This is a genomic window from Luteimonas suaedae, assembly GCF_008312895.1.
Lineage (GTDB): Bacteria > Pseudomonadota > Gammaproteobacteria > Xanthomonadales > Xanthomonadaceae > Luteimonas > Luteimonas suaedae.
The window spans coordinates 286,769-342,752 of the sequence record NZ_VSSP01000003.1; the positions used below are offsets into that span (position 1 = coordinate 286,769).

Annotated in this window: 53 protein-coding genes, 1 tRNA gene and 1 pseudogene (2 of these 55 cut by a window edge); 27 read left to right on the plus strand and 28 right to left on the minus strand. The window is 67.9% G+C overall.

Features of this window, described 5'->3' with window-relative positions; all coding sequences use genetic code 11:
* The 3 genes from FXO19_RS07455 to FXO19_RS07465 all read right to left on the minus strand — a co-directional run.
* Nucleotides 1–120, minus strand: the start of a protein-coding gene (locus tag FXO19_RS07455; RefSeq protein ID WP_149194434.1) for an alpha/beta hydrolase. 906 nt of this gene lie to the left of the window's left edge; the window shows 120 of its 1,026 coding nt (coding positions 1–120); its start codon is at nt 118–120; its stop codon lies beyond the left edge, outside the window.
* 149 nt (nt 121–269) lie between these two features.
* Nucleotides 270–1,331, minus strand: coding sequence for an SDR family oxidoreductase (locus tag FXO19_RS07460; RefSeq protein ID WP_149194435.1), 1,062 nt, complete (start codon nt 1,329–1,331; stop codon nt 270–272).
* Nucleotides 1,328–2,398 carry an aldo/keto reductase gene (locus tag FXO19_RS07465; RefSeq protein WP_187775682.1) on the minus strand — a complete coding sequence of 357 codons (1,071 nt, stop codon included), beginning with the start codon at nt 2,396–2,398 and terminating at the stop codon, nt 1,328–1,330. The genes FXO19_RS07460 and FXO19_RS07465 overlap by 4 nt, the downstream gene beginning before the upstream one ends.
* Before the next feature lie 164 nt (nt 2,399–2,562).
* On the opposite strand from FXO19_RS07465, the gene FXO19_RS07470 reads away from it, so the two are divergent.
* Together FXO19_RS07470 and FXO19_RS07475 are read left to right on the plus strand one after the other, a co-directional pair.
* Entirely contained in the window at nt 2,563–3,435 is an 873-nt protein-coding gene (locus FXO19_RS07470; RefSeq protein WP_149194437.1) for a helix-turn-helix domain-containing protein, read from the plus strand.
* 186 nt (nt 3,436–3,621) lie between these two features.
* Complete coding sequence (locus FXO19_RS07475; RefSeq protein WP_149194518.1) at nt 3,622–4,104, plus strand: LuxR family transcriptional regulator; 483 nt, start codon at nt 3,622–3,624, stop codon at nt 4,102–4,104.
* 17 nt (nt 4,105–4,121) lie between these two features.
* Here FXO19_RS07475 and FXO19_RS07480 read toward each other — a convergent pair whose 3' ends face one another.
* Nucleotides 4,122–4,778, minus strand: coding sequence for a Pr6Pr family membrane protein (locus FXO19_RS07480; RefSeq protein ID WP_149194438.1), 657 nt, complete (start codon nt 4,776–4,778; stop codon nt 4,122–4,124).
* Nucleotides 4,779–5,167: 389 nt separating this feature from the next.
* On the opposite strand from FXO19_RS07480, the gene FXO19_RS19180 reads away from it, so the two are divergent.
* The 4 genes and pseudogenes from FXO19_RS19180 to FXO19_RS19805 all read left to right on the plus strand — a co-directional run.
* Entirely contained in the window at nt 5,168–5,707 is a 540-nt protein-coding gene (locus FXO19_RS19180) for a GNAT family N-acetyltransferase (protein ID WP_187775677.1), read from the plus strand.
* 317 nt (nt 5,708–6,024) lie between these two features.
* Complete coding sequence (locus tag FXO19_RS07490) at nt 6,025–7,542, plus strand: FAD-dependent monooxygenase (RefSeq protein ID WP_149194440.1); 1,518 nt, start codon at nt 6,025–6,027, stop codon at nt 7,540–7,542.
* Between the two features lie 4 nt (nt 7,543–7,546).
* On the plus strand, nt 7,547–8,230 hold the full coding sequence (locus tag FXO19_RS07495) for an HAD family hydrolase (protein ID WP_149194441.1): 684 nt from the start codon (nt 7,547–7,549) through the stop codon (nt 8,228–8,230).
* A 353-nt stretch (nt 8,231–8,583) separates the two neighbouring features.
* A pseudogene (locus FXO19_RS19805) lies at nt 8,584–8,724 on the plus strand (DUF4142 domain-containing protein); the annotation flags it as partial.
* 221 nt (nt 8,725–8,945) lie between these two features.
* Here the strand turns inward: FXO19_RS19805 and FXO19_RS07505 are convergent.
* Both FXO19_RS07505 and FXO19_RS07510 read right to left on the minus strand, forming a co-directional pair.
* Nucleotides 8,946–9,446: a hypothetical protein gene (locus FXO19_RS07505; protein ID WP_149194443.1), complete on the minus strand. Its 501-nt coding sequence runs from the start codon at nt 9,444–9,446 to the stop codon at nt 8,946–8,948.
* Nucleotides 9,447–9,565: 119 nt separating this feature from the next.
* Nucleotides 9,566–9,955 carry a DUF1801 domain-containing protein gene (locus FXO19_RS07510; RefSeq protein ID WP_149194444.1) on the minus strand — a complete coding sequence of 130 codons (390 nt, stop codon included), beginning with the start codon at nt 9,953–9,955 and terminating at the stop codon, nt 9,566–9,568.
* A gap of 178 nt (nt 9,956–10,133) precedes the next feature.
* Between FXO19_RS07510 and FXO19_RS07515 the strand changes: the two genes are divergently transcribed.
* Nucleotides 10,134–10,904 (plus strand): SDR family oxidoreductase, encoded by a 771-nt coding sequence (locus FXO19_RS07515; RefSeq protein WP_149194445.1) that lies wholly within the window; start codon nt 10,134–10,136, stop codon nt 10,902–10,904.
* 207 nt (nt 10,905–11,111) lie between these two features.
* Here the strand turns inward: FXO19_RS07515 and fabB are convergent, their stop codons facing one another.
* Nucleotides 11,112–12,350 carry a beta-ketoacyl-ACP synthase I gene (gene fabB / locus FXO19_RS07520; RefSeq protein ID WP_149194446.1) on the minus strand — a complete coding sequence of 413 codons (1,239 nt, stop codon included), beginning with the start codon at nt 12,348–12,350 and terminating at the stop codon, nt 11,112–11,114.
* Between the two features lies 1 nt (nt 12,351).
* Complete coding sequence (gene fabA, locus FXO19_RS07525) at nt 12,352–12,867, minus strand: 3-hydroxyacyl-[acyl-carrier-protein] dehydratase FabA (protein ID WP_149194447.1); 516 nt, start codon at nt 12,865–12,867, stop codon at nt 12,352–12,354.
* A gap of 77 nt (nt 12,868–12,944) precedes the next feature.
* Here fabA and FXO19_RS07530 point away from each other — a divergent pair, with 77 nt between their 5' ends.
* Nucleotides 12,945–13,544, plus strand: coding sequence for an ABC transporter permease (locus FXO19_RS07530; RefSeq protein ID WP_149194448.1), 600 nt, complete (start codon nt 12,945–12,947; stop codon nt 13,542–13,544).
* Nucleotides 13,457–13,942, plus strand: coding sequence for a DUF3526 domain-containing protein (locus FXO19_RS07535; RefSeq protein ID WP_149194449.1), 486 nt, complete (start codon nt 13,457–13,459; stop codon nt 13,940–13,942). Before FXO19_RS07530 ends, FXO19_RS07535 begins: the two co-directional genes overlap by 88 nt.
* Before the next feature lie 8 nt (nt 13,943–13,950).
* Here FXO19_RS07535 and FXO19_RS07540 read toward each other — a convergent pair whose 3' ends face one another.
* From FXO19_RS07540 to FXO19_RS07565, 6 genes are all read right to left on the minus strand, one after another.
* Nucleotides 13,951–15,285, minus strand: coding sequence for a choice-of-anchor Q domain-containing protein (locus tag FXO19_RS07540; protein WP_149194450.1), 1,335 nt, complete (start codon nt 15,283–15,285; stop codon nt 13,951–13,953).
* Between the two features lie 71 nt (nt 15,286–15,356).
* Nucleotides 15,357–17,360 (minus strand): YjhG/YagF family D-xylonate dehydratase, encoded by a 2,004-nt coding sequence (locus tag FXO19_RS07545; protein WP_149194451.1) that lies wholly within the window; start codon nt 17,358–17,360, stop codon nt 15,357–15,359.
* Nucleotides 17,361–17,372: 12 nt separating this feature from the next.
* Nucleotides 17,373–18,971 (minus strand): aldehyde dehydrogenase family protein, encoded by a 1,599-nt coding sequence (locus FXO19_RS07550; RefSeq protein ID WP_149194452.1) that lies wholly within the window; start codon nt 18,969–18,971, stop codon nt 17,373–17,375.
* Nucleotides 18,968–19,783 carry a fumarylacetoacetate hydrolase family protein gene (locus FXO19_RS07555; protein WP_149194453.1) on the minus strand — a complete coding sequence of 272 codons (816 nt, stop codon included), beginning with the start codon at nt 19,781–19,783 and terminating at the stop codon, nt 18,968–18,970. Before FXO19_RS07555 ends, FXO19_RS07550 begins: the two co-directional genes overlap by 4 nt.
* A gap of 30 nt (nt 19,784–19,813) precedes the next feature.
* A complete protein-coding gene (locus FXO19_RS07560; protein ID WP_149194454.1) occupies nt 19,814–21,151 on the minus strand; it encodes a GntP family permease in 1,338 nt (445 codons plus the stop codon).
* A 34-nt stretch (nt 21,152–21,185) separates the two neighbouring features.
* Nucleotides 21,186–21,509, minus strand: coding sequence for a hypothetical protein (locus tag FXO19_RS07565; RefSeq protein ID WP_149194455.1), 324 nt, complete (start codon nt 21,507–21,509; stop codon nt 21,186–21,188).
* Between FXO19_RS07565 and FXO19_RS07570 the strand changes: the two genes are divergently transcribed.
* On the plus strand, nt 21,508–24,048 hold the full coding sequence (locus FXO19_RS07570) for a TonB-dependent receptor (RefSeq protein ID WP_149194456.1): 2,541 nt from the start codon (nt 21,508–21,510) through the stop codon (nt 24,046–24,048). The two genes, FXO19_RS07565 and FXO19_RS07570, sit on opposite strands and share 2 nt — an antisense overlap.
* Nucleotides 24,048–25,181 carry a YdcF family protein gene (locus tag FXO19_RS07575; protein WP_149194457.1) on the plus strand — a complete coding sequence of 378 codons (1,134 nt, stop codon included), beginning with the start codon at nt 24,048–24,050 and terminating at the stop codon, nt 25,179–25,181. Before FXO19_RS07570 ends, FXO19_RS07575 begins: the two co-directional genes overlap by 1 nt.
* 268 nt (nt 25,182–25,449) lie before the next feature.
* Here the strand turns inward: FXO19_RS07575 and FXO19_RS07580 are convergent, their stop codons facing one another.
* Together FXO19_RS07580 and FXO19_RS07585 are read right to left on the minus strand one after the other, a co-directional pair.
* Nucleotides 25,450–26,412, minus strand: coding sequence for a nucleotidyl transferase AbiEii/AbiGii toxin family protein (locus FXO19_RS07580; RefSeq protein WP_149194458.1), 963 nt, complete (start codon nt 26,410–26,412; stop codon nt 25,450–25,452).
* Nucleotides 26,409–27,212, minus strand: a complete 804-nt coding sequence (locus tag FXO19_RS07585) for a type IV toxin-antitoxin system AbiEi family antitoxin domain-containing protein (protein ID WP_149194459.1) — start codon at nt 27,210–27,212, stop codon at nt 26,409–26,411. The genes FXO19_RS07580 and FXO19_RS07585 overlap by 4 nt, the downstream gene beginning before the upstream one ends.
* A gap of 255 nt (nt 27,213–27,467) precedes the next feature.
* Here FXO19_RS07585 and FXO19_RS07590 point away from each other — a divergent pair, with 255 nt between their 5' ends.
* On the plus strand, nt 27,468–28,457 hold the full coding sequence (locus tag FXO19_RS07590) for a helix-turn-helix domain-containing protein (RefSeq protein ID WP_149194460.1): 990 nt from the start codon (nt 27,468–27,470) through the stop codon (nt 28,455–28,457).
* Nucleotides 28,458–28,710: 253 nt separating this feature from the next.
* Nucleotides 28,711–28,872 carry a hypothetical protein gene (locus FXO19_RS19185; RefSeq protein WP_187775678.1) on the plus strand — a complete coding sequence of 54 codons (162 nt, stop codon included), beginning with the start codon at nt 28,711–28,713 and terminating at the stop codon, nt 28,870–28,872.
* Between the two features lie 289 nt (nt 28,873–29,161).
* Here FXO19_RS19185 and FXO19_RS07600 read toward each other — a convergent pair whose 3' ends face one another.
* The 3 genes from FXO19_RS07600 to FXO19_RS07605 all read right to left on the minus strand — a co-directional run bounded on the left by FXO19_RS07600 (nt 29,162) and on the right by FXO19_RS07605 (nt 32,090).
* Complete coding sequence (locus FXO19_RS07600; protein WP_149194461.1) at nt 29,162–29,674, minus strand: hypothetical protein; 513 nt, start codon at nt 29,672–29,674, stop codon at nt 29,162–29,164.
* Nucleotides 29,671–29,796, minus strand: coding sequence for a hypothetical protein (locus FXO19_RS19540; RefSeq protein ID WP_255516338.1), 126 nt, complete (start codon nt 29,794–29,796; stop codon nt 29,671–29,673). The genes FXO19_RS07600 and FXO19_RS19540 overlap by 4 nt, the downstream gene beginning before the upstream one ends.
* Nucleotides 29,797–30,122: 326 nt before the next feature.
* Nucleotides 30,123–32,090, minus strand: coding sequence for a TonB-dependent receptor (locus FXO19_RS07605; protein WP_149194462.1), 1,968 nt, complete (start codon nt 32,088–32,090; stop codon nt 30,123–30,125).
* On the opposite strand from FXO19_RS07605, the gene FXO19_RS07610 reads away from it, so the two are divergent.
* The gene (locus FXO19_RS07610; RefSeq protein WP_149194463.1) at nt 32,085–33,329 is read left to right on the plus strand and encodes a sensor histidine kinase; all 1,245 of its coding nucleotides are present in this window, start codon (nt 32,085–32,087) and stop codon (nt 33,327–33,329) included. The two genes, FXO19_RS07605 and FXO19_RS07610, sit on opposite strands and share 6 nt — an antisense overlap.
* Nucleotides 33,326–34,075: a LytR/AlgR family response regulator transcription factor gene (locus FXO19_RS07615; RefSeq protein ID WP_149194464.1), complete on the plus strand. Its 750-nt coding sequence runs from the start codon at nt 33,326–33,328 to the stop codon at nt 34,073–34,075. The genes FXO19_RS07610 and FXO19_RS07615 overlap by 4 nt, the downstream gene beginning before the upstream one ends.
* Nucleotides 34,076–34,221: 146 nt before the next feature.
* Here the strand turns inward: FXO19_RS07615 and FXO19_RS07620 are convergent.
* A tRNA-Ile gene (locus tag FXO19_RS07620) sits at nt 34,222–34,297 on the minus strand.
* 191 nt (nt 34,298–34,488) lie between these two features.
* On the opposite strand from FXO19_RS07620, the gene FXO19_RS07625 reads away from it, so the two are divergent.
* Nucleotides 34,489–34,857, plus strand: a complete 369-nt coding sequence (locus tag FXO19_RS07625; protein WP_149194465.1) for a SnoaL-like domain-containing protein — start codon at nt 34,489–34,491, stop codon at nt 34,855–34,857.
* 156 nt (nt 34,858–35,013) lie between these two features.
* On the opposite strand, the gene rpoD is transcribed toward FXO19_RS07625, so the two are convergent.
* The 3 genes from rpoD to dtd all read right to left on the minus strand — a co-directional run bounded on the left by rpoD (nt 35,014) and on the right by dtd (nt 37,604).
* A complete protein-coding gene (gene rpoD, locus FXO19_RS07630) occupies nt 35,014–36,906 on the minus strand; it encodes an RNA polymerase sigma factor RpoD (RefSeq protein WP_149194466.1) in 1,893 nt (630 codons plus the stop codon).
* Nucleotides 36,907–37,010: 104 nt separating this feature from the next.
* Nucleotides 37,011–37,154 carry a D-aminoacyl-tRNA deacylase gene (locus FXO19_RS19810; RefSeq protein WP_255516339.1) on the minus strand — a complete coding sequence of 48 codons (144 nt, stop codon included), beginning with the start codon at nt 37,152–37,154 and terminating at the stop codon, nt 37,011–37,013.
* 9 nt (nt 37,155–37,163) lie between these two features.
* Nucleotides 37,164–37,604, minus strand: coding sequence for a D-aminoacyl-tRNA deacylase (gene dtd / locus FXO19_RS07640; RefSeq protein ID WP_149194467.1), 441 nt, complete (start codon nt 37,602–37,604; stop codon nt 37,164–37,166).
* A 352-nt stretch (nt 37,605–37,956) separates the two neighbouring features.
* Between dtd and FXO19_RS07645 the strand changes: the two genes are divergently transcribed.
* Genes FXO19_RS07645 through FXO19_RS07660 form a run of 4 tightly spaced genes read left to right on the plus strand, consistent with a single transcriptional unit; the run spans nt 37,957 to nt 41,978 of the window.
* Nucleotides 37,957–38,874 (plus strand): lauroyl acyltransferase, encoded by a 918-nt coding sequence (locus FXO19_RS07645; RefSeq protein ID WP_149194468.1) that lies wholly within the window; start codon nt 37,957–37,959, stop codon nt 38,872–38,874.
* On the plus strand, nt 38,871–39,404 hold the full coding sequence (locus FXO19_RS07650; RefSeq protein ID WP_149194469.1) for a PH domain-containing protein: 534 nt from the start codon (nt 38,871–38,873) through the stop codon (nt 39,402–39,404). Before FXO19_RS07645 ends, FXO19_RS07650 begins: the two co-directional genes overlap by 4 nt.
* Nucleotides 39,391–40,920 carry a PH domain-containing protein gene (locus tag FXO19_RS07655; protein WP_149194470.1) on the plus strand — a complete coding sequence of 510 codons (1,530 nt, stop codon included), beginning with the start codon at nt 39,391–39,393 and terminating at the stop codon, nt 40,918–40,920. Before FXO19_RS07650 ends, FXO19_RS07655 begins: the two co-directional genes overlap by 14 nt.
* On the plus strand, nt 40,917–41,978 hold the full coding sequence (locus FXO19_RS07660) for a glycosyltransferase family 9 protein (protein WP_149194471.1): 1,062 nt from the start codon (nt 40,917–40,919) through the stop codon (nt 41,976–41,978). Before FXO19_RS07655 ends, FXO19_RS07660 begins: the two co-directional genes overlap by 4 nt.
* Nucleotides 41,979–42,269: 291 nt before the next feature.
* Here FXO19_RS07660 and FXO19_RS07665 read toward each other — a convergent pair whose 3' ends face one another.
* The 5 genes from FXO19_RS07665 to def form a co-directional block, all read right to left on the minus strand.
* Complete coding sequence (locus FXO19_RS07665; RefSeq protein ID WP_187775683.1) at nt 42,270–43,175, minus strand: glycosyltransferase family 2 protein; 906 nt, start codon at nt 43,173–43,175, stop codon at nt 42,270–42,272.
* 85 nt (nt 43,176–43,260) lie between these two features.
* On the minus strand, nt 43,261–44,295 hold the full coding sequence (locus FXO19_RS07670; protein ID WP_149194473.1) for a glycosyltransferase: 1,035 nt from the start codon (nt 44,293–44,295) through the stop codon (nt 43,261–43,263).
* 77 nt (nt 44,296–44,372) lie between these two features.
* On the minus strand, nt 44,373–45,692 hold the full coding sequence (gene rsmB, locus FXO19_RS07675; RefSeq protein ID WP_149194474.1) for a 16S rRNA (cytosine(967)-C(5))-methyltransferase RsmB: 1,320 nt from the start codon (nt 45,690–45,692) through the stop codon (nt 44,373–44,375).
* A 331-nt stretch (nt 45,693–46,023) separates the two neighbouring features.
* Nucleotides 46,024–46,947 (minus strand): methionyl-tRNA formyltransferase, encoded by a 924-nt coding sequence (fmt, locus tag FXO19_RS07680; protein ID WP_149194475.1) that lies wholly within the window; start codon nt 46,945–46,947, stop codon nt 46,024–46,026.
* Between the two features lie 104 nt (nt 46,948–47,051).
* Nucleotides 47,052–47,570, minus strand: a complete 519-nt coding sequence (gene def / locus FXO19_RS07685) for a peptide deformylase (RefSeq protein WP_149194476.1) — start codon at nt 47,568–47,570, stop codon at nt 47,052–47,054.
* Between the two features lie 143 nt (nt 47,571–47,713).
* On the opposite strand from def, the gene FXO19_RS07690 reads away from it, so the two are divergent.
* The 7 genes from FXO19_RS07690 to gltB form a co-directional block, all read left to right on the plus strand.
* Nucleotides 47,714–48,877, plus strand: a complete 1,164-nt coding sequence (locus tag FXO19_RS07690; RefSeq protein ID WP_149194519.1) for a LysM peptidoglycan-binding domain-containing protein — start codon at nt 47,714–47,716, stop codon at nt 48,875–48,877.
* 219 nt (nt 48,878–49,096) lie between these two features.
* Entirely contained in the window at nt 49,097–50,251 is a 1,155-nt protein-coding gene (gene dprA / locus FXO19_RS07695; RefSeq protein WP_149194520.1) for a DNA-processing protein DprA, read from the plus strand.
* 35 nt (nt 50,252–50,286) lie between these two features.
* Nucleotides 50,287–50,760, plus strand: a complete 474-nt coding sequence (locus tag FXO19_RS07700; RefSeq protein ID WP_149194477.1) for a DUF494 family protein — start codon at nt 50,287–50,289, stop codon at nt 50,758–50,760.
* A 140-nt stretch (nt 50,761–50,900) separates the two neighbouring features.
* Nucleotides 50,901–51,341, plus strand: coding sequence for a hypothetical protein (locus FXO19_RS07705; RefSeq protein WP_149194478.1), 441 nt, complete (start codon nt 50,901–50,903; stop codon nt 51,339–51,341).
* A 174-nt stretch (nt 51,342–51,515) separates the two neighbouring features.
* Nucleotides 51,516–54,023: a DNA topoisomerase I gene (locus tag FXO19_RS07710; protein WP_149194479.1), complete on the plus strand. Its 2,508-nt coding sequence runs from the start codon at nt 51,516–51,518 to the stop codon at nt 54,021–54,023.
* Nucleotides 54,024–54,259: 236 nt separating this feature from the next.
* Nucleotides 54,260–54,826, plus strand: coding sequence for an L-threonylcarbamoyladenylate synthase type 1 TsaC (gene tsaC / locus FXO19_RS07715; RefSeq protein ID WP_149194480.1), 567 nt, complete (start codon nt 54,260–54,262; stop codon nt 54,824–54,826).
* Nucleotides 54,827–55,287: 461 nt separating this feature from the next.
* Nucleotides 55,288–55,984 carry the start of a glutamate synthase large subunit gene (gene gltB / locus FXO19_RS07720; protein ID WP_149194481.1) on the plus strand. The gene runs 3,899 nt beyond the window's last position, so only the first 697 of its 4,596 coding nucleotides appear in the window; it begins with the start codon at nt 55,288–55,290; the stop codon falls past the right edge of the window.

A 55,984-nucleotide genomic window follows, 5' to 3' on the forward strand; every position in this document is an offset into this window, starting at 1 on the left:
TGCTGAAGAAGTCCCGGTCGAGGCCGGCATGCCAAAACCCATCATTGGAATCGACCCCAAGAAAACTCCGGTGCCTTGCAGGAATCTACGGCGCGAGTGCGAAACTGCACTGGAAGTCATGCCCCATCTCCTTCTTCATCGGCTGTCCTCCGCTTATACGGGTATGGCTTTTTGGAGCACATCGCTTCGGAAGGGACTTCGATCACGACTGGAGGCGGCGTGGATCGAAATAGCAGCGATGGGTGCTGGTACGGCCTCGATGCCTGGAATCAACTTGTGTAGGAGGCGTTATAACCGAGCGCTACATCAAGCGAGATGCCGGAGATCGAGGCTGCGAAATCGCTTGCAAGAAAGACGGCGGCATCGGCGATATCGTTCGGCGCGAGCGCAGATTTATCGCCGACCGGCAGCATTGCGCCAACGACGCGGTCCTGCTCCTCCGCGGTCGACAGCCCCATGGATCGCAACTGCCCCTCGGACCGGTACATCGGCGTGTCGACCGGTCCGGGCGCGATTGCATTCACCGTGATCTTTTCTGGACCGAGTTCGATTGCCGCCTGCTTTACAAGGCCAATCACCGCCCACTTCGTCGAGGTGTAGGCACCATTGCCCGGAACACCCTGGCGCCCGCTGATAGAGGAAATTGCGATCAATCGGCCGCCACCGCGTTGGCGCAGCGCCGGAATCGCGGCGCGGAAGGTGTTGAACACACCGTGGACGTTGACGTCGTAAACACTCTTCCAGTCGAGTTCCGTACCATCCGCGAACGGGTGCCACCGTACATAACCGGCATTGGCCACCACCGTGTCAAGGCCACCGAGACCCGCGACCACCTGTCCTACAACGACCTCCATGCCTCCGGGAGAGCGAACGTCGGCCTGAATCTTCAGAACGTGGCCACCGAACGCCTCAACCGCTGCAACGGCGTCATCGAATTCCTGCATATTTGCCGTTCGAAAGCCATCCACCGGTGGGACGGCATCCGGGTCTGCAAGATCGAGCATCGCGACGGCTGCACCCGCGCGCGCGTACTGCTCCGCTATCGCCCGCCCAATGCCCCGTGCGGCGCCGGTCACAAGCGCCACCTTCCCATCGAGAACACCCGACGCCGTAGATTCCCGGGCCTTCGCGCCCGGCATGGACGCGATCCCGAAGCCTGCCGCTACGGTAGCAAGCAGGCCGTTGCGTATGACATCGCGACGGCTTACACCTGAATGTTCATCCATGTTGCCAGCCTGCATGTTCTCTACCCCTTCGAAGCTGTGGCACATCCGATCAGCAGGAGGATCTCGGTGATACGGCTCCTGTGAACGGTTCCAGGGAACGGTCATGGCCCGCGCAGTTCCTGCAGCGCCGCGCTGACCAGCCCGGGATAGGTCTTCTGCGGATACCAGGGTCTGCTTTCCAGCGCATCGAAGCCCGGTATGGCCTGGACGTGCGCAAGCATGCGCTGGCGCATCGGCGGGTCCGGCAGCGGGCCGCGCATGGCGCCCATGTTCTCGACCAGATGCGCCGGATTGCTGGTGGCCGGAAGCGCGCAAGTGACCGCCGGGTGCGAAATCACCCATTTCAGAAAGTATTGCGACCAGGTTTCGATTCCCAGCTCTGCGGCGAACGACGGCAGCGGCCGGCCGGCCACGAGTTGATGCAGCCTGGCTTTCTCCAAGGGCATCGCGGCCATCACGGCTACGCCATGTTCGTCCGCGGCGCGCAGCACGCCGGTTTCGGCCTGGCGCGTGGCCAGCGAATAGCGCACCTGCACGACATCCACCTGGCCTTTCTCGATCCACGTCGTCAGCGAGTCGAAATATTCGATCTCATGATGCGAAATGCCGACGTACTTGATCCGACCTTCGCGCTTCCACCGCTGCAAGAGCGGAACCACGACGTCCACGTTGACCAGGTTGTGGCATTGCATCACGTCCAGGCCGCTGCGCCACAGCCGCTGTTGCGACTGCGCGAAGCCGAGTTCGGCCTGATCGGCGCTGCCCAGATAATCGCCTGTGGCCCATACCTTGTTGCTGACGAACAGCCGTTGCCCGACGCCGAGCGATTCGGCGAAGTCGCCCACGTTGGTTTCGGCTGCACCGTACAGGGGCGAGGTGTCGACTTGACGCCCTCCCGCTGCCCAGAACCGCCGAAACACCTCGCGCAGATGATCGCGCGGCTGGCCGGGCAGAAGATCGAAAGTCATGAACGTCCCCAGCCCGATGGCCGGCACCCGGGGCCCGCCTCGCGGGAAACTGCGGGTGATCGAGCCCGGGTCGACCTCGGCCGTTCGAGGAGCCGCCGACAGCCGGCCGGGAAGGGGCAGCGCCGCGCTGGCTATACCGGCGCCGAGGAGCTTTAGCGCCTGTCGGCGGCTCATGAATGGCGTGTTCGAATCTGCCGGTTCCATCATGTCGTTCCGGTATGACGTCTCGAGTCTGGAACCGTAGAAGAACCCCTGCGCACTTTCTGACCGGATCCTGCGCCGACTTGCCTGTTCGTGACATCGCCGTGCTTTGACACCCTTCGCCCGCGTTCCTACACTGGTTTTACCGACGCACTGAAGAACTACCGATGCCGGAATCGCTTTTCGTGCGCAGGGTGGAGCCGATGGCGCAGGACTGGCGCCACTACGCATGGCCCGGCGGGGCCTTCGACTCGGGTCGTCGGAAGTTCACCGCGGATGTGGAAGGCCGCATCCATGTGCCACATGCCCTGTTGCTCGTCACCCTCGGGGGAGGTGCGCGCACGCTGGAGGTGACTACCGAATGCGGGCACCGATACGTCGGCGCGGACTTTTCCGGATCGATCTCGTTCCTGCCCGCCGGATGCCCGCGGCGAATGGCCATGCGCGACGTGCAGGCCGCCTGGGCGACCGTTTCCCTGCGCCCCCGGTTGCTCGACCAGTTCGCATCCCCGGAAGGAGGCACCCGGGTCGATATCCCCGCCTTCACCAATGTGCGCGACCCGCTGCTGGCACAGCTGGTCGCCGAACTTTCGCGCGAAGTGTCCGAGAACGCCACGCCCGAGTCCGACTACTGCGATGCGCTCACGACCACCATCGCCAGGGTACTGGCCCACCGCTACGCCGCTGCTCCCGCCATGGCAAGAGCACCCGCGCACGCGCTGCCGCCATGGCAGATCCGCAGATTGCGAGAGTATGTCGACGCCCATCTGTCACAGCGCATCCTGGTCGCCGATCTGGCCATGGTCGCCGGCATTTCCATGGGCCACCTGCACCGTGCGTTCCGCGCCAGCCTGGGCGAGACCCCGCATGCCTTCATCCAGAAACGGCGTGTCGAACGAGCGCGGCGGCTGCTCGCCGAAGGCAGCCTGAGCATCTTCGAGGTCGCCGCCAGCGTCGGCTTTGAAAGTCCGAGTCATTTCTCCCGCGTATTCCGAACGATCATGAAGGTGAGCCCGAGTCGATTTCGCTATGGCGCATAGGCCACGTGCATCAGCGCCTGCCTGGACCGAAAGCTACCGCTCGCGGAAATGTCCGTTTCCGGCCACAACCGAGCGTCCTTGGCAGGACGTTTGCCGATGCGTCCTTCGATGGCATCGCCGCCCCTGCCGGCTTCACATCGCACCGCAACGGGATACGTTGAACCCGCTTCTCTCCACGGAGGTCTCATGAAGACGATGCTCGCGGGGTTGCTGGCTGCGATCGTGCCCCAGGCCGTACCGGCATTCGCCGAATCACCGGCCGCGTCGCCCCTGGCGGGTCGCTGGGCGATCGATGTCGCGACATTGCCGATGCCGCCGGAAGCGCGTCCTAAAAGCGTGATCCTCGATTTCCACGATGCGGGCGGCGGGAAATGGTCTACGCGGATCGAGATCGTCGACCATGATGGCGGCAAGATGCACGCCGAAGCGACGCTGCCCCTCGACGGCACGCCCGGGCCGGTCACCGGCAATTACTGGGCCGACGTTTCGGCCATGAAGATGCCCGCCCCGAACGTGCTGGTGGTGCAACTGGTCGATCACGGCACGCCGGCATCCACGCGTGTCTACTCCGTGACCGGGGACGGCGGGACGCTGACCGAGACCAAGGCCTTCTTCGGCAAGGACGGCCGCCCGATCCTACAGACCACCACCTTCACCCGCGTGCCCTGAACGGCGAAGGCCGCCGGTCAGGGCATGGGCGGAAAACGATTGCGGATCAACGTGATGGCAACAACGAACGCGCCGAGCACGAGGAACGCCACCAGCAAGCCGAACCCGTTAACCAATACCTGGCGATACCCCAGGCTCGTCACATCGATGAAGTGATAGGGATACGATCCCAGCGCTGCTCCACGGACGAGCGCATAGATCAAGTAGCCCGCGGGATAAAGACACCAGACGAGCGGCGCCAGGAAGCCGAGCCTGTTCCGGGATGCATAGAGCGCCCAGTACGCCAATGCCGAAACCGGCACCACGTAGTGGAGCACGCTGTCCGCGAGCAACTGGAGGCCTTGCGGCGCCCAGACATCGCGCAGAAGCAGATGGTAGGCAATGCCCACCAGTAGGATGGCCGTGGTCGCGCAGCCAAGCACCATGGGCTTTCCGAACCAGGATCCGGGCCCGCTGGAGCGGACGACGAGCGGCAACGTGGCGCTCAGTGCAACGAACAAGTTGCTCAGGACGGTGAAATAGCCAAGGAAGGCCACGACGCCATCACCTGCGGTCTTGCCATTCGCCAGGGCCATGTCGACGGACAACCACAACTGGAGCAGGACGCCCGCCCAGGAAACGATCGCCAGTGCGGCCAATGCAGGTCTGTTGGCGACTTGGTTGTCCCGTGTCATGACCCACCAACTGAAGCGGGTGAGGAATTCCGAGGTCCGCGACCTACCTCCGCAGGCCCACGGAAGATTCCCTTTGGGCCTCGCGTGGCATGGCGCTCTCGAGGCGATTGCCCGTCCACGACGGACGATGGCCGGACAGGAGGAACATGCCCTTCCCCTTTCAGCATCTTATCGCACTCGGGGCTTGCGGCAGGCCCTTGGCCGTGTCGCCGCCAGCCGAAAACGGAACTCATGGGTTTGGAGTTCGGTCTCCTGCAGTCGGCGGCGCGCCCGGCACAGGGCCTGATGTTGTCCGGGTGAGATCATGCTCGGGGCGCGATTGTAATGCTGCGCAGCAGAAGCGGATGCCGGCGCAGCGCGCGCGGACGCCAAGAAACGCGGGAAAGCCTATGTCGCAGATGGGACGAGTCATATTCAACGCGAAGCGTTTGGTCGGGCGTCACCTCCTGGCAAGCGACGTGCCCGCATTGCTCGAGGTCTATGGTGACGCTGACGCAATGCGCTGGGTCGGCGATGGGCAGCCGCTGACCCGGGAGGACTGCAAGAGATGGATCGAAGTGAGCGCAGGAAACTACCGCAGCCGCGGCTACGGGATGTCGGCAATCATCGAGCATGGAAGCAACAGGGTGGTCGGGTTCTGCGGACTGGTCCATCCGGACAACCAGCCCGAGGCGGAGCTCAAGTACGCCTTCGGTCGATCGAGTTGGGGGCGTGGGTACGCCACGGAGGCGGCGCGGGCGATGTTGGCCTACGCCCACGGGCCTGTCGGGCTTTCCCGCGTCGTTGCCACCGTCTATGCCGAAAACCTGCCTTCGCGGCGCGTTCTGCTGAAGGCGGGCCTGCAGCACACGTCATCATTGCCTGCCGAGGACGGGAGAGTGGTCCTGTACTTTGTGTCGGAAGCTGCGACTCGTCGCGATAAGCCGTGACTCTGTCACGACTTGCATGACAACACGGCAGTGCATCGCGATTGGCCGACCACGGCATCCAGGCCAGCGCGTCTTTCCCCTTTCAGCATCTTATCGCACCGGTGGCTTGCGGCAAGCCCCTGGCCGTGTCGCTTAATCGCCAGTCGAAATCCGACCCATGAAACCCGGAGTAGCGAAATGAGCGTGCTGTCATCGAAAGGTGGGCTGCGTATGGACGTCGAACCGGCGGTTGAATCCGCCGCGCGGTTGCGGGTACTCGATGCCGGGCGATGTGATGCGCTGGTGGCGGGATGCGCGACGCGGATCGGAGCACGGCGATGACGGACCATGCGGTGGTGATTGCGGGAGGCGGTCCGACGGGACTGATGTTGGCGGGCGAGCTGGCATTGGCGGGGGTCGATGTCGCCATCGTCGAGCGGCGCGCCAGCCAGGACCTGCCCGGCTCGCGTGCGGGCGGTCTGCACTCGCGCACCATCGAGGTCCTCGATCAGCGGGGAATCGCCGATCGGTTCCTCTCGGAGGGACAGGTGGCTCGGCAGGTCGGCCAGTTCTCCGGGGTCCCTTTTGACATCAGCGACTTTCCTACCCGACATCCCTACTCGCTCGGCCTGTGGCAGAACCACATCGAGCGCATCCTGGCCGAGTGGGTCGGCGAGTCGTCGGTGGCGATCCATCGCGGACGCGAGGTGACGGGTCTGGTGCAGGACGAGACCGGCGTCGACGTCGCGCTGTCCGACGGTCGGTCGCTGCGGGCGGAATATCTCGTCGGGTGCGATGGCGGACGCAGCCTGGTTCGCAAGGCAGCGGGTATCGCGTTCCCGGGATGGGATCCGACGACGAGCAGCCTGATCGCCGAGGTCGAGCTGGCCGAGGAGCCGGAATGGGGCACCCGTCAGGACGCCATCGGCATTCATGGCCTCGGCAGGGTGGCGTACGAGATCCGCGACGGCGAGGTGGTTTATGCGGACACCGGTCCGGTGCGGGTGATGGTGACGGAAAGGCACCTCCGGCCGGCGAGCGAAGTAGCCACCCTGCGCGATCTCAGCGAGGCGCTCATCGCCGTCTACGGGACCGACTACGGCGTTCACAGCCCCACGTGGATCTCCCGGTTCACCGACACGGCCCGGCAGGCGGCGGCCTACCGCGACCGACGGGTCCTGCTGGCCGGCGACGCCGCGCACGTGCATTCCCCGGATGGGGCGCAGGGCCTCCAGGTCGGCGTGCAGGATGCGGTGAACCTGGGATGGAAACTGGCCCAGGTGGTCAAGCGGACATCCCCGGACAGCCTGCTGGAGACCTACCACGCCGAGCGCCATCCGGTCGCTGCCCGCGTCCTGCGCACCACGATGGCGCACGTCGCGCTGCGGCGGCCGGACGACCGCATGGCGGCCTTGCGCGACACCATTGCCGAGCTCCTCATGACCGACGAATCGCGCAGGCGGTTCGCCGCGATGATGTTCGGCCTGGACATCCGCTACGACCTCGGCGAGGGACACTCGCTGCTCGGGCGCCGCATGCCCGATCTCGACCTGGTCACCGCCAACGGTCCGCTGCGGGTCTTCACCCTGCTGCACGGCGCCCGGCCGGTGCTGCTCGACCTCGGTGGGCGCGGCGGCTTCGATATCACGCCCTGGGCAGATCGGGTGCAGTTGGTCGACGCCAAATACATGGGCACTTGGGAGCTTCCGGTACTCGGGGCGGTCACTGCACCCACTGCCGTGTTGATCCGGCCCGATGGATACGTGGCCTGGGTGGGAGATGGCACGGACCTGGGACTTGCCGATGCCCTCACCACCTGGTTCGGACCACCGCGTCGCACGCCCGTGTTTTACTAGGCCCATGCCCCGCTCCTCCACCGCCTTCCTGTTCGATCTCGACGGCACCCTGGTCGACAGCGTCTACCAGCACGTGCTCGCCTGGAAGGAGGCGCTGGATGCGGAAGGCGTGGAGCTGGCGGTCTGGCGGATCCACCGCAAGATCGGCATGAGCGGCGGCCTGTTCACCAACATCCTGCTGCGCGAGACCGACCTGGAGATCACCGAGGAGCGCCTGACGCGGCTGCGCCAGCGCCATGCCGACGCGTTCAACCGTCAGGCGGCGCAGGGCGCCATCCGTCCGCTGCCCGGGGCGCGCGAACTGCTCGCCTTCCTGCAGGACAGCGGCATCCCCTGGGCCATCGCCACCAGCGGCCGCATGGCGACCGCCGCCGCCAACCTGGAGGCGCTCGGCGTCGACCCGGGCAAGGTGCCTGTCGTGACCCGCGACCAGGTCCGCCACGCCAAGCCCGACCCGGACTTGTTCATCGCCGCCGCCGAACGCCTCGGCGTGGACATCGTCCACTCTCTGGTGATCGGCGACAGCGTCTGGGACATGCTCGCCGCCCAGCGCGCCCGCGCGCTTGGGGTCGGCCTGCTGTCGGGCGGCTACGGCCTGGAGGAACTGGAGCGCTCGGGCGCGTTCCGCGTCTACGAGGATCCCGCCGACCTGCTGCGGCACGTGGACGAGGTGGCGGCGCGGGGATAGGGCGTGGGCCTGTGAAGGCCATTCTCGGTCGTCGGCTCATGAAAGCCTTGCTTGCAGGTTGGCCGTCCTTGCCCCGACATGAATGGCACGTTCTCGGCAACGTTCTGCTTTTGGCCGTCATTCCCGCGAAGGCGGGAATCGAGGACGTTGATTTCCGATGGCTTGACGTCCCTGGATTCCCGCTTTCGCGGGAATGACGGTGCTTGGGCAAGCGTCATTCGTGCCTGTCACGCTTTGCCTCCTTTCCGGGGCTCGTGGTCGCCTGAACTCGGGCGGGCGACCATGGAGGTCACGGCGGAATCACCTCCGGCCGCCCATCCTGAGCCCCGGTCCAGACACGAAGGAGATCCCACATGGGTGTTCTGAGGATGTTCACGGTCGGCGCGATCGGCTATCTCGCGTATCGGGCATGGCAGCGGCGCCAGGCAGGCACCGGCCGGTCATCGCTGCAGGAGGACGACGGCGAACGCACGCCCCCGCACGGTGATCCGCTACTGGCCGGCGCGGCGATAGAAGAACCGCCGGCGCCGCGTGCCGCCGCACATTCGAGCCGCGGTTTCGGGGAGTCCTGAACCGCGGTGGCGCGGTCACGACGCGCCCGACCGCGACCGGTTCATCGCCGCCGAACGCTTCGGACCAGCGCCCCGGTGGTCGGCGACAGCGTCGGTGCGCGCGCGCCGCCCCAGCGCCCGTGCACCCGGGCCGGCGCGTCTCCTCAGCCGCCGTAGTTCCAGGTCTGGGACTCGCCGCCGTGGCTCCTGACGCGCCACAGGGATCGCGACAGGGAATCCTTCGACCGGCTGCGCGACAGCAGCCGTCCACCGATCTTGGCGGTGCTGGTCGCTTCCACCAGCGCCCGGCGCCCATCCGGCGAGATCTCGACCCGGGTGATCTCGTAGGCGAACTCGATCGCGAGCATGCCGCCCGTCCGGTTGGACAGCATGCGCAACAGCGCGATCGCGTCTTCCATCTGCCGGCAGGCCGCCGCCCGATCCAGGGTGGAGGGATGGGCTTCCCCGGTCGCGTGCTGGACATCATCGAGGCGGAAGTCCTCGGCCATCGTCGCGCAGATGGCCTCGCTGTCGAACGCGTGCAACGCGTCGATCTGTTCCCGGTAGTGCGTGCGGATGTCCGCCTCGGAAATGCGCCTGCTGTAGTCATGGGCCACCAGGCCCGCGATTGCCAGCGCCAGCACGACCAATAGCTTCTTGACCATTCCGCCCCCCCGGACGATGCCCAGTTATCGATGTCGATCCAGCCCCCGGAACGCGCGTGACCGGCGATCCCCGTCCGGTGCGCTCGCGCCATCATAGCGCGGCGCTGTGGGTGTCCGCGTTACTTCAGCCGCTCCAGCCGGCCCTTGCGGCGGACGATGTTCCTGTAGTCCCACTGGATCTCACGGGCCTTGCCCAGCCAGCGCGCAAGATCCGCGACATCGACCTGCTCGATCGCGGTGTAACGCGCCTCGGCAGCCTTGAACGTGCCCTCCTTCGCCAAGCCACTCTCTTCGAACGACTGGCCGCTCCAGAACAGCAGCCGCACGCAGTGCTTCAGCTTGCTGTAGCCGACCACCGGGTTGCCATCCAGGAACCACACCGGATGCGCATGCCAGATGCGGTTCTCCGCCTCGGGCAGGTGGCGATCGATCTCGCGCGCCAGCAAGTCGCAGATCTCGTGATCGGCGGCGGCAAGAGACTGGTTGTATTGGTCGGTGTCCGGATGCATGTCAGCCTTCTCGGTCACGTGTCGGCAGACGATAACGCCGTACCGGCACAAGTGCACCCGAGCCACCCCTGAACGCCCGGCATCGGCACCTCGCCGGCCGGGTGCCATGGCCGATTCCGGCGAGCATTGCCCGTGCCCGCTCCGCAGAGTGTCCGCATTCCACACTGGAGAAGCCGACATGGCAGAACAGGCACTGGCCGGAAGAACGGCGATCATCACCGGCGCGAGTTCCGGCATCGGCCGCGCCGCGGCGTTGCTGTTCGCGCGCGAGGGGGCGCGGCTGGTCGTGGGCGCCCGCCGCAGCGACGCGCTCGCGCAACTGGTCGACGAGATCGAACGGGCCGGCGGCGAAGCGACCGCCTGCGCCGGCGACGTGCGCGACGAGGCCTACGCCGACATCCTGGTGGACACCGCCCTGACGCGCTTCGGCAGGCTCGATATCGCCTTCAACAATGCCGGCAGCACCGGTGCGATGGGCCCGGCCACCGACATGACGCTGGCGGACTGGCGCGACACCCTCGACACCAACCTGACCAGCATGTTCCTCGGCGCACGGCGGCAGATGGCGGCGATGCTCGACGCCGGCCGCGGCTCGATCATCTTCACCTCGACCTTCGTCGGCCACACCGTCGGCATGCCCGGCATGGCCGCCTACGCCGCGGCCAAGGCCGGCGTGATCGGCCTGACCCAGGTGCTCGCCGCCGAGGCCGGCCCGCGTGGCGTACGCGTCAACGCCCTGCTGCCCGGCGGCACCGACACTCCGGGCGCGCGCGACTTCACCGAATCGCCGGATTCGCGCGCATTCGTCGAAGGCATGCACGCGCTCAAGCGCATTGCCGCCCCGGCAGAGATCGCCGAGGCCGCGCTGTTCCTCGCCTCCGATGCCTCCAGCTTCGTCACCGGCAGCGCAATGCGCGTGGACGGCGGGATTTCGATCAATCGGACCTAGGTGATCGCGCACATCCCTTCGATGCGGAACGGCGATCGCCTGAACTCGTCAGGCGGCGGCCGCGCCGGCCCGGGCCGGCGACGACCGGCCGGTCGTCGCCGTGGGCGCGGGGGCGGGGCCGTGGCGAATCGCTCACCGCCGCGATTCGCCTGTACCAAACGTACCGCGGGACGCCGCACGGCGCGCCGGGAGCTGGCGCGGGCGAACTCAGCTGGCGCGCGCGAACACCAGGCTGGCATTGGTACCGCCGAAGCCGAAGCTGTTCGACATCACCGTGTCGAGCCTGGCGTCGCGGCTCTCGCGCACGATCGGATATCCCTCCACCTTCGGATCCGGATGTTCGATATTGGCCGAGCCGGCGATGAAGCCATGCTGCATCATCAACAGGCAGTAGATCGCCTCATGCACGCTGGCCGCGCCCAGCGAATGGCCGCTGAGCGCCTTGGTCGACGACAGCGGCGGCACCCGGTCGCCGAACACGTCGCGCACCGCCTGCAACTCGATCACGTCGCCGACCGGCGTCGAGGTGCCGTGGGTGTTGAGGTAGTCGATGTCGCCGACGGCACGCCCCGCCACGCCCTCCATCGCCATCCGCATGCAACGCACCGCGCCCTCGCCCGAGGGCGCCACCATGTCGACGCCGTCGGAGGTGACGCCGTAGCCGACCAGCTCGGCGATGATGTCGGCGCCGCGCGCACGCGCGTGCTCGTAGTCCTCCAGCACCAGCATGCCGCCGCCGCCGGCGATGACGAAACCGTCGCGGTCGGCGTCGTACGGGCGCGAGGCGGTGGCAGGGGTGTCGTTGTGCCGTGTCGACAGCGCGCCCATCGCATCGAACTGCGCGGTCATCGCCCAGTGCAGCTCCTCGCCGCCGCCGGCCAGCACCACGTCCTGGATGCCGTGGCGGATCATGTCGGCGCCGGCGCCGATGCAGTGCGCCGAGGTGGCGCAGGCGGCCGAGATCGAATAGCTCACGCCGCGGATGCCGAACGCGGTGGACAGCGTGGCCGAGACGGTCGAGCCCATCGAGCGCGGCACCATGTACGGGCCGATCTTGCGCACGCCGCGGTTGCGCAGCAGGTCGGCGGTCTCGATCTGCCACTGCGGCGAGCCGCCGCCGGAACCGGCGATCAGGCCGGTGCGGGGGTCGTGCAGGATCGTTTCGTCGAGCCCGGCATCGGCGATCGCATCGCGCATCGCCACGTAGGCGTAGGCGGCGGCATCGCCCATGAAGCGCTTCAGCTTGCGGTCGATCTGCGCCGTCAGGTCGATCTGCGGAACGCCGGCCACCTGGCTGCGCAGGCCGAGCTCGGCGTATTCGGGCACGGCGCGGATGCCGGAACGGCCCAGGCGCAAGGATTCGGCGACGCTGGCCGCGTCGTTGCCCAGGCACGACACCACGCCCAGTCCGGTCACCACGACACGCTTCGTCTCGAGCGGATGCATCTCAAAAACCCTCTGTCGAACGGAACAGCGCCACGCGCAGGTCCGAGGCGGTGTAGATCTCACGCCCGTCCACCAGCGTGCGGCCTTCGCCGATGACCAGCACCAGCTTGCCGCGCATCACCCGACGGATGTCGACCTCGTAGCCGACCACCTTGGCGTCGGGCAGCACCTGCCCGGTGAATTTTACCTGGCCCACGCCCAACGCGCGGCCGCGGCCGGTCTCGCCCAGCCACGGCAGATAGAAGCCGCACAGCTGCCACATGGCGTCCAGCCCGAGGCAGCCGGGCATCACCGGGTCGCCATGGAAATGGCTCTCGAAGAACCACAGGTCCGGCCTGATGTCGAGCTCGGCGCGGATGACGCCCTTGCCGTAGCGGCCACCCTCGGTGGAGATCTCGGTGATGCGGTCGAACATCAGCATCGGCGGCAGCGGCAGGCGGGCGTTTTCGGCACCGAACATCTCGCCGCGGGCGCAGGCCAGCAGCTGTTCGCGGTCGAACGAAGAGGGTCGATTCATGTCGTCTCGCAAGCAGGGAATCGCACACTTTGCCAGCACCGGGCGAAAACTGCCTTGATGGGCATCATGCGCGGGACATGACCGGCTTCAGTACGGCGGCGTATATCCGCGCCTTCGATCTCGCCTTCGTCGTGCAGACGCTGCTGCCGCTGCTGATCATCGCGCTCGGCTACGGGCTGCTGGCCGACGAGCGCGAACGCGGGCTGGACCGGATCCTGGCGGTCCAGCAGGTCGCGCCCGGTTGGCTGCTGGCGGGGCGGCTGCTCCCGAGCGAGCCTGGTGCTGCTGTTGAACGCGGCCCGCGGCGCGCAGGCCGTCGATTCGCCGCAACGCGCCGTCCGCTTCGGCTGGGCGGTGCTGCTGATCCTGGGCTACGGCGCGTTCTGGTGGGCGCTGGCGGCCTGGATCGGCACCTGGAAGCTGCGCGACGGCCAGACCCTGCTGGCATTGCTGGCCGCGTGGGTGCTGCTGGTGCTGGCGATCCCGGCGCTGGTCGGCCTGCTGTCGCGCGACGCGCATCGCCCGCCGTCGCGCTTCGAGCTGATCGCGACGGCACGCAGACAGGAAATCGCGGGCGCACAGCGCAGCGCTGCTCGGCGAATACACCCACGAGCACCCCGATCTCGATCCCGCCGCGAACGCCGACCTGCCGGTCTGGGCGCGGAACTCGTTCCTGACCTCGCGTGCGGTGGACGAGGCCGTCGCCCCGGTGGTCGCGCGCTTCAACCAGGCGCTGGCCGCGCAGCACGCGCTGGTCGCGCGCTGGCAATACGCCTCGCCCGCGCTGATGGTGCAGCGCGGACTGGCCGCCGCCGCGGGCACCGACGAATCCCGCAATACGGCCTTCGTGGCGCAGGCGCGCGATTACTTCCGCCGTTTCCGCGAGCGCACCGGCCGCATGATGCTCGGCGGCGGGAAACTCGATGCGCAGACGCTAGCGGCGCTGCCGCGCTTCGGGTTCGTCGAACCCGCTCCGCAATCGGTCTGGCAGGCGCTGCGCTGGCCGCTGCTGACGCTGTGGTCGTTGGCGGCGCTGCTGCTGCTCGTCGCTTTCCGTCGAATCGCGCGGAACTAGAGCGCGGCTTATCGCTCGAAGGCGCCGATGTCCGCCCGCGCGCCCCGCACCCGCGGGAATCCCGGCCCGCGCTGGTCGACCTCCAGCCCGGCGACGTTGTTGCCGGCGTCGATCGCGGGACTGCCGGCCGCCAGGGCATGCGTCTGCGTGCGTCCGCCATTGGCGGCCAGCGGCAGCAGCCGCGGATCCGTGCAGAGGGTGTCCGCAGGGATCTCCAGTAACGTCGACTGGATGAGGTTGTTGGCGCCCAGGATGCGCCCGGTTCCGGAAAAGTCGCTGATGTCCCACGACGGCTCGCCGTTGCAGGTGCTGCCCGCGATGATCGTGCTTTCCAAGTGGATTTCTGTTGCGAAGGCCAGGGCGGCAAGGCATTGGAAAGGCGGGGTGTTGCGGTTGAAGGCGATCGTGCTGTTTGCGATGGTCGTGTTCGGGCCAACCCATCCGGCACTGAACTGTACGGCGCTGTTGCCGGAGATGGTGGTGTTGACGATCTGCGGATCGACGTCGCCGGAAAGGGTAAGGCCGCCGTAGTCTCGATCCGAGCTGTTATCGGAAATCGTGGAATGGGCGATGCGGATCGGGCCTCCCTGCAGCGCAGCGGACACGAAGCCGCCGCCGGAAGCGCGCGCACGGTTGCCGGAAACGGTCGCGTACGACAGGGTGATGCCGTTGTGGGTACGGACGCCGCCGCCCGAGCCCGCGACATTCTTGAGGATGCGTACGCGATGCGCGCGGAGGTGGCCGCGCACGAACGCGCCGCCGCCCGCCGTGCTGGCGCCGTCCACGCCGTTGGAATAGATCGCGCTGTAGGAGAGGATGAGGTCGCCCTCCACGTGCACGCCGCCACCGAATCCCTGGTTGCGTGCGTACGCGCCGCAATGACGCACGTGCACGTCGACGAGCTCGGCATCGCCGGCCGTATACACGCAGCCGCCCTCCGCCTGCGGCGCACGATGCTGGCCGTGCTCGATGGCGATGCCGCGCAGCGCTAGCTCGCCCGTGCCGGTATGGCGGAACACCGAGCTGGCGTAGTTGCCGCTGATCGCAAACTGGTTGAAGCCGGGACCGCGCACGGCGAGGCTCGCCTGCGGCACCATGATCGCGCCGCTGGTGAGGACGATGCGTCCGCAGCTCAATCCGCGCAGGTCCACCGTGTCGCCGCTGGCCGCGCCGGCGACAGTGGCGCGCAGGCTTCCCGCGCCGCTGTCGGCACACGTGGTGGGCAGGTGGGTGGCCGCATGGGCCTGGCCGGGTACGGAGACGAGGCCGAGGCCCGCGACGCCGAGCAGGAAGGCGCCCCCGGCGGCCGCGCGGATGACCGGATGCAGCTGCGCCCTGGCCATGACCGATCTCCTGCTCACGGGGAGCGGAATCGTGGCGGGCGGCGCGTGAAAGATGCGTATGGGTGCCGGGCTTATGCCTTCTTCCGCCGCGCCAGCTCCGCACGCCCGAGCCGCAACGCTTCGATGATCGCGTCGGTGTCGTAGACGCATCCCGCCCAGGTGCCGCCGCTGGCGTCCTGCAGCGCGGCCCAGAGGCGGGTGTCGGCCGGGAGCCGCGGGTGCGGCGCGATCGCGGCGTGGAGTTCCCGGTCCGCGAGCAGCGCCGCGCCCTGCCTCGGATCGAGCGGAGCGGCGCGATCGGTGCCGACGAAGTCGATGCGGCCTTCCAGGCGACTGCGGTCGATCTCGATGCGCACCAGGTCGCCGTCGCGCAGCCTGCCGATCGGTCCGCCCGCCAGCGCCTCGGGGCCGACGTGGCCGATGCAGGCGCCGGTCGACACGCCGGAGAAGCGCGCATCGGTGAGGACCGGCACGTGCTTGCCCCAGGGCAGGTGCTTGAGCGCGGAGGTGAGCTGGTAAGTCTCCTCCATGCCCGTGCCGGCCGGCCCGCAGCCGGCGAGCACGACGACGTCGCCCGCGCGGACCGCACCCTCGCCCCTGGCCTTGATCGCGCGGATGGCGTCGCGCTCGGAGGCGAACACGCGCGCGGGGCCGGTGTGGCGGTAGACGTCGTCCGCATCGACCACGGACGGGTCGATGGAAGTGGCCTTGATGACGGAGCCCTCCGGCGCCAGGTTGCCGATCGGGAACACCAGCGCACTGGTCATGCCCGCTGCCCGCGCGGCGTCGGCACCCATGATGACGTGGCCGGGGTCGACGCCGTCCAGTTCGCGCAGGCGCGCACGCGCGGCGGCGCGCGTGGCGCTGCGTTCCCACCAGTCCAGGTTCTCGCCGAGCGGCCGGCCGGTGACGGTCAGCGCGTCCAGGTGCAGCAGGCCCATGTCGCGCAGGTGCAGCATCACCTCGGGCACGCCGCCGGCCATGAACACCTGCACCGTGGGATGGTGCCGCGGGCCGTTGGGCAGCGCGTCGACCAGCCGCGGCGTCGCGCGGTTGGCGCGCGTCCAGTCCTCGACCGTGGGCGGCACCAGGCCGGCGGCATGCGCGATCGCCGGCACGTGCAGCAGCAGGTTGGTGGAACCGCCGAACGCGGCATGCACGACGAGCGCGTTCGCGACCGCCTCGCGGGTGAGGATGGCCGACAGCGGGATCCCGTCGGCCGCCAGCCGCATCAGCGCCAGCGCCGAGCGTCGCGCCATGTCGGTCCAGACCGGTTCGCCGGACGGCATCAGCGCGCTGTGCGGCAATGCCATGCCCAGCGCCTCGGCGATCACCTGCGAGGTGGCCGCGGTGCCCAGGAACTGGCAACCGCCGCCCGGCGAGCCGCAGGCGCGGCAACCCATCGCCGCGGCATGCTCGAGGTCGATCAGGCCGTGCGCGAAACGCGCGCCGATGGTCTGCACGGTGCCCGCATCCTCCGCGCCGCGCGCCGGCAGCGTGACGCCGCCGGGCACGGCCACGCCGGGCAGGTCCGCGCAACCGGCCAGCGCCAGCAGCGTCGCCGGCAGGCCCTTGTCGCAGGTGGCGATGCCCAGCACGCCCCTGCGCTGCGGCAGCGATCGGATCAGGCGGCGCATGGTGACGGCGGCATCGTTGCGGTACGGCAGGCTGTCGAACATGCCGGTGGTGCCCTGGGTGCGGCCGTCGCAGGGATCGCTGCACATCACCGAGAACGGCAGCGCGCCATGCGCGGCGAAGGTCTCTGCCGCGGCCTGAACCAGGCGGTCGATCTCCCAGTGCCCGGTGTGCATGCCCAGCGCGACCGGGCGGCCATCCGCCGCGCGCAGGCCGCCCTGGGTGCTGACGATCAGGAACGGATCGCGCCCGACGTCGGCGGCGCGCCAGCCCATGCCGGCGTTCTGGGTCAGGCCGAAGAGGTTGCCGCTGGGTTCCTCGCGCAGCATGCGCGCATCGATCGGCAGGTGCCCGCGCGGCCCCTCCCCCGAGGTGCGGGTGGCGGCGATGGCCGATCCGTCGCCGAGGATCGCGTCGAGGCCGTAGCCGGGCCCGCTCATCGCGTTCGTGCCTCAGACATCGCGCGTGGTCCATTCGCCGTCGATCCATCGCAGCAGCGCACCGGTCGGGTTACGGTCGCGCAACGACGGCGGCAGGCGATGGTGGCGGACGTTGTCGTAGCAATGCAGGGCAGAGAACCGGATCGCCGCCGCCGGGAAACCCACCGCGGTGAAACCCGGGTGCCCGGTCGCCGGAAACGGGCCGCCATGGTTCATCGCTGCGCTGACGGCGACGCCGATGGGCATCCTGTCGTTGAGCAGGCGCCCGACGCGGGGGCGCAGGATGCGCTCGAGCGCATCGTAGGTGTCGTCGTCGGCGCCGCCGCTGTCGCTGTAGACCGCGGCGGTGAGGTTGCCCTCCATGGCTTCCGCGATCCGCGGCAGCTGCTCCGTGGATTCGGCGACGACCAGCAGGCAGACGGGGCCGAAGGCCTCGCTCTGCAGGGCGGCGGGATCCTCGAGGAAACGCGTCCCGGACACGCGCAGCAGGGTCGGCCGGAAAGCATGGCCTTCGGCGTCGGCGATGCCGCCGCCGGCCAGCAGGTCCGCGCCGGCGCTGCGCAGGCCCGCGACCGCGTCGGCGACGGCCTGCGGGCTGCGCGGCGTGAGCAGCACGCCGGGCGCCGCCGCCGCGGTCAGGCGCCGCAGCGCCTCGACGAAGGTCTCGGCGTGCTCGTCCGGCGCGAGCACGGCCAGCCCCGGCTTGGTGCAGAACTGGCCCGCGCCCATGGCGCAGGACGCATGGAGTTCGTCGGCGATCGCGGTGCCCCGCTCGCGCAGCGCGCCCGCCAGCACGAATACCGGATTGACGCTCGACATCTCCACGTAGACCGGCTTGCCCGTCTTGTCGGCGGCGGCCTTCAGCGCCATGCCCGCGGCACGGCTGCCGGTGAAGGCGATCGCGGCGACCGCCGGGTCGGCGGCCAGGCGCAGCCCCAGCCCGGCATCGGCATGGAAGAACATCTGCACCGCACCGGCGGGCAAGCCCGTGGCCTTCGCCGACGCCAGCGCGGCCTCCGCGAGCAGCGCCGAAGTGCCGGGATGCGCCGGATGCGCCTTGGCGATGACCGGATTGCCGGCCGCAATGGCGGCGGCGAAATCGCCGCCGGCGATGCCGTTGAAGGCGAACGGGAAGTTACTCGGGCCAAACACCAGCACCGGACCGCCGAGCGGGCCGTACACCGAGCGGATGCCGGCCGCGGTATCGATGGTGGGCCGGCTCCAGCCGCCGTCGCGCGCCGCCTGCGCGGCCTGGCGCAGCTGGCCGCTGGTGCGCGGCAACTCGACGTTGCGCAGGCGCGGCTCGACGGGCAGGCTGGTTTCGCGATGCGCCGTTTCCACGAGCTCCGCCGCGCGCGCCTCGATGGCCCCAGCATAGGCGTCGAGAAAGTCGGCGATCCGCCCGGCCGGCAGCCGCGCCATCTCGGCGGCGGCGCGCCGGCCCGCGGCGAGCATGGCTTCGAGGTCCGGCCAGCCCGACACCGGATAGCCCCGGCCGCCGAGTTCCCGCTTCGTGGACGGATCGACGGCGCGGAAGCGGCCAATGGGCGCATCGGCCCGGATCCAGCGGCCGTCGACGAGGATGGGGTGCAGCGTATCGATCGGGTTCATTGCACGGGGTTCTCCAGCACCAGGCCATCGATGTCGATGCGCACGACGTCGCCGGCCTGCAGGGTGAAATCTTCGCCCGGCACGATCCCGGTGCCGGTGAACAGGAACGCGCCCTGCGGGAAATGCAGTTCGCGAAACAGATAGGCGGCCAGTTCCTCGAGACCGCGCTTCATCCGCGAGCTGCGCGTATTGCCGGCGAACGCGCGCGCGCCGCCACGCACGATGTCCAGCGCGACCGGCAGGTCGCGCATGGCCTCCGGCGGGCACAGGCGGATGCCGGGGCCGAGCGCACAGGCGCCGTCGTAGACCTTGGCCTGCGGCAGGTACAGCGGGTTCTCGCCCTCGATGCTGCGCGAGGACACGTCGTTGCCCGTGGTGTAGCCGACGATCCGTCCCGCGGCGTCCAGCAGCAGCACCAGTTCCGGCTCGGGCACGTTCCAGGCGCTGTCGGCACGGATGCGGATGGGCTGGCCGTGCCCCATGACCCGCCAGCCGCTGGCCTTGAAGAACAGCTCCGGGCGCTCGGCGCCGTAGACCTTCTGGTACACGTCCCGGCTCTGCGACTCGGCCTCGCGCGCCATGCGGCTGCTGAGATAGGTGACGCCGCTGGCCCAGGCCTCCTGCCCGTCCTCGATCGGCGCCAGCAGCGGCGCGGTCGCCGCCTCGCCGACCGGCAGCGATGCCGGCGGCGCCATCGCGTCGGCGGGCAGGCCCAGCCATCCGTCCAGCGCGAAGTCCGACGGCAGGTAGCGGCCGTCCAGCGCCCAGCGCGGGCCGGCGGCGGTAGCATGGCGTGTCAGCGTGGCGTGCATGGCGGCAACCGTTTCAAGGGGGGGAAGAGGTCAGAGCAGCAGCAGGCCGGCGGCCCATACCAGCGCGCCCGACAGCACGGCCATCAGGCTGGAGCCCAGCGTCAGCAGGCGGTAGCCCTGGCCGGGCGTCATGCCGCTCATCTGGGTGACGACCCAGAAGAAACTGTCGTTGGCGTGCGAGGCGAAAAAGCCGCCCGACCCGATGGCCACGACCGCGAGCGCGCGGCCCAGGTCCGAGTCCAGGCCCAGGGCCGGCAGCAGCGGGGCGACGATGCCCGCCGCGGTGATCATCGCCACGGTGGCCGAACCCTGCGCGGCGCGGATGGCGGCGGAGATCGCGAACGGCAACCACAGGCCCAGCCCCCACGAGGACATTGCATCGCCCAATGCCTGCGCGAAGCCGGAGTTCTGCAGCACCCGACCGAACGCGCCGCCGGCGCCGGTGATCAGGATGATGATGGCCGCGGCCAGCATGGCGTGCCCCACCCAGCCCGACTGCGCGAACATCTGCCGGTCCAGCTTCCTGGGCAGGGTGAAGGCCATCAGCATGCCCAGCAACACGGCGACCACCGGGTCGCCGATGAACTGCGCCAGCGAGGCCGCGACGCCTTCGCCGAACGGCCGCGCCGGCAGGCTGGACACCGATCCCAGCATGATCAGGAACAGTGGCGCGAGCACCGGCACGAATGCCCTGGCCGCGGACGGCGCCTGCGCCAGGCGGCGCGCGATGTCGTCTTCGCTGATGTCGGGTGCGGGATCGATGTGCAGGCGGCTGGCGACGCGCGTGGCCCACCACCAGCTGAAGGCCAGCACGACCAGGCTGACCGGCACCGCCACCGTCGCCACCAGGCCGAGGTCGGCCGCCAGCACCTGCGCGGTGGCGATGGGTCCCGGCGTGGGCGGGATCAGCGTATGGGCGACCATCAGCCCGAGGCTCAACGCGGTGGCGGTGGTGGCCAGCGACAGCCCGGCGCGCCGGGTCAGCGCCCGATTGAGCGGCGCCAGGATCACGAACCCGGAGTCGCCGAACACCGGCACCGAGGTGATGTAGCCGATCACCGACATCGACGCCGGCACGCGGTGGTGGCCGATGCGCTTCAGGATGGCCTCGGCGATGGCGTAGGCGCCGCCCGAGCGCTCCAGGAAGATGCCGATGATGGTGCCGGCAATGATGATGATGCCGACATTGCCGATGGTGCCGCCGAAGCCTTCCTTGAGCGACGCCACCAGCTCCGGCAGCGGCATGCCGCTGCCCAGGCCGAAGATGAAGGCGGCGGCCAGCAGCGCCAGGAACGGGTGCAGCCCGAACCGGGTCGTGGCGACGACGATGAAGGCGACGGCCAGCAGCAGCAGGATCAGGGGCAGCATCTCGGTCCCTATGTTAGCGCTATCACTTCAGGCCCTATGATGCCCTTTCCTGCCGGAAGCGCATGTTGCGCCGTGTCATCCGGCTTCTTCCGGCGCTGGAAAGCATCATTACGACCTCTCCTACGACCCGGCTGATTCGCTCAGACATTCGGCTCGTAACGATCATCTGGTGCGAGCCGCACGCGGATGCTCGACCCATCGCTGGATCACGGCGTGCGTAGCCAACAGCTTCGACATTCATGGTGAGAAGTTGGTCACCCATCGTTACGCGGGCCTGTAATGAACGCTTCGGATAATGCCCGATCGTGCTTTGACGGCACTCGTCTTTTCCCCATCCACAGAAGGGTTGATTGCTCATGCGCGGTTCCCGTTCCTACTCGTGCAATCGCCTTGCGAAGGCAGTTGCGATTGCGATAGCGTTTGCCGCCCCCCTGGTGTCGATCGCGCAAGAGACGGCGGAAGCGCAGCCTGAGGCGGAAGAAGTACCTGCTTCCGGGAAAAGCGACAAAGTCAGCGAGCTGGATGCGGTGGTGGTCACGGGTTCGGCGAGGACCCAGCGTCGTTTCGACGCCTCTTATGCGGTCAACTCCCTGACCGCGGAGGAAGTGCAGAAGCTCGCGCCCAAGAGCTATGCGGACCTGCTGGGCAACGTGCCGGGCATCCATGTCGAATCGACCGGCGGCGAAGTGCAGAACATCACTCGCCTGCGCGGCATTCCGACCGACCGCGGCTATATCATCTTCCAGCAGGATGGATTGCCGCTGTACCACGAAATCGACGGGCACTTCTTCAACTCCGGCGAAGGCATGCATCGCTTCGATGTCATGAACCAGCGCGTCGAAGTCGTGCGCGGCGGCCCGGCGCCGATCTACGCCAGTGGCGGTGCGGCCATCGTCAACAACATCCTGGCCGAGGGCAGCGACGAGACGAAGGGCAAGGCACAGCTCACGCTCGGCGATACCGGGCTCTACCGTGTCGAGGCGTTTCAATCGGGAGCCCTTTCCGAGGACACCTACTACTCGGTAGGCGGGTTCCTGCGCCACCACGACGGCTATCGGGACAACGGGTTCCCCAACGACCAGGGCGGCCAGCTCCGCGCCAACCTCAAGCATTATCTGGAGGATGGCTGGGTGAAGTTCAGCGGCACCTTCGTCGACGACCGTAACGTCTTCTACCTGCCGATCCCGATTGCCGATCCGCGCGATCCCTCGGTCTCGCTGGATCCGTACCTGGATTACTTCACCGGCACGATGAACTCGCCTTCGCTGCGTAATGTGACCCTCAAGCACCTGGATTCCGCAGGCGTGATGCAGAGCCTGCGCCGGGACCTGGCGGACGGCCGCCACATGCGCTTCGGGAACGTCGGCTTCCAGTACGAGAACAACGCCGGCGACTGGGTCGTCTCGCTCAAGTCCGGCTACACCAAGGGCAAGGTGAGCTTCGATGCGCTTTATTCCACGACCAATCCGGTCGACGGAAACACGTTCGCCGACAGCTACCTGAGCCGGGCGCAGAGCGCTTTCGGCGACGGCGTCGCGTCGATGGGCTATGCCCTGGCCGGCACCAACGGCGCCACGGCTTACGATCCCTATACGGCTTCCGGCCTGGTCATCTCGGCGCAATATCGCGCGATCGAGTCGGAGTTCTATTCGGCGCAGGCGGACCTAAGCGCGGCCCGCCGGTTCGAAACCGGCTTCGGCGTGCACGACCTCAATATCGGTGTCTATACCTCGTTCTACGGAACCACGGCTTTCACGGCCTACCAGGACATGCTGCTTGAAGTCGCGGGCAAACCGAGGACGCTCGACCTGGTGGCCTATTCTGCGCAGGGTGCGCCGCTGGGCTACGTGACCGACAACGGCGTGCTGCGCTACACGACCACACTCAACGCGGGCGAGGTCGATGCGAAGATGCTTGCGGTATACGCCAATGACACCTGGGAAATCACCGAGAGCCTCAAGCTGGACGCCGGCATCCGCCACGAACGGTACGGCTACGACGGCTACGCCGAGCAGACCGACGGCGCCGACCTGGGCGACGCCGAAACACTGGCCGACGATACCACCCGGCGCTTCAGCGGCGGCACCCAGACGCACGATCTGGACCCGTCGGTCACCAACTGGACGGTCGGTCTGAACTACGACTTCAACGCCAACTTCGGTGCCTACGGCCGCGCCTCGCATGTGGAGATCGCGCCGCAGTCCAGCGTCGCACGCAGCATCAATCCGACCATTGTCGAGACCAAGACCGATCAGTACGAGCTGGGCTTGAAGGCCACCTTCGATCGCGCCTATCTGTACCTGACGGCCTTCTACACCAAGTTCGATCCGTTGAACGCCTCGTTCGTGGCCTACAACCCCACCACCGGACGCAACGATGAGTCGGTGCCTTTCATAGGGACCGCCGTGTCGAAGGGCGTCGAGATAGACGGCTTGTTCAGGGCGTCGGACTGGTTCTCGCTGGCGGGCGCGGTGACGCTCAGCGACCCGCAGTACAAAAATCTGCAGAACAACGCCGGCGCGGACCCCAGCGCGGTGAACGGCAACCAGATCGTCCGCGAGCCGAAGCTCTACGGCAATATCCGCCCGACTTTCAGCTTCATGGCCGGAAACGACGAGATCGAAGCCTATCTTCGCTACGATTTCGTCGGCAAGGCCTATGTCGATCTGTTCAACCGCACGGCACTGCCTTCCTACCAGACGCTGGGCGTCGGACTATCCTGGAAACGCGATGCTTGGGGCGTGCAATTGGTGGGCGACAATCTGACCGATGAGAAAGGCTTGACCGAGGGCAATACACGCACCGACGCCCTGGCGGGACAAGGGTCGAGCGAGGCGATCTATGGCCGCCCATTGTTCGGCCGCAACTTCCGTCTGGTATTGAGCCGGAGCTGGTAATGCGTCTTGCGCTGTTGCTGTGCATGGCTGTCGCCGCGATCCAGCCGGCATTCGCGTCGACGGCGGACGACAAGGTAGTCGCCTCGCTCGGCAAGCGCCTGTTTCCAGTGGTTGCGGCGATGGACCGGTCGCAGGCGAGTGCGGAAGTCCACTCGATGCTGGCCGCGCGCGGTCGCCGTCTTGCAGCGTGCGCGGATGATGCGGCTTGCAAGGTCGATGCGTCCATCTGGAACGAAAACGAGATCGCCTTGGTGTCGGAGAGGGCCGTGGTCGATCGACCGTCCGCCGAGGCCCGCGAGCGCCGGGATGCCGTCCGTCGCGAATTGTCGGGACTCAATGCCATTCTCGACGTCTACGGCAAGGGCGGCACACCGCGTTATCCGGAGATCGACGGCCCGATCGGGAAGAGGGACAGCCAGCGGCTCGCGGCCGACGTCGCCGTGGCCGCCGCCATCGGCGAGATCGGTGGTGACGAAGCGGTTGCCGCGTTCGACCCCAGCATCGGCCTGGCGCTGGCGCTCATCGACGTGAACCACCGCCTGGACGCCATCGCTTTCGAGCCGCTCGACGGCGGGCTCAATTCGGATGCCTTCCAGCACGCCCGGAAGCTGGACTGGTCACGCTATCAGTACACCTCGATCATCGTGCTCGGGGCGGGACCGGAAGATCTGCTGACGCCGCTGAGCGCGCGCGGCAAATTGCACGTCAAGGTCGCCGCCCAGCGCTACTTCGATGGCTTGGCGCCGTTCATCATCGTGAGCGGCGCGGCCGTGCACCCGCGCGAGACGCGGTTCGTCGAGGCCGTCGAAATGCGCCGTGCACTCATCGAACGCTACGGGGTGCCCGCGCATGCGATCGTGATCGAACCTTACGCGCGGCATACGACGACCAACCTGCGCAACTCCGCGCGATTGCTGATGTCGATGAAGGCGCCGATGGATCGCGACGCGCTGGTTCTGAGCGACCCCCGGCACATCGACGCCGTGGAGAGCACCGAGTTCGTCGCACGCAACCAGCGCGAACTGGGTTACCAGCCCGGCCGGGTCGGCGAGCGTCCCTCGCCCTTCGATATCCTCTTCCGCCCGTCCTCGGACTCCGCTCGGGTCGACCCGCTCGACCCGCTCGATCCTTGAACCTTCGGAAGCCGTACATGTGGAAGATGCGGACTGCAGTTTCTTTCCGGCTTTTCCCCTGTCGCCGCGCTCTCGCGCAGACGATGCAAGCTTCGCGCCCAGAGAACTTTGGCTCGCGAGCGACGCCGCTGAGCAAGAACCACCTCAGGAAAGGACACCACCTCGACGAACTCTGCGACTTCGTTGGATCGCCAACTGTTGCCCACCAATCTTCGAAAGACTAATGCAGCACATTGAGCCATGGGAATTCCATGGCGCAGCGCAGAAATTACGACTCGCGGCCAGCCCAACTTTCGCGGGTCTGCTCTGATTCGGATCCGGAATTCAGACGAGCGGCCAATGCATCGGCTTGTTCGGTGAACTTGCGCGGATTCGCTTTCCGCAGCTGTTCCAGGTTATGCATTTTCCAGCGAATGCCTGGCAGCTGATCGAGATGTCCGATGTCCAGCCGTGTCCATTCCGGCTCGCCGGCCGCAAGCGAAAGCAGGAACTGACGCTCGTTCCCGTCGAGTCCCTGCTGCAGTTCGCGCAACATGCGCTCGCGCGCCGCGAGCAATGCATCCAGCGGCACCGGCTCGACGGTCATGCCCTGGAATCCGTGCGCGTAATCGCCGCGCACGTCGCGCAGGGACGGAAACAACACCTCGTGGATCGGCCTGTTGTGGCTGGCCAGATAGACCACGAACGCGCGGCGGATTCCGGGCGTGATCCCCTCGTGTGCAAAGAGCTGCAACACGTCGAACAGGTCGCGCGGATGCTGCCGGTCCATTGCGGCCACCAGCTTGCCGCCGTACATATCCTCCAGCGACACCACCGGAATCTCCAGGTCGGCCAGCAGTGTCTCGCGTGCACTGGGCATCAGCGAGGCGCGTTGCACCGGTCGCACGGTACCGCGCAGTACGAAGTTGACCTCGATCTTCACCTCGATATCGCCGCGGCGCACCAGGAGCTTGGTCTCGGCGGCACCGCTGCCGAGGACGTGCGTCCTGAACCCGCGCGCGTTCAATCGTTCCTCGGCCTGACGAAGTGCTTCACCAATGCGTGCGAGTGCCGGCTCACGCGGCACCGTGTAGTCGGGGAAGACAAGGTCGAGATCGACCGACAGACGCGGCATGTCGCGGGCGAAGAGATTGATGGCCGTGCCGCCCTTCAACGCGAACGTCTCGTCCGCGAACACCAGCGGCGCGACCTGCGTCAACAGGCGCGCGGTCTCGAGGTAGATGCGGTTCATGGCTTGAGCACCAGCAGGCCATCGTCCGAACTGGACACCCAAGGCCGGTCGCTGCCGGTCGGCAGCGTGCCCGGGTCGAGCTTGGCGGCCCACGGCAGGGACAGCTCGCGCCCGAGTTGCAGACATAACCGCACGGTCTTGACGCTGGTGCAACGCTGCAGCAGTTCGCGCAGCACGTCGGCGCGTAACCCGTAGGTACTTTCGGTCAGTTCGCGGGCCTCCTGCAATGGCTGGCGCACGCCGACCTCGCTCAGTAGTTCCAGCAGCGCCCGCTCCGGTGCCGAAACCTGCGGCGCTCCACTACGCTGCTCGAACGGCCCTACATGCAGCATGGCGGTCGGGCGTTCGTCGAAAAGCCGCTTGCGGTGATACGCCGCTGGGAAACGCGAGACGAACCAGTCCGGCAACTTGCCGGCCGCCCAACCGTACAGGGCCAGGACCGGCCGCTCGGACAGGTAGTGGCGCACCCCGTACCAGTCGAGCGCCGACTTGCCGCCAACGTGCAGCCCCGTGAGCCTGCGCTGCAACAGCAGCAGACTGGGATGCAAAGCCAAGGTGTCGTTGGGCCGGCAGAACACACCGCGCGCCAGGCGCATCAGCCATCCGGCTCGCACGTAGTGGACGGCCAGGTCGGCAGACACTCCCAGCGCCGCCAAGTCTTCCGAAGTCAAAGGAGCGCCAGACGGCCAACTGGCCAAGAGCTTGCTTAATTTATTTCGTTTAATCGTATTCACACTACGATTAGTAGCACTTTTTTTAAGAAAAAACCAACTTTGAAGCGTACCCGCCAATCGCAGCATAACTACGATTATTTTCTCTTTTTTAAATATTTGCCGGCTAAGGGGTTACCGCAAGCACGGCTCAGCGGAACGTTGTAATGACCCAGTCGATTCAGCTGACTGGATGAAAGCCTGAACTACACCCGGGTAGATGAATAGGGCTATGAGCTGCTCTTTAGATTTAGTAAATTCTATTGCATAGCTAGGCAATCTGAGATAACCTCGATTTCCAGAATAGCCAGGTGATTTACTAAAGTATCCCACTAGGAGTCAGCGATGGATAGCGAAGCGTTAGTTCAATTGGCATTGAATGCCTTGTCCTGCAATCAAAAGGAACTTGGCCTTCGCCTCGGGGTGTCGCCAACGCAGATCAGTAAATGGAAGAAAGGCGAGCACATGTCATTGGACATGGCAGAAAAGCTGCGTGAACTCGCCAACATTGGTGACAGAGATCCTCAGTTCGTGATCTGGGCTGGTTCCCTGACGGAGGCAGACAAATGGGAGCGTTTGATCCGATACCTCGCCGAACGGGCCTACGAGGGCGGAGAGACTGGGTACAACACCTACCCTCTCGGCGATGAGGAAGGCCAGCGAGAGCTACTGTGCTGGTCGACATTTCATACGCTCATAGAGATGGGGGTGACCATTCCGGAACGATTTCCTGAAGAGCTAGATGTCGAGTACGAACTAGATGATGAAGACGAGGACACGATCCAAGACCACGAAAGCAGGGTCTCCGTCATCATCGAGAACAACCCATACTCGAGCACGATCGACAAGCTGTACCACTCGCTCAATAACGTCTATGGTTTCTATGCAGCCTACATGTCCGAACTGTTCTATGACGAAGAACTCGACTTGATGGGTACTCCAGCTGAGAACATCGAACCATGCTTGATGTCGCTGGCGGCATGCAAAATCGAGGTGGACACGCAGTTCGCACCGAACTTCGCTAGGTTCCGCGCACGAGTCAAGAAGGAGTACAAGGAATGGATCGACATTGCCAAAGACATGGCTTTCCGCGCTGGCGTGCCATTGAGGGCGGAACTGTTAGACCTCGTCTACGACTCCGACGATTCCCTTGGTCATGAAGCCGAAGCCGAAAGTCTCGGATTCAATGCGTCGCGCATACATCCGGATGTATACATGAACGAGTTGCTGGTCGGCATGCGGATCATTCATCAAGTCTTGCCGGCAATCATGAAAAAGCTGGGCGTTTATGAAGAGTTCGAACTGGATACCACCAAACTTCGCCTGGGCGATTGACCCCTGCTTCTGGTTTCATTCGGCGCGAGGGCAGCGCTGAGCGCAGTTGCGCCATTGGCGCCAATGAGTTGCCCAAAGCCATCTACAGAAGCTTGGTCGATTTAGGGGAAGTCCCCACCACTCAGATGCCGTATGGCCAATCTTGATCGTACGGTCAATCTTGATGATGCCCGGGAAATTTGGCTAAGAACAGTCAAATCTCCCTGTACCGCACATCACACTAATGTGCACTCGGGTCGTCTGAATGGAAGGAGTGGAGTTCCCGCTAGTCGAGGACGAGCCTGCCCTGGTCAACGGCGATCTCGCGATCACGTCGCGCCGACTGCCCAACGGCGACGTTCCGGTGGAGGTGGCCCGCCGCCAACGTGACGGAACCTGGCGCTGGGTGCTGGACAACGCGAACGTGCTCAGTTGAAAGAGATCGGCAAGCCGCGCTCAAGGGCCACTTGGCCGTGGCTCCGGCAGCTTGATGAATCTCGGGCGCATCGAAATCGGCCAGGCGAACCTCGATCCACTCACTAGTCGCCGTCGCCTACGTACCGGCCCATGCCGGAGAACCGCACACCGGCCTGGCCTGGCAGAGGTGCGCGCCTAGATTCAGGGTTAGCAGTCTCTTCAGGTTCTCCATAGAGCCCGATCTCGCTTCGACGGCATATCGACTCCCAACAGAGCCCGCGCGGCGCGAACGTGCTCGGTAGTGACGATTACTGCGCGGCTGGGGCAGCGCCCCGCCGCTTCATCTGATACTCCGCCTGCAACCTCCAGGTCTTGCCGCCATCGCTGGACGCCTCATCGCGCCAGACGAAGGAATCGGGCCGGATGTCATTGGCTGACCACCGCGATTGCCCGCTGCCGAAATCCTCGGTTTCGAGCACGAACCGGTCGTGTCCCACCGGGCCGCCCGTAAACCTGGCGACTGAACCGTGTTCCGGATCGACGAAGGCCGAGCGCCACGCTCGCGACTTCGGATCGAGCCAGTGCAGGTTCGTGTAGACCTCCCGATCCTTGCGTGTCCCGGAAGGATCGACGATCCAGAGAATCTGGATGGCGCGCCCGTCCATGACCCATCCGACGATGAATTCACCTGTGCGGTGAGTCGTCTCGCCGTCCTTCGCGAAGTGGGTGTATTCGACATCCCACGTTCCGACGAGGCGGCCGACGACCTCCGCCTGATCGCCCAATGAGGGATGCGGGCCGGTAGCGTCGAGTTCGGTCACCAGACCGAGGCGTGGATCGGTGGCAGGCGCGCGCCGTCCTGCCCGGTTGCCGCCACGCGGCTGCAAGCGCCCAGCGAAGACAACAAGGCTGCAGCCACCAGCCACACTGCATGCTTCTTCATGTCAGTAGTCCCGTTTCCGAAATTCGGAGAGTCAGTGTAGGTGCGAACGACGCACGGACCGAGACCGCTTGCTGCACCGGAATGGCGACTCGCTGCATGACCGTTGCAGCTCCTCCTTCCGGCCATCGTCGAGATGCGCCTGGCTCATGGACGTCTCGGCACTCAGGCTTGAGATCCGAAGGATTGCCGCTTCTCGGCGGTGCCGCTGGATTTCCGCGTTGAATGGGTGCAACAACCCGCGACACGATGCGACGGGTGTGCCCGGATGGAATCCCGCAACTCGACGAGCCGATTTCCGTGACGGCGTTTCCCTCGCGCGAAACGTCCTAATCATTTGCGCCAAGGGCGACCGTGAGCACCGCCCGCACGGTGCGCGACGGGACGGGCGAAAGGAGCCCGGACGACGCGACCAGATAACCCTCTTCGCCGAGGAGGTTCGAGCCCAGGATGCGCAGGTCGGCCCGGCGGCCGCCGAGCATGAAGCCATGGCGCAGGCCCAGACTCAGTGTCGTCACGGCCGGCGCCTTGAAGCTGTTCGCCGTGTCGGCCCAGCGCTCGCCCATGTAGCTGACCGTGGCATCCAGCGACCAGTCTCTTCCGAACCGGCGCACGATGGTGGCGTTTGCGACGCGCTGGGAGACGCCCACGTCATGCGAACCGACCAGGCCGGCATCCACCAGCGTGCCTGTGAGTTCGGACTCGAAGGCGACGACGCCCGCCAGGATGCTGGTCTCGGGAGTGAGCTCCCCCGCGATCGAGGCCTCGAAGCCGCGATGGCGGACCTCTCCGACGACGCCGAACGTACCGTCGAGACGAAATCCCTGGCTGGGCTTCGAAACGTCGAAGAGCGCAGCGATCAGGGTCAGCCGCGGGGAAAGGGCGTAGCGCGCGCCCAATTCGAGTTGCTCCGCCTCCACCGGTGGCAGGACTTCCTCGCGGTTGATCGCGGACGCGGGCGCCGATCCGCTTTCTTCCAGCCCCGTCACCCAGCTCCCGAACACCGCGGCGCGGTCGGTCAGGTTGACGACGGCGGAAGCGTTGTAGTGCGTCGTCTCGCTGAGGCGCTCGCTCGTCGCGCCGGACGTCGAGAGCACCGTCTTGTGATAGCGCGTCCGGTGCGCCGCGAGGCGCAGCTGGATCCGGTCGCGCCAGGCGAGGCCATAGCCTGCCGAGGCGGTAGTTTGCGTAACGGTGTCTTCGCCGCGCGTGCCGGACCATGGGCGTTCCGGCACATCCGGCGGGTCGCCGGTGACGAGGTCGAAAGCGCCCAGCGGAATGGCGAGGCTGGAGGCGAGCTCGGTGGTGGTGTGCCGGCCGCGCAGCGACAGCGCGATGTGGTTTCCGAAATCGCCCGTATCGAATGCGCGCCCCAGCCGGATCTCGCCGGTATTCGAGACCCGGTAGTCGCGCCTCGGGGTCCGCAGCGTGGTGGCGGTAGCGTTCCCCTGCGCGTCCGATGAGATCAGCGTGTTGTCCGCATTGTCGAGGGAGAAGATCGAGCGGAAGGCGGATGCGTCGACGGTGAAACCGCGGAGCTCGCCGCGGTAGAGGAGGCCAAGGTTGGTGGTCGTGGCAACGGTCCGCGCCCAGTCCGGCGAATACTGGTGCAGCTTGCGCAGGTTCGGCGGGATCGCCCCTGTGGTCGGGATGACCGCATAGTCGCCGTCATATTCGCGGTCATTGACCGATCCGAACACCCGCAGCCGGTGACCGGGCGCGACGTTCCAGCCGACCACGGCGCCGCCATTGATGCCCGAGCCGCGATAGCCTTGCGCGAGATGCCACACGGGGCGCCACGCGACGCCGCCGGCGAGGCTGAACGCCCCTGCACGCCACGAAACGTCACCCTGGACCACGCGCGTGCCGAAGTCGCGAAAGCCCACGCCTACCCGCAGCTCGTTCGTCGGCCCGGCCTCGCGCAACCGATAATTCACCACGCCCGAGGGCGCAGGGTAGGGGAGGCGCGCGGCGTTCACTCCGACGCGCACGCTCACGCCCGCCAGAATCGTGTCGTCCAGTCCTTGGGCACGACTGAAGTAGGCGTCGTCGATACGATAGGCGCCGCTGTCATTGAGATCGAAGCCGCGCACCTGACTCTCGGTATAGAGACCCGATTGCTCGATCCCGGCACGCTCGCCGAACGCGTCCGCAGCGCTGGCGACGGCGTTGTCCTGGGCAGCCGCCGGCGCGGTGGCGGCAAGTGTCAGAACGATCCCTCCGAGCCGTGACAGGGGCGCGATGGCACCAGCGCGCACGGGGAACCGTGAAAACAACCAGGGGCGCGTGCCGTGCATGAAGTGCTTCCTCTCGCCATTGCCGCACCCAGCCTAGGGGCGCCGATCGCGCAGGCGAAGGCAGCTCGCTGCAGCCATCCGGCGTTTCGCTGCATCGATGCGTGCCTTCTGTTTGCTTGGACTAATATCGCCGGCATGAGCCACGCCGCCGCTCCTTCCGCGCAGACCATCAGCTGGCGATGGATCGCCGTGTTCTGGTCCGCCGGCGCGGTGTTCGAGGCCACCCAGTCCGTCTTGATCCTGCATGCGCTGGGAAGGCATGGCGGAGAACTGCTGCTCTTCGTGACCGAAATGGCCGCTTGGCTGCCTTGGGCGCTGGCCACCCCATTCGTCATCAACCTGGCCAGGCGCCGCCCGATCATTCCTGCCCCCACGGCGCGAGGCGTCGCTGCCCACCTCTTGGCGTTATTCGCCATCAGCATGATCGCGGAGGCGTGGTCTGCGGCACTGCAGATGCTCTTCAATCCCTGGACGCATCGGCAGGCGCCGACATTCTGGGACACGTTGAGCGCGACGCTGGTTTTTCACGGGTTGATCTGCGTGTTCGCCTATGTGCTGATCCTGGCCATCACCTATCTCGTGGACTCGCGGGACAAGGTCGCGCGCAAGATGGCCGAGACCGCACAGCTCAACGCAGAGCTTTCGAAAGCCCAGCTCGCGGCGCTGTGCCGCCAGATGGAGCCGCACTTCATGTTCAACACGCTCAATTCCATCGCCGGGCTGGTGCGCGATGGCCGCAAGGCAGCGGCGGTAGGCATGATCGTCGGCCTCAGCGAAATCCTTCGCCGCGCATCCCAGGACTTCCATAGGCCGGAGGTGACGCTCGCGGAGGAGGTTGAGTATCTTCAGCGCTACGTCGACATCCAGAAGGTCCGCTTCGGAGAGCGCCTTGGGTACAGCGTGGATATTCCGGAAGCACTGATGGACACACGAGTCCCGAGCCTCCTGCTTCAGCCTCTCGTGGAAAACGCCATCAAGCATGGGCTGGCGGAGCGGGTGGCGGGCGGAGAGATCCGCGTTGCGGCAGAGACAAAGGATGCGGCCCTGCGCCTGAGCGTCTACAACGACGGCTCGGGCTTCGCAGCCGATTGGGAGTCGAAGAGCGCCGGCGTCGGCCTCGCAAACCTGCGCCGGCGACTGCAGATCATGCACGGCGAGGCTGCCGATCTCCTCGTCAGGAACGTGGAGGGCGGCGGCGTCGAAGTGGTCGTGACACTGCCCCTGGTCGATGCCGCATGACGCCGCCCGACCGGCGCGGCACGCCAATCAGCACCCTCGTCGTCGACGACGAGCCCCTCGCCCGGCGCAATCTCACGCTCTTGCTGCGCCGCGACCCCGACATCGGATCGATCGAGGAATGCGCCTCGGGGGCGGAGGCCGTCGAGGCCATTCGGCACCGGAAGCCGGATCTGGTGTTTCTCGACGTGCAGATGCCCGAGTGCGGCGGCTTCGATGTCCTGGAATTGCTGGGCGCCGATCTGCCCCAGACGATCATCTTCGTGACTGCCCACGATGAACATGCGCTGTGTGCCTTCGAGGCTGGCGCGCTCGACTACCTGCTGAAGCCTTTCGATGACGCGCGTTTCATGAGGGCACTGGCCCGCGCGAAGGAGAAGATCGCGCACTATGCGTCGCACCGGCAGGCGCCGCGCCGGGTCGTCGTCAAATCGCCGGGGCGGCTGCTTTTCATCGATGTGCCGGACATCGATTGGGTGGAAGCCGCGAGCTACTATGCCTGCCTGCACGTCGGGCGCGAGACGCATGTGATCCGCCGCACCTTGTCGGAGCTCGAGCGGGATCTCGGCGACGCCTTCATCCGCATCCACCGCTCGACCATCGTGAACCTCGAGCGCGTCCGCGGGCTCGCGCTTCAAAGTTCGGGAGAATATGCGGTCGTTTTGCGCACCGGCGTCGAGCTGCCGGTGAGCCGCCGCTACAGAAAGCCGCTGCACGAGCGCTTGATCCCGGCATCGCCTCCCGCATAGCCGGGAGCCGGGCGAGTGTGCGTGCCTCTTCCGGCGTTGCACTCCGGATGCAATGCGGCTGGCCGGGGCCTCGAACGAAAACCCCGTGATCCGGGGTATCGCATTCAGCCGGACTGTATCGGATCGACTGCGGTGTCTCGACCGGATGGTGGGCCCGCCAGGACTCGAACCTGGAACCAAAGGATTATGAGTCCTCTGCTCTAACCATTGAGCTACAGGCCCGCCGCTGCGGAATTATCCACTTTTCCGCCGCCGGGGTTGCGATCACGTGCCGGCCGGCCGGCGCACAGCGGAGCGGACCACGCTCTACGGACCGGCGCCGCCTGGTGCGGCCCGGCGATCGCCGCTCGATCGTCTCAGCCCATGCGACCGGCCCGGATAGACTGCGCATTCCACCCGCCCGGAGCTGAACCATGAACACCCAGCAAGTCGCCGAACGCCTGGTCGCGCTGTGCCGCGAAGGCAAGTACGAGCAGGCCCAGCAGGAGCTGTACGCCGAGGATGCGGCAAGCATCGAGATGGAAGGGTCGCCGGCGGGCACGGCCGGCAACGTCAAGGGCATGGATGCGATCCGCGAGAAGGGCCGCAAGTGGATGGAGAACATCGTCGAGGTCCACGGCGGCAGCGTCAGCGATCCGGTGGTCGCCGGCGACTGGTTCAGCGTCGCCATGGGCATCGACGCGACCTACAAGGACATGGGGCGGATGCCGATGGAGGAGATCTGCGTGTACCAGGTGCGCGACGGCAAGGTCGTGCGCGAGCAGTTCTTCTACAATGTTTGAGAGCCGTGATTCGTGGATTCGTGATTGGTGATTCGTAATTAGCGAATCGAGCACGGCAAGGGGTACAACGGCTTTTGGCCGCTCCAAAGACGAAACCCGCCGAGTGGCGGGTTCTGTCTTTGCGAATCACGAATCACCAATCCCCAATCACGGCCTTCAATCAATGTCGAGGAAGCTCCGCAGCTGCTCCGAGCGGCTGGGATGGCGCAGCTTTCGCAGCGCCTTGGCCTCTATCTGCCTTATACGCTCGCGGGTGACGTCGAACTGCTTGCCGACCTCCTCGAGGGTGTGATCGGTGTTCATGTCGATGCCGAAGCGCATCCGCAGCACCTTGGCCTCGCGCGGGGTGAGGCCGGCGAGCACGCCGTGCACGGTCTCGGACAGATTGATGTTGGTGGTGGCCTCGACCGGGGACTCGACGTTGATGTCCTCGATGAAATCGCCCAGGTGCGAATCCTCGTCGTCGCCGATCGGGGTTTCCATCGAGATCGGCTCCTTGGCGATCTTCATCACCTTGCGGATCTTGTCCTCGGGCATCTCCATTTCCTTGGCCAGCTCCTCCGGCGTGGCCTCGCGGCCGAACTGCTGGAGCATCTGCCGGGAAATGCGGTTGAGCTTGTTGATCGTCTCGATCATGTGCACCGGAATGCGGATGGTGCGCGCCTGGTCGGCGATCGAGCGGGTGATCGCCTGGCGGATCCACCAGGTGGCGTAGGTCGAGAACTTGAAGCCGCGGCGGTGCTCGAACTTGTCGACCGCCTTCATCAGGCCGATGTTGCCTTCCTGGATCAGGTCCAGGAACTGCAGGCCGCGGTTGGTGTACTTCTTGGCGATCGAGATCACCAGGCGCAGGTTGGCCTCGACCATCTCCTTCTTGGCCTTGCGCGCCTTGGCCTCGCCATAGGCCATCGCCCGGTTGATCTCCTTGAGATCGACCAGGGTCACGCTCATCGCCTTCTCGATCGAGGCGATCGCTTGCTGCTCGGCGACGATCTGGTCCTTGACCTCGCGCAGGCCCGACGACCACTTCTGCTTGCGCTTGAGCATCTCGTCGACCCAATCCGTATTGGTCTGGTTGCCGTCCCAGGCGCGCAGGAAGTCCTTGCGCGGCATCTTCGCCACGCGCGTGGACAGGTCGAGGATGCGGCGCTCGTGGTCCTTGATCTCGCCGACCACCTCACGCAGCTTGCGCACCAGGGTGTCGGTCAGCGGCAGCGGCAGCTTCAGGGTCATCAGCTGCGCGGCCATCTCCTCGCGCAGCTTCAGCGCCGACTTGTGGGTCGGGCCGTACTTGGCGTAGGTCTTCTGGAACTTGGTGTACAGCGTCGCCAGCACCTCCATCCGGCGCGCGACCTCCTCCGGATCCGGACCGGTCGGGCCGGCCTCCTCGGTACTGTCGTCGTCGTCGTCGGATTCGCTGTCGTCGTCGCCGTCGGCATCCTTCTGCGCCGCGGCGCCCTTGGCGTCGCCCTTGCCATCGCCGTTGGCGGCGACCGGCGGCTCGTCCTCTTCGTCGAGATGGTCGTTGAAGCCGACCACGATCTCGGCCAGGCGCTTCTTGCCCGCCTTGTGCAGTTCGTAATCCTCGAGCAGCAGCTGGATCGACCACGGGAAGCTCGCCAGCGAGGCCAGCATCTGGTTCAGGCCCTCCTCGATGCGCTTGGCGATCGCGATCTCGCCCTCGCGGGTCAGCAGCTCCACCGTACCCATCTCGCGCATGTACATGCGCACCGGGTCGGTGGTGCGGCCGCCCTCGGCATCGAGCGCGGTCAGCGTGGCCGCGGCCTCTTCGGCGGCGGTGTCGTCGACGTCGCGGTTGCCGCTGGACTCGCCGGCAAGCAGCAGCGTCTCGGCATCGGGCGTGGTCTCGTGGACCGCGATGCCCATGCCGTTGATCATGCCGATGATGTCTTCGATCTGCTCCGGATCGACGAGGTCATCGGGCAGGTGATCGTTGACCTCGGCATAGGTCAGATAGCCCTGTTCCAGGCCCTTGCTGATCAGCTGCTTGATGTCGGACTGCGGTGCCGTCTGACGTTCATTGACCATAGGATTGCGCTACCAGGCAGAAGGAAAAAGTGAACCCGTAATTATACCAGTCGGGGCGCCCTGCCGTCCCGGCGGGCGCGATTCGACCGCTGCGGGACGGGTGGTCAGGACCGCAGCAGGAAGGTCGCCGGGCCGTCATTGGCCAGGCTGACCTTCATATGGGCATCGATGCGGCCGGTTTCCACCCGCACCAGGAAGAAAGCAGGCGTGCAGATGGTCCTGAACGCACCGCCGCGGGTCGCTGCCAAAGCGCCCGCTCATGCCCTGAGCAGGAAGGTCACCGGGCCATCGTTGACCAAGCTGACTGCCATATGGGCACCGAAGCGGCCTGTTTCCACCCCCAATGGATGCTTTTCGCGGCAGATCGCTGCAAGAAGCCTGAAAATCCGTTCAGCTTCGGCCGGCGCGGCGGCGGTGCTGAACCCCGGGCGCATGCCCGAGCCGGTGTCGGCGGCGAGGGTGAACTGGCTGACCAGCAGCAAACCGCCGGCACTGTCGGCCAGTGAACGGTTCATCCGCCCCTCGTCGTCGGCGAACACCCGGTAGCCCAACAAGCGCTCGGCCATGCGCCGCGCTCGCGGCTCGTCGTCGCCCGGCTCGACGCCGACCAGGGCGAGCAGGCCGGGGCCGATCGCCCCTATCGTTTCGCCGTCGACGCTGACGCTGGCGCGGGTGACACGCTGGATGAGGCTGAGCATGGGCGGGAATCGGGAATCGGGAATCGGGAATCGGGAATCGGGAATCGGGAAAGCGTAATCCTTTTGCTCGCCGCGCCGAATACGGCCGGCCTTTGCTCGTCATCCCGGCGCAGGCCGGGATCCAGCCCGGACGTTACGGATAAAGCAACTGGATCCCGGCCTGCGCCGGGATGACGGCGGATGATTTCTCGGCTTGCCGCGGCTTCATTCGGCTTGCCGACTTGCCCGGCGGCTGCCTTCTCGCTCCGTTTGCTGCTCGCCTTCCTCCTTGCTGTCCCATCCTCCTGCCCCGTTACGGTTGCTCTTTCCCGCTCCTCTCGTGCTCCGCCCACTCCCGCTAGACTGCACGGCCATGACCGAACTGGCCGCCCGCCTGCTGTATCTGCTCGCCTGCGCGTTCGGCCGGCTGCCATGGCCGGTGCTGTACCGCATCGGCGATGCCCTGGCCTGGCTGTGGCGGCGGCTGGATGCCCGCGAGAGCTTCGTGGCGCGACGCAACCTGGAGATCGCCTATCCGGAGCTGCTGCCGCAGCAGCGCGACACGTGGCATCGCGCGATCCTGCGCACCACCGCGCGCCAGTTCCTGGAGACGCTGCGTTTCTGGACCCGGCCGCACGCCGACAACCTGGCGCTGATTCGCGAAACCAGCGGCGTCGAACGGTTCGACGCCGCCCTCGCCTCCGGCCACGGCCTGATCGTGGCCGCGCCGCACTACGGCAACTGGGAGCTGCTCAACCAGTGGCTGGCCTCGCGCACCCCGATCTCGGTGCTGTACCGGCCGCCGGATGCCGCGATCGGCGAGGCCTTCCTGCGCCGGGTGCGCGCCGATGCCGGGGCGCAGGTGACCCAGGTGCGGGCGGAAGGCGCGCCCGCGGTGCGGCAGCTGCTGCGCCTGCTCAAGGATGGCGGCGTGACCGGCATCCTGCCCGACCAGCAGCCCAAGGTCGGCGACGGCGAGTACGTGCCGTTCTTCGGCATGGACGCGCTCACCATGACCCTGCTCGGCCGCCTGGCCGCGCGCACCGGCGCCACGGTGCTGTTCGCCTACTGCGAGCGGATCGGGCCGGAGCCGAGCTTCGCGCTGCGGATCGAGGCGGCGCCCGAGGCGATCGCCGATCCCGATCCGCGCATCGCCACCACCGCGCTCAACGCCGCGGTCGAGCGCATTGCCCGCCGCGATCCGGCGCAATACCAGTGGACCTACAAGCGCTGGCGCTGGCGCCCGGCCGGCAGCGGCCAACCCAATCCCTACGAGAAGACGCCCGCATGATCGACATTGAGGATCTCGGTCTGACCGCGCCGGACGGGCCGGACGTGCCCGAGGGCGATCGCGGCTGGCAGCCGCTGCCGCCGCAGGCGCGCACGTTGTTCATGCTCGCCGGCGGGCTCGGCGCCGCGGTGCCGGCGGTGATCACCCTCGCCGCCGGCGGTGCGGTGCTGTGGCACCGGCCGGCGTTGCTGGCCGCGGTGGCGGCCGGCTGGCTGCTGTTCGGCCTATTCTCGGTCTGGCTCGGCCACAAGAAGTACCGGTACACCCACTGGCTGCTGGATGACGACGGCTTCGCCCTGCGCCGCGGCCGGCTGTGGCGCAGCGAGACCCGCGTGCCCGGATCGCGGGTGCAGCACCTGGACATCAGCCGCGGGCCGCTGGAGCGGCGCTTCGGCCTGGCGACGCTGGTGATCCATACCGCCGGCACCAAGCAGAGCGCGGTCACCGTGCCGGGCCTGGACGCCGACGACGCCGAACGCCTGCGCGACCATCTCGCGCAACGGGTCGAGCACGACGATGACGACGCCTGAGTCGCCCACGCCGGACCCGGCGCCGGAAGAGTCGCTGCCGACCGACGTCGAGCGCCGGCTGCATCCGCTGTCATGGCTGTTCGTGCTGATCGCGCAGCTCAAGCAGTTCCTGCTGCCGCTGATCGCGCTGCTGTTCTTCGGCGGCCGCGGCAACGGCTACCAGATGGCACCGGCGGCGATCGCGGTGGTGGTGATCGCGCTGCTGTCGCTGTGGCGCTACTTCACCTATCGCTACCGGATCGGCAGCGACAGTCTGTTCGTGCGCAGCGGCCTGTTCGAGCGCAGCCTGCGCCAGGTGCCGTTCTCGCGCATCCATGACGTCGCCGTGCACCAGTCGCTGCTGCACCGGATGTTCGAGGTGGCGGAAGTGCGCCTGGAATCGGCCAGCGGCAACAAGCCCGAGGCGCGGATGCAGGTGCTGCGGCTGGACGAGGCGCTGGCGCTCGAGCGGCTGGTACGCCGGCGCGGCGAGACGGCGGCCGCCACCGACGCCGCCGCGGAAACCGCCGAAGGCGACCTGCTGCTGGCGCTGCCGACGCCGGAGGTGGTGCGGCTGGGGCTGGTCTCCAACCGCGGCATGGTGGTGGTCGCGGGCGCCTTCGCCCTGGCCTGGCAGGTGCTGCCCGAGCGCACGGTCAGTCGCACCATCGCCCGCCTGGGACACGAGGCCTTCGGCTATGCCGGCGGCCTCGGCGGCGACTGGTTCGGGCGCGGCGTCGCGATCGCCGCCCTGGTGTTGCTGGCCCTGGCCCTGGTGCGTCTGCTGTCGGTGGCCCTGGCACTGGTGCAGTACCACGGCTTCCGCCTGGAACAGCACGGCCGCCGCCTGACCGTCGGCCGCGGCCTGCTCACGCGCCGCCGCAACAGCGTGCCGCACCGGCGCATCCAGGCCTGGACGCTGCAGGAAGGCGTCCTGCACCGCCTGCTCCGTCGCCGCAGCCTGGGCATCGATACCGCGGTCATCGAGCAGGGCAACGAGGCGCGCGGCCTGAGCGAACTGGCGCCGATCGCGACACCCGGAACCTGCGATGCACTGGTGCGCCACCTGTTGCCGCAGGCCGCATGGCCGCCGCCGGATTGGCGGCCGCTGCACCCGCGCGCCTGGTGGCGGCTGGCGCTGGGCGGGGCCGTCTTCGCATTGCTGCTGACGGCGGCGCTGGTGTGGCATTTCGGTCCCTGGGGCCTGTTCGGCCTGCTGTGGATCCCGTGGTCGGCGTTCGTCGCGCGCCAGCATGCGCGGCGGGCCGGCTACGCCCTGGACGACAAGCTGGTCTCGGTGCGCGAAGGCTGGTGGTCGCGGCACTGGCGCTTCGCCGAACTGGACAAGCTGCAGGCGCTGCAGCTGCGCCAGTCGCCGCTGGACCGCCGCTTCGGCATGGCCTCGCTGTGGCTGGACAGCGCCGGTGCCGGCGCGCTGGCACCGCCGCTGCGGATCCGCTACCTGCCCGAGGCCGACGCCCGTGCATTGCTGGCGCGCATTGGCAACGAAGTCGCGAAGCGGAGGCTGCACTGGTGACCACGAACCGACAGGCCGTGCCGGCACCACCGCTGGTGGTGCGCTGCGGCGCGCTGGGCGACATGGTCATGCTGACCACGCTGATGCGCCTGGTGGCGGCACGCCACGAAAGCCAGGTCGACGTGATCAGCTCCGGCGGTTGGACCGCGCCGGTGTTGGCGCACGAGCCGACCCTCGGCCACCTGCAACTGGTCACCAGCCGCAAGACGCCGTACCCGTTGTGCCCGAGCCAATGGGCGTTGGTGCGCTGGCTGCGCGCGCGCGGACGCGGACCGGTCTACCTGTGTGATACCGACCCGGAGATGCGGCGCCTGCTGGCGCGTGGCGGCGTGCACCCGGACGACCTGGTCGAACGCGACGCGGAAGAGATCGCAACCGAGATGCTGTGGCCGGATCGCTGGCTGCTGCTCGGCCAGCGCGATCCGGTCCGTCGCTACGCCACCGCCGAGGTGGACGCGGCGCAGTTCCGCCTGCCGCGGCTGGTGATTCCGGAGTCGTCGCGACGCGCGCTGGCGCAGTGGCGCGAGGAGGAAGGACTGCAGGGGCCGCTGGTGCTGTTCCAGCCCGGCAACAAGCGCACCCACAAGCGCGGCAAGGTGATGACCGCAGACCATCCCAAGCACTGGGACCCCGGCAACTGGGCAGCGGTGGCCGACGCGGTGCTGGCCGAACTGCCGGACGCGCAGGTACTGCTGTGCGGCTCGCCGCCCGAGCACGCGGTGCTCGAGGACATCCGCGCCGCCGCCGGCCATCGCCCACAGGTGCGCAATCTTGCCAACGACCTGCCGATCCCGCGCCTGTTCGCGTTGCTGGAGCAGGCGCACAGCCTGGTCTCGGTCGATACCGGCCCGGCGCACGCCGCCGCCGCGCTGGGCTGCCCACTGGTGGTGCTGTTCGGCGCGGCGCCGCCGTCGAAGTGGCGACCGATCGGTGCCGGCCCGATCGCCGTGCTGGGCGGCGAGCACGGCGAACGCAGCCGCGTGGCCGACATCCCCCCCGAAGCGGTCATCGCCGCCTGGCGCGCACTACCCGACACCATGCAAGCCCAGTCCCGGTGACCCCCTGCGGGCGCGTCGGAAGTCGCGACCGCCCGCCCGGACAGCCGCGACTTTCCCGCGCGGACTCCACGCATCGCCTGTGTCACCAGCGCATGTCGAGACAGCCTGGGTTCGCATGGGCTGCGGCCGGGAGCGAATGACCGCGGATTACGCGCGGCACAGCGCACGCCTGCCGTTGTGGAAGTGGCGGTGTCGCGACCTCCGTCGCTCCCACAGAAGGCAGCGGTGCGGTGGCGCAAGCAGGAATCGACACCTTCTGCCGCCTGCAATGCCTAAGCCTGCTTCGGGAGATCAGCGCATCGCCTGGTGTCTCGGCGCATGGCGCTGGCCGGATTCGAACTCCCGCAGGCCGTCGCAGGCCGCCTGCGCGGCGTCGACCGCCGCATCCTTGACGATGCCGTAGGGCGTCCACACCAGCTTCTCGGCGCGGGTCTTTGCGCGGATCGCCAGGTTGGCGCGCACCGATTCCGCGGTCTTGTAGCCACGCGCGTGATCCAGATGCACGCACACCGCCTTGTGCCGGATCTGCTTGCCGCGGACGCCGTAGTTCTCCAGCCGCTCGCCGAGTTCGCGGTCCGGGCCGCCGTACTTCATCCGCTCGTCGTAGCCGTTGATCGCCAGCAGGTCGGATTTCCAGGCCGAGGAATTGCAGTTGTTGAAGGTCGCGCCGGCGGGGGTGACCGCATCGAGCAGCTTCGCGATGAACGGGCTGGCGCCGAGCTTGCGCAGGTTGGAGCCGTTCATGCGCTCGTGCGACTGCAGCCATCCCAGATCGAAGCAGCGCCCGGCGGCGATGTCGTCCACGGTGATGCGCCGGCTCAGTTCCATGCCGAGTTTGCAATAACCGCCGGACAGGAAGCGCCCGGGTTCTGCCAGGCATGCATGGACGTGAACGAAGTCGCGGCGCGGGATGCAGTCGCCGTCGGTGAACAGCACGTAGTCGTGCGCGGCCAGGGCGATGGCCTTGTTGAGGATCTCCTGGCGGCGGTAACCGTCGTCCTCGTGCCAGACGTGCCGCAGCGGCACCGGATAGCGCGCCGCGTAATCGGCGATCAGTTCGGCGGTCGCCGGGCGCGAGCCGTCGTCGGCGACGATCACCTCGAACGCCGGATGGCTCTGCTGCGCATAGCCGAACAGCACCTTCTCCAGCCAGTCCTCGGAGTTGTAGGTACTGACGATGACCGAAATCTTCAACACGCTCGACCTCCACGGTCCCTGACCGCGCCGCCACCGGCGCCGGCTCGGGAACGGATCTACAGCACGCCCGGTTCTATTTTCGTCATCACGCCACAACCGCTGCCAAACGCTCGCGCGCCCGGGCGTAGTAGCGCTCGAGTTCGGTCGCCTTGGCCGGTGCGCGATGGCCGTCCAGGTCGTAGTGCCGCCGGGCGGGCCGGGCCGCATGCACCGAGGCCAACGCCCGCGACAATGCCGGCACATCCTCGGTCGGCACCAACGGCGTTCCGATCAGCGGCGCCAGGTGGACCGCCCCTGCGGTTGCGGTGGCGACGATCGGCAGGCCGGCCTGCATCGCCTCCAACAGCACCAGCCCGAACGGCTCCTCGCGCGCGGGACTGACGAAGCAGTCGAGCGCCGCCAGCCAGTCCTCCGGACGGTCGACGAAACCCGGCATCGCCACCTCCGGACCGGCACGGTCGCGCAGCGCCTTCCAGGCGTTGCCCTGGCCGACGATCGCCAGCCGCGCGCCGGGCAGTTCCGCTGCGCGAAACGCGTCGAGCAGCAGGTCCATGCCCTTGCTGGTCTCGACCCGGCCGACCGCACCGAACAGGAATTCGTCCGGGCCGACGCCGATCTGCGCCCGCAACCGCTCGCGGGCATCGGCGGCTGGCGGTCGCGGCATGGTCCAGTTGTCGATCTGCACCGAGCGCTCGCGCAGCGGCGACGGAATGGTCGGCAGCTGCCAGGGCGCGATCGCGACCAAGCCGTCGAGATGCGCATGCTGCTCCGGCACGTAGTCGATGTGCAGCGTCGCCAGCCGCGGGCACCTGACCTTGGCTGCGCGCAGCGCGCGGCATGCCGAACCCAGGTGGGCATGGGCGATGTCGGGCCGCAGCCGACGAAGCCGCCACCGCGCCATCAGCACCGCGGGCCAGCGCGCGAGCCAGTCGCCGACGATCACCACGCGCACCCGCGGATCGACGCGATGCGCGATCGCGTCGGCACGCCGACGCGCCGCCTTGCGCCGCAGGATCAGGATGACCTCGTGCCCCGCGTCGGCCTGCGCCGCCGTGAGCTCGACGACGTGACGTTCGGTTCCGGCAAAACGTTTGGAGAGAAGCACGTGGACGATTCGCATGCGGCCTCGCTGACGGCGGAGTCTGTCCGCCGGAACATTGGTTTTTCGTGACGATGATGTTGACGCTTTTCGCGCGTTCAGGCCACGCGCCGCAGCCGCGCCAGAAAGAAGCCGTCCATGCCATTCTCGCCGGGCAGCCGTTGCCGGCCCGGCCCGTCGCGGCGGCCGCAGCCGTCGCCGGGATCCTCGGCGCGCGCATCGGCGGTACGGGCGAGGAAGGCCTCGACATGGCGTGCATTCTCGTCGCGCAGGATCGAGCAGGTGGCATAGACCAGTGCGCCGCCGGGCGCGAGCATGGTCCACAGCGCATCGAGCAGCCGCGCCTGCAGCGCGATCAGCGCTTCGACATCGCGCGCGCGCCGGTGCAGCAGCACGTCCGGCTGCCGGCGCACGATGCCGGTGGCCGAGCACGGCGCATCGAGCAGGATCGCGTCGAAGCGCTCGCCGTCCCACCATTGCACCGGCACCGCGGCATCGGCGACCTGCAGCCGTGCGTCGGCGGCGAGCCCGAGCCTGTCCAGGGTCTCGCGCACCCGGTCCAGACGCGCGGCATCGACGTCGAGCGCGGTCAACCGCAGCGACGGGTCCCGCTCGAGCAGATGCGCCGCCTTGCCGCCTGGCGCGGCGCAGGCATCGAGCACGCGTCCGCCCGCGGGCGGCGCCAGCACGTCGGCGACCTGCTGCGCGGCGCCGTCCTGCACCGAGACCGCGCCCTCGGCGAAGCCGGGCAGCGCCGCGACCGGCACCGCCTCGGCCAGACGCAGGGCATCGGCCAGATCCGCAGGCGCTTCGGCCTCGATGCCGGCGTCCCGCAGGCGGGCGGCATAGGCGTCGCGGTCGCCCAGGCGGCGGTTGACCCGCAGCCACAGCGGCGCGGGCGTGGCGCTGGCGGCGAGGATCGATTCAACCTCGTCCGGCCAGTCCGCCTGCAGCCGCGCGCGCAACCAGTCGGGCCAGGCGGCGGCGGGATCCGCCGGCGGCAGGCCCTCGCGCTGGGCGCGGCGCAGCAACGCGTTCACCAGTCCGGCCTGGTGCGTACGCCCGAGCGTGCGCGCGGCCTCGACGGTGGCGGCGACCGCCGCGTGGGCCGGCAGCGCCAGCGGATCGAGCTGGGCGAAACCGGCGTGCAGCAGCGCGCGCAGCGGCCGATCGCGCTGCGCCAGCGGCTTGGCCATCCACGCCGCCAGCGCGGCGTCGTAGCGGGCGCGCTGGCGCAGCGCCGCGAAACAGATCGCCTCGACCAGCGCGCGATCGCGGGTGTCGTCGAGCTTCGGCAGCGCGGCGGCCAGTTCGGCCTTGAGCGAACGGCCGCGATGCAGCACCGCGTCGAGCACCCGCGCGGCGCACGCGCGCGGCGCCGAACCGGCGACCGGCGGCGTCTTCCTCTGCGGATTCATGCGGATGGACACGGTTCGGACACTCTTCCACGCATCGGCACGGGCGCCGATTTCGTCTTGGCAACATAGACGGTCGGCGGAGATTGCCTGCGAGGCCGGATGGGGAGTCGCTGGCAAGCATTCAGGAAACCTGGTCTCTTGCCGTCTCGTGGGAGTGGCGGCGGCATGTCACCGTTGGGAAATCGCGGCAGCCTTCCTTCGCACCGTCGCGACTTCCGTCGCTCCCACAGATACGAGGCGCGGCGGGCCGCGGATTCCCGATCCATCGCGGCGTCCCGGCAGCGGCATGCCACCGCCACTCCCATGGGTACAGGCGTGGTCGGCAACGCGACTACCGCGCCGCCAGCAGGTCGCGCCGGGCGTTCAGATAATCGGCGGCTGTGATCGCCTTGCCGCCGGCGCGCTGCAGGGTGCGGATGCGCAGCGCGCCGTCGCCACAGGCGATGTCGATGCCGTCGCGTCCGGCCGCCAGCACGGCGCCTGGCGATGCCTGGTGCTGCGTCGGCATTGCAATCGCGGCATGGATGCGCAGGCGCTCGCCGGCGACTTCGGCCTCGGCCATCGGCCACGGATTGAAGGCGCGGACGCGGTTGGCCAGCACCTGCGCCGGCTGCGACCAGTCCAGCCGCGCCTCGGCCTTGTCGAGCTTGCGCGCGTAGGTCGCGCCCGCCTCCGGCTGCGGCTTCGCGACCGGGCGGATGCCGGCGCGCAGCAGCCCCAGGCCGTCGGCCAGTACCTGTGCGCCGAGGTCGGCGAGGCGGTCGTGCAGCTGGCCACCGGTCTCGTGCTCGCCGATCGCGAGCGTCTGCGACAGCAGCACCGGGCCGGTATCCAGGCCCTTCTCCATCTGCATCAGGCAGACGCCGGTCTCGGTGTCGCCGGCCTCGATCGCACGCTGCACCGGCGCCGCGCCGCGCCAGCGCGGCAGCAGCGAGGCGTGCACGTTCCAGCAGCCGTCACGCGGAATGTCGAGGATGCCCTGCGGCAGCAGCAGGCCATAGGCCACCACCACCATCAGGTCGGGCTCGAGCGCACGCAGCGCCTCGCGCGCCGCCGCAGTCCGCAGGCTTTCCGGCTGCCGCACCTCGAAGCCGCGCGCCAGCGCCTCGCGCTTGACCGGCGACGGCGTCAGCGCCCGCCCGCGTCCGGCCGGGCGGTCCGGTTGCGTGTAGACGGCGACGATCTCGGCCTTGCCCGCCGCCGCGCGCAACGACGGCACGGCGAATTCGGGAGTACCGGCAAAAACGATTTTCATGGGCAGGTGATTCGTGATTCGTGATTGGTGATTCGTAAAAGCAGTTTCCTGCCTGGCCTGTTCCGCTGCTCTTGCCCTTGCACTTGCGAATCACTAATCACGAATCACGAATCACGGCTCCTACGCAACTTCGCGAGCTTCTTCAGCGCCATCTCGCGCTTGAGCGGCGACAGGTAGTCGATGAACAGCTTGCCGTCGAGGTGGTCGACCTCGTGCTGGATGCAGGTCGCCAGCAGGCCGTCGATCCGCAGCGTGAAGGCCTTGCCGTGGCGGTCCAGCGCCTCGACCTCGATGCCGTCGGCGCGGGTGACGTCGGCGTAGACGCCGGGGATCGACAGGCAGCCCTCCTGGTGGACGCGCAGCTCGTCGGAGCGGTTGTGGATCTCCGGATTGATGAACACCAGCGGCTGGTCCTTGCCCTCGGTCACGTCGATGACCATCAACCGGTCCATCGTCGCCACCTGCGGCGCCGCCAGGCCGATCCCGGGCGCCTCGTACATGGTCTCGAACATGTCGTCGAGCCGGCGCTGGAACGCCGGCTCGGCGATCCGCTGCGGATCGACCGGATCGGCGACCTTGCGCAACTGCGGGTGCGGGAATTCGAGGATCGGAAGCTGGGACATGGCGGGCAAAAGGTGGCGTGGATCACAACCGTGGGCGCGGGCATCATTGTAACGCCCGCCAGGCTTGCGTTGCTCCGGTACATGTGGGCTATAGTGGCCCGGCTGCAAGGGGAAATCCCAAGGGGAGCGGGTAGATGGCTGGCATGCTTCAGCACCTTTCTCAGGGGCTTCGTACGGTTTGCGCCGTAGCGTTGCTCACTGTCGCGACATACGCGGCCGCGCAAGGGGTGCGCGGTGATCATCCGGATACGTACGTGGTTCAGCGTGGCGACACCCTCTGGGATATCGCCGGCAAGTTCCTGCAACGGCCCTGGCTGTGGCCGGAGATCTGGCAGGCGAACCCGCAGATCCACAACCCACACCTGATCTATCCAGGCGACGTGATCAGCCTGGCCTATCTGGACCGCGTGGCGGTACAGCCGGGGCCGCGCGAGCAAGTCGCGCCGATCGATGCGATCCCGTTGTCGGACATCGAACCGTTCCTGAAGGACCTGCGCGTGGTCGACGCGTTCGAGCACCTGCCCTATGTGGTCGGGCTCGAGGAGGACCGCCTGCGCGTAGCGCAGGGCCAGGTGGTGTATGTGCGCGGCGTGGCCGAGGCCAGCCCCGGCGATCGCTTCGCCCTGGTGCGGCCGACGACCCGCTTTCACCACCTGCAGCGCAGCGGCTTCTGCTGCGACACGTTCTCCAAGCAGGATCTCGATTTCCGCGGTCGCCGCACCCTGGACACCCAGCAGTACTGGGCCGACGTGGTGATGCCCGACAAGGGCAAGGAAGTGCTCGGCTACGAACTGGTGCAGGTCAATACCGGCACCATCACCCGCGGCGAGGTCGGCGGCATCGGCGCCAGCACCCTGCTGCTCGACGACGAGGGCCGCGAGGTCCGCATCGGCGACCGCCTGATCCCGGTCGACGCCCAACCCTACGACCTGCAGTTCTTCCCGCACCCACCGGCGCAGCAGACCGAGTACGGCCGCGCCCGCGTGCTGGCGGTGGCCGACATGCTGACCAGCGGCGGCCCGCGCGACGTCATCGCCGTCTCCATCGGCGCGCGCGAAGGCATCGACAACGGCACCGTGTTCTCGATCTGGCGTGAAGGCACCAACACCGTCGACCGCGTCGAGAAAGGCAAGGACCGCGACGCCGACACCGTGTTCTTCGAGAACAAGGTGCGGCTGCCGGACGAGTTCGCCGGCCACGCCATGGTCTTTCGCACCTACGACAAGATGGCCTATGCGCTGGTGATGGACAGCATCAAGCCGACCCGGGTGGGGTATCACCTCAAGCACCCGGACGCGCCTTACTGAGAGCCGGGAATCGGGAATCGGGAATCGGGAATCGGGAATCGGGAATCGGAAAGCGTAACGCACGTCGTCCCAGCGCAAGCTGGGACCCACCTTGACCTTCTTCCGCCTCCCGTCTGCCCATGGAGCGGAGCTTGAGGTTCGGACATTTCCTACAAGCGATCGCGACGGCGCCCTCGGGCGCCGTCGCCGTTTCCGCACTAGGCTGTGGCGATGACCGCCATGCCCGCATCCGCTTCGACGCCCGCCACCGACGACCGGGACGCCTTGCTGCGGCTGATCGCCGCCGGCGGCCCCGCCGCGCCGCGGCGCACGTTGCTGGAAGCACACCGCTCCCCGCGCGCGGCACTGGATGCCGGCACCCGTGCCTGGCGCACGGCGGGCCTGGACGACAAGCAGGTCCGTGCGCTCGAGGCGTCGCCGTCCGGCGACGCCCGTGCCCACGATTGGCTGGCGCAGCCTGGCCAGCACCTGCTCGGCTGGCACGACCCGGATTACCCGCCGCTGCTGCGTGCGGTGCAGAATCCGCCGCTGGCGCTGTTCGTCGCCGGCGACCCGGCGCTGCTGTGGCATCCGGCGGTGGCGGTGGTCGGTAGCCGTTCGCCCAGCGCCGGCGGTCGCGACAATGCGCGCGATTTCGCCCGCGCGATCGCCGAATCCGGGCTGGCCGTGACCAGCGGGCTGGCGCTGGGCATCGACGCCGCCGCGCACGCCGCCGCCCTGGCCGCCGGCGGGCTCACGGTGGCGGTGCTCGGCAGCGGCATCGACCAGCCCTATCCGCGCAGCAACGCCGCCCTGCAGGCGCGCATCGCCGAAGCCGGCGCGGTGGTCAGCGAGCACCCGCCCGGCACCGGCGCACTGCGCGAGCATTTCCCCGCCCGCAACCGCATCATCGCCGGGCTCGCCCTGGGCACCCTGGTGATCGAGGCGGCGCAGCGCTCCGGCGCCCTGATCACCGCGCGCCAGGCCAGCGAGGCCGGACGCGACGTGTTTGCGGTGCCCGGCTCGATCCACAACCCCATGGCACGCGGCTGCCACCGGCTGATCCGCGACGGCGCGGCGCTGGTGGAACGTGCCGACGAGGTGATCGCCGCACTGGCGCCGCTGGCCGCCGAGCTGGGCCAGGCCTTGCACCGGCGCCTGGACGCCCCCAACTCCCCGTCCGAGGCCCCATCCGGGGCCCTGCCGGATACGCCGGGCAGCGGCGACCCCGACTACCACCGCTTGTGGCTGGCCCTCGGCCACGACCCAACCGGTATGGATCGACTGGTCGAACGCACCGGATTGACGACGGCCCAGCTGTCCTCCATGCTGCTGCTCATGGAGCTTGAGGGCTGGGTCGTGGCCGAACACGGCCGGTATTCCCGCAAATCCTGAACGAAGCGTCCACGACGGGGCGCAGGCCGGGGGCAATGAAAGAGAGCATTCTGGACGTCCTGCTCTACCTGTTCGAACACTATTTCACCGACGAAGCGGACCTGCTCCGCGACCGCGACTCCCTCCAGACCGGCCTGCTCCAGGCCGGGTTCAGCCCGACCGAGATCAGCAAGGCCTTCGACTGGCTCGATGCCCTGGCCGAACAGCGGCCCGGACCGGCGACGCCGCGCAGCGACGGCCCGACCCGGGTCTACGCCGGTCCCGAGCTGGACAAGCTCGACATCGAAGGCCGCGGCTTCCTGCTGTTCCTGGAGCAGCACGGCGTACTCGATGCCGACCAGCGCGAGCTGGTGCTGGACCGGGCGATGGCGCTGGACCAAGACGAGCTCGACCTCGACGACCTGAAGTGGGTGGTGCTGATGGTGCTGTTCAACCAGCCCGGCAGCGAGGCCGCCTACGCCTGGATGGAAACCCAGATGTTCGCCGACGAGCCCGAACCGGTGCACTGAGCGGGGCGCCCCGGAAAGCGGAGCCTGGCTCCGCTGTTCCCGGCTCCGGAGCCGGCATAGCGGGGTAAGCGCCGCCCTGCGACGGGATCGAGCCACGAACGGGATTTGCGAGAATCCCGCCTTCCCACGGATGGATACGCATGCAAACCACGCAAGGACGCGACCGGATCCCGGCGCATTGGCATTACGCCGACGAACGCGGCATGGACTGCGGGCCGTATCACGCCGAAGCCATCGTGCGGTTGTTCCAGTTCGGCCACATCCGCATGGAAACCCCGCTCTGGCGCGACGATCCGTCCGCGGCGCGGCCCTTGCGCGACTGCACCGAGACCTTCGAGATCGGCCCCGGCAGCCGCGTCCGGCTGGCTCCTCCGGCGCCCGAACCGCCGCCGCCCGCCCCGGCTGCCGCCGCCGCGGCCGAAGTGCCGGCCCCCACCCCCGATGTCGTCCCGTCGGTTGCCGCGACCCGCGCGGTCGAGCCGTCCATCGCTCGCGCGCCTGCCGGACGGCCCTGGATCCGGTGGGTGGCGGCAGCGCTGCTGCTGGCCGTGACCGCCGTCGCGCTGCGTTTCGCCACCTGAGGCGCAAACCGGCGACAATGCGCCCCCTTGACACCGGTCCGGCTTGACAGCGTCGGGCCTGGCATGATTCCTGTAATAAGGTGAAACCTGAACGCCCGGGGCCGGTCCTCGGGCGTCCGTGTCTGCGAAGCTCCCCCTCATGGCGCCGGCCACCGGTGCCCGGAAAACCCCTAGATGGCCAAGAACCTCCTCATCGTCGAGTCGCCCGCCAAGGCCAAGACGATCAACAAATACCTCGGCAAGGACTTCCAGGTCCTGGCCTCCTACGGCCATGTCCGCGACCTGGTGCCGAAGGAAGGCGCGGTCGATCCCGAGCACGGCTTCGCCATGCGCTACGACCTGATCGAGAAGAACCAGAAGCATGTCGAGGCGATCGCCAAGGCCGCCAAAGGCGCCGAGGGCATCTACCTGGCGACCGACCCGGATCGCGAGGGCGAAGCGATCAGCTGGCACATCGTCGAGATCCTGAAGGAGCGCGGCCTGCTCAAGGACAAGGCGCTGCACCGCGTGGTGTTCACCGAGATCACGCCGCGCGCGATCAAGGAGGCGATGACCAAGCCGCGCCAGATCGCCGGCGATCTGGTGGACGCGCAGCAGGCGCGTCGCGCGCTCGACTACCTGGTCGGCTTCAACCTGTCGCCGGTGCTGTGGCGCAAGGTGCAGCGCGGGCTGTCGGCCGGCCGCGTGCAGTCGCCGGCGCTGCGCATGATCGTCGAGCGCGAGGAGCTGATCGAGGCCTTCGTCGCCCGCGAGTACTGGTCGATCGAGGCCGAGTGCGCGCACCCCTCGCAGGCCTTCACCGCCAAGCTCACCCGGCTCGACGGCAAGAAGTTCGAGCAGTTCACCGTCACCGACGGCGATACCGCCGAGGCCGCGCGCAGCCGCATCGTCGCCGCCGCCAACGGCGCCTTGCATGTCACCGACGTCGTCAGCAAGGAACGCAAGCGCCGCCCGGCGCCGCCGTTCACCACCTCGACCCTGCAGCAGGAGGCCGCGCGCAAACTCGGCTTCACCACCAGCCGCACCATGCGCGTGGCGCAGAAGCTGTACGAGGGCGTGGCGATCGGCGACGAGGGCACCGTCGGCCTGATCACCTACATGCGTACCGACTCGGTGAACCTGTCGGGCGATGCGCTGACCGAGATCCGCGACGTCATCGCCCGCGACTTCGGCACGCGCTCGCTGCCGGACAAGCCGAACTTCTACCAGACCAAGTCGAAGAACGCGCAGGAGGCGCACGAGGCGATCCGCCCGTCGTCGGCGCTGCGCACGCCGGCGCAGGTGGCGCGCCATCTCGACGACGACGGCCGCCGCCTCTACGAGCTGATCTGGAAGCGCGCAGTCGCCTGCCAGATGGTGCCGGCCACGCTCAACACCGTCTCGGTCGACCTGGCCGCCGGCAGCGAGCACACCTTCCGCGCCAGCGGCACCACGGTGGTGTTCCCGGGCTTCCTGGCCGTGTACGAGGAAGGCAAGGACCAGAAGGCCGCCGAGGACGAGGACGAGGGCCGCAAGCTGCCGCTGATGAAGACCGGCGAGCGCGTGCCGCTCGAGCGCATCCACGCCGACCAGCACTTCACCGAGCCGCCGCCGCGCTTCTCCGAAGCGAGCCTGGTCAAGACGCTCGAGGAATACGGCATCGGCCGTCCGTCGACCTACGCCTCGATCATCCAGACCCTGCAGTTCCGCAAGTACGTGGAACTGGAAAGCCGCCGTTTTCGCCCGACCGATGTCGGCCGCGCGGTCTCGAATTTCCTCAGCAGCCATTTCACCCGCTACGTCGACTATGACTTCACCGCGAAGCTCGAGGACGAGCTGGACGCGGTCTCGCGCGGCGAGGAGGAATGGGTGCCGCTGATGCAGCGGTTCTGGGGGCCGTTCAAGGAGCTGGTCGCCGACAAGATCGAGTCGGTCGACCGCAGCCAGGCCACCGGTGCGCGCGAACTCGGTACCGACCCCAAGACCGGCAAGCCGGTCAGCGTGCGGCTCGGCCGCTACGGGCCGTACGCGGCGATCGGCAGCACCGCCGAGGACGCCGAGGACAAGCCGAAGTTCGCCTCGCTGCGGCCCGGCCAGAGCATGCACACCATTACTCTCGAGGATGCACTGGAGCTGTTCCTGATGCCGCGCCAGCTGGGCGAGGACAAGGGCGAGGAGGTCAGCGTCGGCATCGGCCGCTTCGGCCCGTTCGCCAAGCGCGGCAGCGTCTACGCCTCGCTGAAGAAGGAGGACGATCCCTACACCATCGACCTGGCGCGCGCGGTGTTCCTGATCGAGGAGAAGGAAGAGATCGCCCGCAACCGCATCATCAAGGAATTCCAGGGCAGCGACATCCAGGTGCTCAACGGCCGCTACGGCCCATACCTGAGCGACGGCAAGCTCAACGGCAAGATCCCCAAGGACCGCGAACCGGCCTCGCTGACGCTGGAAGAGGCGCAGAAGCTGATGGAGGAAACCGGCAAGCCGGCACGCGGCCGCTTCGGCAAGAAGACGGCCGCGAAGAAGGCGCCGGCGAAGAAGGCCGCGCCCGCGAAGAAGGTCGCCAAGAAGGCGGCGAAGAAGACCGCGAAGAAAGCCGCCACCAAGAAGACTGCAAAAAAGGCCGCGAAAAAGGCGGCGAAGAAATCCGTGGCCAAGGCGCCGGTCTCCGTGGCGAGAGACACGGACGACGCGCCGTTCTGACGAGCGGCATCCGCACACGCCCCCGTAGGAGCGCGCCACGCGCGCGATGCCGCGGGCATTTCACCGCCCGTAGATTCCGGTGACCCACGCGCCTGCCGGCCCGGAATCGCGGCATCCACCGGATCCTGCCGGCACCCGCGGCATCGCGCGCGTGGCGCGCTCCTACGAAGACGCATCCACCAGGCTCGTCGAGGGCACAACGCCGGAATGGCAGCCGGCATCGTAAGCTTCGCAGCATGCCGACCCGGGACCCCCAGGACATCGCCGAAGCCGTCGCCGCCGTGCGCGGCGGCGGGGTGGTCGCCTACCCGACCGAGGCGGTCTGGGGGCTGGGCTGCGATCCGCGCGACGAAACCGCGACCCTGCGCCTGCTGGCGCTGAAGCGGCGGGCGGTCGACAAGGGGCTGATCCTGGTCGCCGCGACCCGTGCGCAGCTGGACCCGTTCGTCGACTGGGATGTGCTGGCGAACACGCGCCGCGACGTGGTCTGCGCCAGCTGGCCCGGACCGCACACCTGGATCGTGCCGGCACGTGCGGACACACCCGCGTGGATCCGCGGCGCGCACGCCGGCGTCGCGGTGCGCGTCAGCGCGCATGCCGGCGTCTTGGCGCTCTGCAACGCCTTCGGCGGCGCGATCGTCTCCACCAGCGCGAACGTGGCCGGTATGCCGGCGCCGCGCACGCTGGCCGAGCTCGATCCGGCGATCCGCGCCGGCGTCGATGCCGTCGTCGCCGGCGAGACTGCCGGCCTGGAACGGCCCACGGCCATCCGCGATGCGGGCAGCGGCGAGGTCTTGCGCTGAAACCCTGAATGCCGCGCCGCATCCGCTCGCGGGGAGGTGCCTCAAACCCGTGGTCTGCAAGGCGGGTTCCCCGGTTGCGGGCGAAGGCCGCAGCAATGGATCGGCGCAAACGACGCAACGCTTTCGTAGGAGCGCGCCATGCGCGCGATACCGCGGGTGTCTCCGGTCCCGGTCATCGTCGGCCCCGCCACGAACCGGAAGGCGCGCCGGTGGGCGGAGTTCGCATGGCGGCGCAATACCCGCGGCATCGCGCGCATGGCGCGCTCCTACGGAAACCACGCCCCGCGAGCCCTTCTGCGCCGGACCATAGTTGCGCGTGCAACGGATTTTTCGTGCAGTCACACGTTGCCGCACTGCACAAACTGTGATCTATTCGGGAGTCCGCGGATGCGTCGCGACGGCAGGAAGGCCGCAGCCACGATCCCCGCGGCTCCCTCCACCCACGGTCACGGCAACACACGATGCGGGCATTTCCGGATCGGGGCCTCTACGACCCCGACAGCGAACGCGACAACTGCGGCTTCGGCCTGATCGCGCGAATCGGCGGCGACGGCGACCGCGCCCTGGTCGAGACCGCGCTGCAGGCGCTGGCGCGCATGCGCCATCGCGGCGGCGTCAACGCCGACGGCATGAGCGGCGACGGCTGCGGCGTGCTGCTGTGCGGCGCCGGCGCATTCGTGCGCCTGCTGGCGGACGAGGCCGGCATCGCGCTGCATGCCGGCACCTGCGCCTCGGGACTGGTGTTCCTGCCGCACGACACCGATGCCGACGCGCAATGCCGCGCACGGCTGCGGGACGAGGTCGCCGCCGTCGGCGCACGCCTGGTCGGCTGGCGCACCGTCCCGGTGGATCCGACGGCCTGCGGCGAACAGGCGCGCGCGGCGATGCCGCGTATCGAACAGGTGTTCATCGAGCGCGACGGCCCCGACGACGACGACTTCGAGCGCGCGCTGTACCTGGCGCGGCGCCGCTGCGAGCAGGCGCTGGCCGCCGACCACCCCGACTTCTACATCGTCAACCTGTCGGCGAAGCTGCTCGGCTACAAGGGCATGGTGCTGCCCGACCACCTGCCGCAGCTGTTCCCGGACCTGGCGCGCGCGGAGCTCGCCGCCAGCGCGGTGGTGTTCCACCAGCGCTTCTCCACCAACACCCTGCCGC

Coding starts and splice junctions, on each gene's coding strand:
- FXO19_RS07460 (WP_149194435.1), bottom strand. CDS start 1,331: ATGACCGTTCCCTGGAACCGTTCACAGGAGCCGTATCACCGAGATCCT.
- FXO19_RS07465 (WP_187775682.1), bottom strand. CDS start 2,398: ATGGAACCGGCAGATTCGAACACGCCATTCATGAGCCGCCGACAGGCG.
- FXO19_RS07470 (WP_149194437.1), top strand. CDS start 2,563: ATGCCGGAATCGCTTTTCGTGCGCAGGGTGGAGCCGATGGCGCAGGAC.
- FXO19_RS07475 (WP_149194518.1), top strand. CDS start 3,622: ATGAAGACGATGCTCGCGGGGTTGCTGGCTGCGATCGTGCCCCAGGCC.
- FXO19_RS07480 (WP_149194438.1), bottom strand. CDS start 4,778: ATGACACGGGACAACCAAGTCGCCAACAGACCTGCATTGGCCGCACTG.
- FXO19_RS19180 (WP_187775677.1), top strand. CDS start 5,168: ATGTCGCAGATGGGACGAGTCATATTCAACGCGAAGCGTTTGGTCGGG.
- FXO19_RS07490 (WP_149194440.1), top strand. CDS start 6,025: ATGACGGACCATGCGGTGGTGATTGCGGGAGGCGGTCCGACGGGACTG.
- FXO19_RS07495 (WP_149194441.1), top strand. CDS start 7,547: ATGCCCCGCTCCTCCACCGCCTTCCTGTTCGATCTCGACGGCACCCTG.
- FXO19_RS07505 (WP_149194443.1), bottom strand. CDS start 9,446: ATGGTCAAGAAGCTATTGGTCGTGCTGGCGCTGGCAATCGCGGGCCTG.
- FXO19_RS07510 (WP_149194444.1), bottom strand. CDS start 9,955: ATGCATCCGGACACCGACCAATACAACCAGTCTCTTGCCGCCGCCGAT.
- FXO19_RS07515 (WP_149194445.1), top strand. CDS start 10,134: ATGGCAGAACAGGCACTGGCCGGAAGAACGGCGATCATCACCGGCGCG.
- fabB (WP_149194446.1), bottom strand. CDS start 12,350: ATGCATCCGCTCGAGACGAAGCGTGTCGTGGTGACCGGACTGGGCGTG.
- fabA (WP_149194447.1), bottom strand. CDS start 12,867: ATGAATCGACCCTCTTCGTTCGACCGCGAACAGCTGCTGGCCTGCGCC.
- FXO19_RS07530 (WP_149194448.1), top strand. CDS start 12,945: ATGACCGGCTTCAGTACGGCGGCGTATATCCGCGCCTTCGATCTCGCC.
- FXO19_RS07540 (WP_149194450.1), bottom strand. CDS start 15,285: ATGGCCAGGGCGCAGCTGCATCCGGTCATCCGCGCGGCCGCCGGGGGC.
- FXO19_RS07545 (WP_149194451.1), bottom strand. CDS start 17,360: ATGAGCGGGCCCGGCTACGGCCTCGACGCGATCCTCGGCGACGGATCG.
- FXO19_RS07550 (WP_149194452.1), bottom strand. CDS start 18,971: ATGAACCCGATCGATACGCTGCACCCCATCCTCGTCGACGGCCGCTGG.
- FXO19_RS07555 (WP_149194453.1), bottom strand. CDS start 19,783: ATGCACGCCACGCTGACACGCCATGCTACCGCCGCCGGCCCGCGCTGG.
- FXO19_RS07560 (WP_149194454.1), bottom strand. CDS start 21,151: ATGCTGCCCCTGATCCTGCTGCTGCTGGCCGTCGCCTTCATCGTCGTC.
- FXO19_RS07570 (WP_149194456.1), top strand. CDS start 21,508: ATGCGCGGTTCCCGTTCCTACTCGTGCAATCGCCTTGCGAAGGCAGTT.
- FXO19_RS07565 (WP_149194455.1), bottom strand. CDS start 21,509: ATGAGCAATCAACCCTTCTGTGGATGGGGAAAAGACGAGTGCCGTCAA.
- FXO19_RS07575 (WP_149194457.1), top strand. CDS start 24,048: ATGCGTCTTGCGCTGTTGCTGTGCATGGCTGTCGCCGCGATCCAGCCG.
- FXO19_RS07580 (WP_149194458.1), bottom strand. CDS start 26,412: ATGAACCGCATCTACCTCGAGACCGCGCGCCTGTTGACGCAGGTCGCG.
- FXO19_RS07585 (WP_149194459.1), bottom strand. CDS start 27,212: ATGCTGCGATTGGCGGGTACGCTTCAAAGTTGGTTTTTTCTTAAAAAA.
- FXO19_RS07590 (WP_149194460.1), top strand. CDS start 27,468: ATGGATAGCGAAGCGTTAGTTCAATTGGCATTGAATGCCTTGTCCTGC.
- FXO19_RS19540 (WP_255516338.1), bottom strand. CDS start 29,796: ATGAAGAAGCATGCAGTGTGGCTGGTGGCTGCAGCCTTGTTGTCTTCG.
- FXO19_RS07605 (WP_149194462.1), bottom strand. CDS start 32,090: ATGCACGGCACGCGCCCCTGGTTGTTTTCACGGTTCCCCGTGCGCGCT.
- FXO19_RS07615 (WP_149194464.1), top strand. CDS start 33,326: ATGACGCCGCCCGACCGGCGCGGCACGCCAATCAGCACCCTCGTCGTC.
- FXO19_RS07625 (WP_149194465.1), top strand. CDS start 34,489: ATGAACACCCAGCAAGTCGCCGAACGCCTGGTCGCGCTGTGCCGCGAA.
- rpoD (WP_149194466.1), bottom strand. CDS start 36,906: ATGGTCAATGAACGTCAGACGGCACCGCAGTCCGACATCAAGCAGCTG.
- dtd (WP_149194467.1), bottom strand. CDS start 37,604: ATGCTCAGCCTCATCCAGCGTGTCACCCGCGCCAGCGTCAGCGTCGAC.
- FXO19_RS07645 (WP_149194468.1), top strand. CDS start 37,957: ATGACCGAACTGGCCGCCCGCCTGCTGTATCTGCTCGCCTGCGCGTTC.
- FXO19_RS07650 (WP_149194469.1), top strand. CDS start 38,871: ATGATCGACATTGAGGATCTCGGTCTGACCGCGCCGGACGGGCCGGAC.
- FXO19_RS07655 (WP_149194470.1), top strand. CDS start 39,391: ATGACGACGCCTGAGTCGCCCACGCCGGACCCGGCGCCGGAAGAGTCG.
- FXO19_RS07670 (WP_149194473.1), bottom strand. CDS start 44,295: ATGCGAATCGTCCACGTGCTTCTCTCCAAACGTTTTGCCGGAACCGAA.
- rsmB (WP_149194474.1), bottom strand. CDS start 45,692: ATGAATCCGCAGAGGAAGACGCCGCCGGTCGCCGGTTCGGCGCCGCGC.
- fmt (WP_149194475.1), bottom strand. CDS start 46,947: ATGAAAATCGTTTTTGCCGGTACTCCCGAATTCGCCGTGCCGTCGTTG.
- def (WP_149194476.1), bottom strand. CDS start 47,570: ATGTCCCAGCTTCCGATCCTCGAATTCCCGCACCCGCAGTTGCGCAAG.
- FXO19_RS07690 (WP_149194519.1), top strand. CDS start 47,714: ATGCTTCAGCACCTTTCTCAGGGGCTTCGTACGGTTTGCGCCGTAGCG.
- dprA (WP_149194520.1), top strand. CDS start 49,097: ATGCCCGCATCCGCTTCGACGCCCGCCACCGACGACCGGGACGCCTTG.
- FXO19_RS07700 (WP_149194477.1), top strand. CDS start 50,287: ATGAAAGAGAGCATTCTGGACGTCCTGCTCTACCTGTTCGAACACTAT.
- FXO19_RS07705 (WP_149194478.1), top strand. CDS start 50,901: ATGCAAACCACGCAAGGACGCGACCGGATCCCGGCGCATTGGCATTAC.
- FXO19_RS07710 (WP_149194479.1), top strand. CDS start 51,516: ATGGCCAAGAACCTCCTCATCGTCGAGTCGCCCGCCAAGGCCAAGACG.
- tsaC (WP_149194480.1), top strand. CDS start 54,260: ATGCCGACCCGGGACCCCCAGGACATCGCCGAAGCCGTCGCCGCCGTG.